The sequence below is a fragment of the Myxococcus sp. CA056 genome, assembly GCF_013336715.1.
In the GTDB taxonomy this organism is placed as follows: Bacteria; Myxococcota; Myxococcia; order Myxococcales; family Myxococcaceae; genus Myxococcus; species Myxococcus llanfairpwllgwyngyllgogerychwyrndrobwllllantysiliogogogochensis.
In genome coordinates, this window is record NZ_JABUMT010000005.1 from 472,216 (window position 1) to 529,886 (window position 57,671).

Below are 57,671 nucleotides of genomic sequence, written 5' to 3' on the forward strand. Positions count from 1 at the left end.
ATGTTCGAGGAGTACTGAGGACCGGGGATTGAGCCTCCGGCCCCATTCATCATGGCCGACTCCCACACACTTCCCGACTTCTCCCTGGTGAGGGGTGGGCCGTTCTTCGAACTGGAGCGCGGCCTGCGCATCATCAGGCCGCCGGGGTTCAACGCCGTTTGGGCCGCGGTCTCCGTCACGTTGGTGACGTGGGTGCCCCTGATGCTGCTCGCGCTGCTCCAGGGGCCGGAGAGCACCCGCCTGCTGTTCTCCGAGCTCCAGGTGCATGCGGAGCTCCTGCTGTCGCTGCCCGTCATCGTCGCGGCCGAGCCATACATCGATTGCCGCGTCTGTGTGGCGGCGCGTCAGTTCCTCCGCGCCAACCTGGTGGAGGACCGGAGCCGTGAGTCGTTCGAGGCCTGTGCCCGGAGCCTGACACGCTGGCGCGACGCTCGCAGCATCGAGCTGATGCTGCTGGGCATCGTCATCGCGCTCGCGATCGTGTCCCCGCCGGACCCGGCGCGGGAGTGGTTCTTCGTGTCGGACCCCACGCCCAGGCTTTCCCTCCCGGGAGGGTGGTACCAGTGCGTGAGCCAGCCCCTGGTGCGCTTTCTCGCGTTCCGGTGGGCGTGGCGCGCCATCGTATGGGGCGTCTTCCTCTTGAGGGTCTCACGGCTCCCGCTCCGGCTGGTTCCCACCCACCCGGACCAGTCGGGCGGGCTGGGGTTCCTCTCCATCTGCCAGGGCAGCTTCGCGCCGGTGGTCTTCGCGGTGGCGGTCCCTGTCGCGGCGTATTCGTTCCGGACGAATGCCTCGGCCATCACCCAGACTCCGCTGGAATACATCATGCCGCAGGTCCTCTACGCCGTCCTCGCGTGCATCGCAGTGTTCGCGCCCCTGGGGTTCTTCTCCTGGCAACTGGTGCACGCCAAGCGGCAGGGAGACCCGTGGTTCTCGGCGGTCGCCGCGCACCACTCGCGACGGTTCGAGGATAAGTGGTTCCGTCGGGCGCCGGACGCAGACCCTCTGGGCTCACCGGACTTCTCCTCCCTGGCGGACCTGGGCACGTCCTTCATGGTCGCCCGGAGGATGAAGCTGTTCCCGTGGGACCAGCGCTCGCTCCTCTCGGTGGCCGTGGCGGCGACGGCGCCGCTCATCATCCTGCTGATTTTCGATCGCCAGTTCCTCGCGGTGGTGCACCAGCTCCGTCAGAGCGTGAGCTGAGCGGTCGCGGGCCGGGGCAGGCGCCCGGGTGCCCGGGTGCCCTGGACTCCCTCGACGGGGCAGGGGTGGAGATACCTGTGCGGGGGCCCAGTCACGCGCCGCCCGCAGAGGAGGCGAGCATGCTCAGGTCCGTGGTCGCATTCGTGCTGGGCAACATCGTGACCCTCTTCATGTTCACCGAGGGACTGGCGCGCCGTCCCGGAGAGATTCGACACGTCCTGGAGCGCCCCGCGCTCTACGTGCGCTCCCTGCTGGTGGTGCTGCTGGTCGTGCCCCTTGTCGCCCTGGCGGTGGTGGAGGTCTTCCGACTTCCGACGGTGGTGGCCAGCGCCATCCTGTTGATGGCGGTCTGTCCAGGCGCGCCGCTGCAGGTGAATCAGGCGAAGGCCCTGGGCGCGAATCCCTCAACGTCCATCAACCTGCTGCTCCTGCTCAGCGTGTTCGCGCTCATCTCGGTGCCCGCGTGGGTCCTGGGCGTGGACCGCCTGCTCGGCGTCGAGTTCAAGGCGAACCCGGAGCTGGTGTTCCGCCTGCTGGCGGTGAAGATCCTCCCGCCGCTCGCGGTGGGCATCGCCGTGCGGTACTACGCTCCGAACGTGGCCAAGGCCCTGGCTCCGTGGTGCAGCCGGGTGTTCAGCGTGCTGTTGCTCTGCGTGGCCGTGGTCCTGCTCTTCATCGTCGGACCCCGGCTCATCCACATCGCGTGGCTCGCCATCCTCGCGCTGGTGGTGCTCGTCTCCATCTCCATCGTGCTCGGACACTGGGCCGGGGGACCCCGGCTGGAGGACCGCAAGGCGGTGGCCCTGGCCACGGCCTTCGCGCACCCGGTGCTGGCGATGACCATCATCATCCAGAGCTATCCGAACTACCGGGCCCTGGAGGTCGCGGGCGTGGTGGGGGCCTACATCGTCATCCGCCTGCTCGCGCTGACGCCCTACAAGTTCTGGGTGAAGCGACAGCGAGACACGGAGTCCTCGCGGCGCGTGCCCCCGGGCGGCGTCCCAGCCTGAAGTGTCCCTTCAGCGCTTGAGCCGCGCGGAGTCCTTGGGGTTGATGCTCACCTTCGCCCAGATGAAGCCCAGGTTGCCCCAGTCCTGGACCTCCTTGACGGTGACGTGCTGCCCGACGCCGAGGGCGCCCAGGGGCTTGCCGTACGCCGCCGGCTCTCCCGTCGCGGGCTCGTCCCTCAGGAGCGAGGGGACGGTGCTCTCCAGCGTGCTGCCCACGAACTGCTGCGGCGACAAGGACCACTCCGTCTGGGAGGGCTTGCAGTAGAAGCAGGTGCGCCACGTGTTGGATCCGGGCAGGTACTGGCCCAGGTAGACCCACGCGTCCTTGCGGCCATCCCCCAGGCTGGTGGCGAGGTCCGGTGCGCTCGCGTCGACCTGGGAGAAGACCTGCACGGCCGGGGCGTCGGGATTGTAGAGGCGAGCGGTGCCTTGTCGCTGCAGGGAGACCTGGTCCTCGACGAGCTGTCGGGTGATCTCCGCGGCGAGCTTCCTCGCGAGCGGGTCCTTCAGCTTCTCCATCAACGGATGGGCGTGGATGGCGACGGGGTCCTGGATGGCCCCGAACGCGACGGTGCGCTGCGTCTGGGCCGCGCCCCGGAGGTTCTTGATGTGGCTGGCGATGAGGTTGCTCGCGCTCTCTTCCTGCCAGAGGAACTGGCCCAGCAGGCGCCCCTTGTCCTTGGGCCCCAGGGCCCAGGCTGTCATCACCTCGTCCTGGTTCTCCTCCACGCACTCGCGCTGTGCCTTGCTCGCGTCCTCCGACAGCTGCACGTCCCCGTAGTTGTAGCGGGTCTGCATCATGGGGACCTGCTTGCTCGCGAGGAGGCGACCTATCTCCGCCTTCTGGTAGTCGGCCATGTCGCGCGCGAAGGCATGGCTGGCGCGCGAGAGGGCGGACAGTGGGGTGCCGATGGCATCCACGGAGGCCTCGCGCTCGTCCAGCGACGGCGGCTTCGCGCCCGAGTCGATCTCCACGAAGAGGACGCCGCGGTCCGTGAGCTGCGTGAAGAGCTGGTCGATGGCGGCCCGCGCGGCGGGGTTCGTCTTCCAGCGCTCCGGGTCGGTGAGCCCCCGCAGCAGCAGGACGAAGGTGTCCAGCCCGGTGTTGTCGAAGACGCCGCCGTCGATGAGCGGCTCGCGGTGCTCCTGGGCGTCAACGACCTCCGGAAGGTCGACGACGAAGGGGAAGTTCGCGGAGGCGCGGACCGCGTCGGCGAGCGCGATGTCTCCCGTCGTCGTCAACTCGCTCGTGGATCGCGCCTGGGCCTCCGGCTGGGTGCCGTCACTCACCAGCCGGCCGGGCAGGGGCGGCTTGCCCGTGACGATGCGGCCTCCGGTCCGAGCGCTGGCCGTGTTGATGAAGAGCAGGGGGACACTTCCGTCGTCGGGGAGGCTCGCGGGCCAGCCCAGGTAGTCCGACCAGAAGGACGCGAGCCCTCCGCCACGGCTCACCCCCGGCATCACCACGCCGCGCAGCAGGGGCGCGTTGAAGTCCACGAACATGTCATCCAGGGTGTCGCTGCTCAGGGGCCACAGGCGCTCCGCCTTCAGGCCACACGCCCCGTTCATCAGGTGGGAGGCGAGCTCCTCGCGAGGCGCGTGCTTGAGGGGAACGTCCGCGGGAACGGTCGCCCCCAGGGTGCCCGCGGCCAGTCGGTGGGAGAAGTGCGCGCTGGCGACGCTGCCACCGGAGACGCTGCTGATGAAGAGGACATGGTCGGCCAGGGACTGCGCGCGGCAGCGCTCCGTGGTGGCGTCGGGGGCCTTCACCTGCATCCGGCTCAGGCTCTCCAGCGTGAGCATGGCGAAGATGGCCGCTCGCGAGCCGCCTCCCGCGGCGGAGACGAAGACCACGGGGCCGTCGCACATCAAGTCGAGTCTTCGATTCGCCGTGTCGACCCACCGGGTGAAGAGGGCGTCCTCACTCATGGACTTGCCTTCGGCCAGGGGCAGGGACTGGAGGGATTCCTGCCGGTCCAGCAGCCCCACGACGACGACTCCGGAGCCCAGCAGCGCGAGGGCGAGCACGGCGCGCTGGACCACGTTCTCCACCAGGTCGAGCGCGCGCGCCGCGCACAGAATCACGAAGAGCAGATGGTAGATGGCCCAGATGGTGTAGAGCCGGAAGCTGGCCTCGGGAATCGTCGGGATGAAGAAGCCCCAGAGCAACTCCGCCAGGAAGTACGAGCCCAACGACATCACCAGTCCCCGCGTGACGACCTCCGCCAGGACGCGCAGCGAGGGCCTCCACGCGAGGAGCCTCGGGCCGAGGAGCCCGAGCAGGCCCACCGCCACCGTGAGCGCGGCCACGAGGCCCGGCCCCGAGTCACGTGCCTTCCACGGCGCCGGCAGCAGCCCCAGAAAACCCACGAGTCCCAGCGCGAGGCCCGCCACGACAAAGCCGCCGTACAGCAGGGCTCGCGGCGTCCGGCGCTCCGGGGCGGGGAACGCCAGGGGGAAGCGGGCCCACGCCACCAGCCTCCGACACAGCGCGAGCGTCGCCCGGCTGACGAGGTTCCGGTGCTCCATCCACCGGGGAAAGCCCTCGCGCGGAACGAAGACCCACATCGCGCTCAGGAAGAAGAAGGCGCCGAGCAGCACGACATACGCCCAGAACGTCACGGCCATCAGCGCGGAGCCGCCCGCCCGCAGTGACGCCATGCCCGGCAACTGGAGCACGATGTTGTGGACCTGCGGCAGGTTGGTCAGCGCGAGGCCCGCCGCCAGCAGCGCGATGACCGTCGCGAGCCGCTTCTCGAGATAGGTGACCCACGCGGGGGCGCGCGGTGCGTCTCGCGTCACGCCCGGCACCGTGAGCAGGACGTCGTTGGTTCCGGCGGCGGCACCCGAGGGCAGGGCGGCCCCGGCTCGTTGCTTCATCGCGTTTTGACTGCGCTGGCTCGGGCGTCGCTTGCTCATGGGCCCCCTCGGTGGACAGGCCGGGCCGTCCGATGAGTTCTGGCTAGTACGACCTGTCCAGAATATCACCGTTGCGTCTGGGAATGCGTCCCAGGGGGCGGCCGTGAGGAGGGCGGGCGACTACTCGCGTGACGATGAGCCGTCGTCAATCCGAGCCAGCTTCTGGCGCAGCGCTTCCAGCCGTCGCCGGTCGCCGTCTTCCTCGGCTGCGGGGATGGCCTCTTCCACCAGGGCATTCAAGCGATGGAGGCCGTCTCGCACGAGCGACCATTCGGCCTTCGCGTGGTGGGTCCGATGTGACAGGTACTCCACGACGCCGTTCAAGGTCTGCGGGTGGATGTTCTTCGCGCCGATGTGCTCCGTCACGCCGGTCCGGTCCAGCATGCGCTGGGTGGGCCCGAGTACGCGGGAGAGCATCAGCGTGATTTCGCGGTGCTCGAGTGATTCCTTCAGCGCGGCGAGCATGTCCGCGCCGGGCACGTCGAGGTCCGCGGTGACTTCCAGGTCCAGCAGCACGGCGTGAACGGGCGAGGTCGCGCTGTCCACCCGGCCGATGATGGCGTCCCGGAGGGACGTGGCGTTGGCGAAGAAGATGCCCTCGTTGGGGCGAATCATCAGCAGCCCGGGCACGGTGAGCGGGGCGGGGTCACGCCGCACGTCCGCGAAGTCCAGCGTGCCCGGCGCGCGTCCCAGCTCGCTGACGCGGGGCTGGCTGGCGCGCCAGACGAGGAGCGCCACGGAGAGGCCCACGGAGACCAGCAGGCCTGGCAGCACCTCGAGCACGAGTACGCTGAGGAGCGCGCCCGCCGCGAGGAAGAAGTCCGTGCGGCGCAGCTTGAAGAGGCGGCGCATCTCCTTGACGTCCATCATCCCCACGGTGGCCAGCACGACGATGGCGGCCAGGGTGGCCTCCGGCAGCGTGCGGAACAGCGGCGTGAAGAAGAGCGCCACCAGCGCGAGGATGGCGGCCGCGAGCAGGCTGGACATCTGCGTGCGAGCCCCCGCCGCGTCATTGGCGGCGGACTTGGACAGGCTGCATCCCACGGACAGACCGCGGAAGAGGCCGGCGCCCAGGTTCGCCGCGCCCAGGCCGATGAGCTCCTGGTTCGGGTCCACTTCATAGCGGTGCTTCGACGCGAGCACCCGGGCGGGTCCAATGGCCTCCGCGAACGCCACCAGCGCGATGCCGAACGCACCGGGCATCAGCTTCAAGAGGTCTCCCAGGCCCACGTCTGGAATGGAGGGGCCCGACAGGCCGGAGGGAATGTCGCCCACCACCTTCACGCCCCGCCCTTGAAGGCCGAGCACCCCGACGACCACGGTGCCCAGCACCAGCACGACGAGGGACGCGGGCAGGCGCGGCAGCAGCTTGCCCAGGAGGACCAACACCGCGAGGCTCGCCACGCCGACGACGAGCGTGAGCGGGTGTGTCTGGCCCAGGTGGGTCACCAGGTTCCACAGCCGCTCGAAGAAGTTGCCGCTCCCGGCTTCGAGGCCGAGCAGCTTGGGCACCTGTTTGATGGCGATGACCAGGGCGAGACCGAAGACGAAGCCGGTGAGGACCGACTCCGAGAAGAACTGCGCGATTCGCCCGAGCTTCAGCACGCCGGCGAGGATGGAGATGAGGCCCGCGAGCATGGCCAGCGCGGCGGTGAGCGCGATGAAGCGGGGCGTACCGGAAGGCGCGAGCGCGGCCACCGTGGACGCGGAGAGCACGGCGACGGTGGCGGAGATGGCGACCACGAGCTGGCGTGACGTGCCCAGCAGGGCATAGAGCACCAGGGCCACCGGGCCCGCGTAGAAGGCCGCCTGCGGTGGCACTCCCGCGAGCTCCGCGTAGGCCATGGCCTCTGGAATCTGGAGCGCGGTGATGGTCAGCGCCGCCGCGACGTCCCGCTTGAGCGAGCTCGGCCGCCACTTGGGAAGCCAGGATAGGAATGGCAGGAAGCGTGCGACGGAGTGGGCTGCGGCGCTGTGAGGATGATGGCTCTCCGGCATGCGTGGCGCTCCGGCTGTCGTGTCCCGCACACGTTGCTGAGCGTCGGGGTGTCTGACAATCGAGGCGGGGGAAATCGAAGGATTCGATGAGGTCGACAGTCCTGTCCTTCGAGGCCGGGCGAGGGGACGAGCAAGCCTCTCGATTCGGGGCGGGTGGGGCTGGACCAGTCGTCCGCAGCGGGCGCCTTGCCACCGGTCCTCTTGGACTGTTGCGTGCGAATCAGCCCCGGCCCAGGTTGCCGGACGTGAGCCAGCCGCGCGGGCGAGGGCGCTGACCTCGTCACGCCAGGAGAGGTGCCATCATGTTGGAGTCATCGACGTCGGGACTGACGCCCCAGGAGATCCAGGACCTCGCGCGCGACGCCTATGTCTTCGGCCTGCCCCTGGTGGAGCATTACCGCCTGTTCGCCCTGGGCTTCCTGCCGGACTCACCGCAGGTCCGGCCGGCCAATCGCTTCCTGCACTTCGCTCGGCTGTTCACGCCAAAGGACCGCGACGTCGTCTCCGCGAACAACGACACACTCTACTCGGAAGCGAACCTCGACCTGCGTGGCGAGCCCGTGGTGCTGGACACGCCCGAGCTGAGCGGACGCTACTTCTGCGTCCAGTTGGTCGACATCACGACGAACAATCTGCCGTACATCGGGACGCGGGCCACGGGGACGGACCCTCGGCGCTTCGTCATCGCGGGACCGGACTGGGACGGCGGGTTGCCCGACTCGCTGCGCGACGCGCTCGTCATCCGGTCCGCCTCGATGTTCGTGGCGGCGCTGCTGCGCATCGGCGTCAGTGGACCCGAGGACCTGTCCACGGCGGCCGCGCTCCAGCAGCGGTTCCGGCTGACGCCGCTCCATGAACTCACGAAGCAGGCGGCGCCGAAGCTGCCCGCCGTGGCGTGGCCTCCGTACTTCGACGACAAGGCGGACGCGTCGCTGAAGGCGTTCGAGTACGTCAACTTCATGATGCAGTGGCACCGGTTCACGGATGCGGAGCAGTCCTTGCTGGCGCGCTTCGCGCGACTCGGGGTGCGGCCCGGGGCGCGCATGAATGCACAGGCGCTCTCGCCGGCCGTGCGTGACGCGATGCTGGAGGGAGTGAAGGAGGCACGCCGCGCCATCCAGCAGCGCCCCGTGCTTCATCGCGGCTGGGAGCTGCCCGACCCGAAGGTGGGCGCGTTCGGCGACGACTACCTGCTGCGGGCGCGCGTCGCCTGGAACTACATCTACGCGAACTCGGCCGAGGAGGCCGTCTATCCCATCACCCACCTGGATGGTGAGGACCGCCTGCTGGACGGAGGCCGGAGCCGGTACGTGCTTCGCTTCACCGCGGACGCGCTGCCTCCCGCGCGGTTCTTCTGGTCGCTCACGGCGTACGACAGTGAGACTCGCATGCTGGTGGAGAATCCCATCCAGCGGTACTCGATGGGGGACAGGTCTCGTGACTTGAAGAAGTCGAGCGATGGCTCGATTTCCTTCTTCCTCCAGCACGAGGCGCCCGAGCCCCACCGCGTGGCCAACTGGCTGCCCATCCCCGATGGGCGCTTCTATGTCCTCCTGCGCATCTACGGCCCCACCGAGTCGGCGATGCGAGGTGCGTATGTCCCGCCCGCGATCGATGCGCTGAGCGACTGAGCGCGTCGCCTTCCCGGCGAGGGTTGCCAACGCACGGTCCAAAGCGGTGCGCATGCCCCGTGGGGAGGCTTCCATTGCCGGGCCGCCCACCGATGAACATCCCCTTCGGTGCCATTCCTGGCACGGGGCGGGGGCACATGCGAGCACCGAGGGCGGGTCGAGGCGGGGCGTTGGCCGTGATGCTGCTGCTGTCGGCCCCACTGCTTTCGTCCGCGGAGGAGCAGCAGCCTCCCTCGCCGCCAGGAGGAGATGCGGATCAGCAGGAGCTGGCCAAGGCGGTGCAGAACCCGGTGGCCTCGCTCATCAGCGTGCCCCTCCAGAACAACCTGGACCTGGGGGTGGACCCTGGGGACCGGGTCCGCAACACGCTCAACATCCAGCCGGTGGTGCCGTTGCCGCTGACGCACGACTTCAACGTCATCGCGCGCCTCATCGTGCCCATTCTCTATCAACCGGACCTGGCGGAGGGGAGTGGGGGGACGTTCGGTCTGGGTGACACGTCGGCCACGTTCTTCGTGGCGCCGAAGGAGCCAGGCCTCTTCATCTGGGGGATCGGCCCGGCATTCCTGCTGCCCACGGGGACGGCGGATGCGCTGGGCACGGGGAAGTGGAGTGTCGGGCCGTCCGTGGTGGCGCTGGTTCAGCCCTCTCCCTGGTCCATTGGAGTGCTGGCGAACAGCGTGTTCTCCGTGTTCGGTGACGACGAGCGGGAGACGGTCAACCAACTGCTGCTCCAGTACTTCATCAGCTACAACCTTCCGAAGGGTTGGTATGTGACGTCCGCGCCCATCCTCACTGCGAACTGGGAGGCGCCCTCGGGAGAGCAGTGGACCATTCCCTTCGGCCTGGGGGCGGGCAAGGTCTTCACCGTGGGCAAGCAGGCCCTGAATGGCTCCGTGTCGGCGTACTATAACGCCATTCGGCCCGACCTGCCGGGCGCGGCCGAGTGGCAGCTGCGCGTCCAGCTCTCGTTTCTCTTCCCGCTGAACAAGAAGCACTGACGTCAGGTGGATGCGTGCTGGCATGCTCCCGGGCGGGCGAGCCTTGACCCACATGCTCCGTCAGCCCTGGGGAAACACCTGGTTCCAGTCCGAGCGCATGCTCACCACCGTCCACCCGTCCTTCCCCGCGACATCCAGTGCCCGGTCCAGTCGCCCCGTCTTCGCCTCGCGGTCATACGCGTACTCCCGCTCCGCGTCGTCGTGGTGGAGCAGCAACCTCAGCCGAGGTCCATCACCCGAGCCCGCGTACTGCAGCATCTGGAGATCCCCGTCCGAGTTGCCGAACGCCAGCACCGGCCGCTTCCCGATGTGCAGGTGGATGTTGATGGGCTTGCCCTCGCCATCGTCGAGGCTGGTGAGGCCAGGCAGCTTCACCAGCACGGGCTGGCCGTCCCGCAGGTCGAAGTGTGTCTTCCCGCTGCTCCCAATCACATGCGACGAGGGGATGCCGTACGTCTCCTCGCTGAAAGCCCGCAGGAAGTCGATGCCTCCACCCGAGACGATGTGCAGGTCGAACCCATGCGTCCGCAGGAGCTCCAACAGCTCCAGCATCGGCTGGTAGATGCAGTGGGTGAAGGGCCGCTGGAAGCGCGGATGCTTCGCGGTCGCCAGCCACGCCTTCGCCGTCCGGGAGAACTCCCCCGTGGTCATCCCCGCATGGGTGGCCGCGACGAGCGCCGCGGCGTCATGCTCCGTGAGCTTGCGCAGCGCCTCTTCGTCCCCCTCGATGAGCGCCTGGAAGGGTTGCTGCTTGCGCCACTCCGGATGTGCGGGCACCAGCTCCCGGACCCGGTCCACGACGAAGTGGGCCTGCACGTACATGGGCTGCTCCGACCAGAGCGTGCCGTCGTTGTCGAAGACCGCGACCCGGTCCTCCGGCCGAACGAAGCTGGACGCCCCGTCCGTGGTCACCGCATCGACGAAGTCCAGCAGCGCCCTGCGCGCCGCGCCGTCATTCCAGGAGGGAAGGGGAGCGCTCATGGCTTTCTCTCAGCCCATCAGGGCGAACATGTAACAGATGAGGGTGAGCAGCAGGTTCGAGATGGCGAACGTCACCGGATAGCCGATCGCCGGGACGATGCTCTTCGACGCCTCCTGTGCGGCCCTCATGCCGGCGCTGTTGCAGCGCGCTCCGGCGATGGCGCCCATCAACACGGCGCTGTTCATCTTGAAGATGTACTGGCCCACCATCCACCCGATGATGGGAGGAACGAAGGCCGCGATGGAGCCGATGACGAGCGTGGGCACCAGCAGACCGCCCGCGATGGCGTGCGCCACGCCCGCTCCCGAGTTCAACCCCAGGATGGCGATGAAGACGTTCAGCCCGACATCCTCGAGCAGCTGACGCGCGGACTCCGGGAACGGACCGCCGAGCGCCGGGTTGTGCGTTCGCAAGATGCTCAACCCGATGCTGACGACGAGCAGCCCCACCGCGGAGCCCAGGCTGAACTGGATGCCGAACATGGGGACCGTGATGGCGCCCAGCAGCGCACCCGCGGCGAGCCCCAGGCCCAGCGTGATGATGTCCGTGGACAGGCTGGGCTTCACCGGCGGCCCCAGCACCTTGCCCAGCTCCGCCACCCGCTTGGGGCTGCCGGTGATGCGCAGCACGTCACCCTTGTTGACCGCCTGGTCCTGGCTCACCGGAAGCTGGTCACCCGCCCGGAAGAGCGCGTTGAGGTAGATGCCTTGGCCCATCCGCAGCGCCAGCTCCCCCAGCGTCTTCCCGATGACGTCCTTGTTGTGGACGATGAACTCCACCGTGTCGAACTTCACGTTCCGCAGCTTCGAGTCGTCCACCTCCGGCCCGATGCGCGGCCCGCCCGCCAGGAGCAGCGAGACGGGGCCGAGCATCGCCACCTCGTCACCGCGACTGAGCACCAGGTCCGGCGGCGGGTTGTAGACGCGCCCCTTGTGGTAGATGCGCTCGATGGCGACCCGCGGATGCGCATGGTCCAGGTCCGCCACCGTGCGCCCCTCCAGCGCCGGGTTCTCCACCCGGAAGACCCGCAGGTCCAACGGCATGTAGCCCCGGATGAACGAGTCCGCGGTGCCCGGCAGCGGCGCGGAGTCCTCGCCCGCCAGCTCCTTCTCCATCGCCTTGCCGTCCGCCACCGCGTCCTTGCCGAACATCTTCGGCATCACCGACATCAACACGGTGAAGACAACCATGCTGATGCAGTAGAGGAACGCGTAGGACGTGGTGAGGTTGCCCGGTGCCTGGCGCGCGGCTTCCCCGGACAGGGCCGCGGAGCCACTGGCCAGCGCCGCCTGCGCCGCGCCGAAACCCGGGGTGGCCGTGTTCGCACCCGAGAGGATACCCGCCAGCAACCCCGGCGCCAGGTGCGTGAAGAAGCGCGACGCATAGACGAGCGCCGACGACAGCAGCGGTACCAGCAGCGCCAGGATGATGAGGTGCTTGCCCTCCCGGTGGATACCGCCGAGGAACTGGGGCCCCACCTTCATGCCGATGGCGAAGATGAAGAGATTGAAGAACACCGTGCTGGTGAACTCCGGCAGGGTGTACTCGATGTTGTAGGCCTGGAAGGCCCAGAAGCTGACGATGAGGGCGAGCAGCAAGGTCGCGGCCGTGGAGCCCATGCCCACGCCCTTCACCTTCACCTCACCGAGCGCGTAACCCGCGGCCACGACGAGGAACAGCAGGATGAAGGGCTGACGGCGCAGGTAGTCCAGGATGGCGCCGAAGACGCCGTGGGGATGCGGCTGCATGGCAGGCGGCGGCTGTCCCTGTGCGAAGGCGATGACAGCCAGCCCGACGACGGCGGCTCCTGCGAGAATGGCGGCATGGCGCGCTTGGCTTCTCATGCGAGCGTCCCTCCAGATATCAATCCAGGGTAGTGCGTGGCCCTCCTCTCAGGAGGAGCCCCGCGGGGGGAGGCGGGCGTGGAATCGTGCGCCCGCCCCGGGAGGCCGCCGGGGACGCCGGGGCCTCCGGGGCGTCATGGCGCGGGCCTCAGAAGCGGACGCCCAGGTTGATGGGCAGGTACTGGCCGTTCGCCCGTCGCGAGCCCGTCGGCGTGTCGTACTCAGGGCCGAAGATGTAGTGGTAGCGCGCTTCCAGATAGACGCGCATCGGGCCGTAGACGCGATAGGAGACGCCCACACCGCCGTTCAACCCGAAGTCCGTCGTGCTGCGCGAGCCGATGACGGTGTCCACCGGGACGACGTCGCTGGTGCAGTAGAGCAACCACGGGTCGCAGACCGGGACGAGCGCCGCGCCCGCGAACTGGGTGAGCTCCACCTTGCGGTAGTACAGGCCCGGGCCACCGGTGATGTAGAGACCGAACCGTCCTTTCGGCGCGACGCCGATGAGCAGGTTGAGATCTCCGTACTGCATGATGTGGTCGCCGGAGAGGCTGGTGTCCGCCAGCAGGCCCTCTTTCACGTCGTAGTCGCTGTACTGGTATTCCGCGTGGAGGCTGACGCGCTCGGTGAGGTGGTAGCCCGCGCCGAGCAGGAATCCCCAGCCCTCCTTGAACCGGCTGTGGGTTTCAAAGAGTGGGAAGACGACGCCCACGCCCAGGTTGAACGTGAAGCTGCCAGCCACGGGTGGCTCCTGTTCGATGAAGTCCTCCTTGGATTCGGCCGCCTGTCTCAACGCACCTCCCAGGGCGGGCGGAGCGGTGAGCAGCGTGGTCAGCATCAGGGACATGACGAAGAACCGAGACATGAGACGTCCTCCTGACTGAGTCGGATGAAGCTGGGGACGTGGCCACGCGCGGGCCCGGAGCGCTTCGGGCTCGTCGCTCCCTCACGTGGGGCTTGTCCGTCGTCCTTCGAGCAGAAGCCCCGCCGGGCGCCTGCCCCTCCCCGGAAGCCCATGCGGACGATTCACGGGCGACGCACCGTCAGAGCGCGGGTTCCCACCGGAGCGAGACGAGACGATGAAGCTCACGGCGACAGACGGATGGCGAAGCGCGCGGCGGTTCGTTCCGGGACTGCGCTGGGTGCGGGGCTATCAGAAGTCCTGGCTGCGTCCGGACCTGCTCTCCGCGCTGACCATTGGCGCCATGCTGGTGCCACAAGGGCTGGCCTACGCGCAGATCGTCGGCGTCAGGCCTGTCGCCGGGTTGTACGCGGGCGCCATCGCCATGCTGGCCTATGCGCTGTTCGGGCCCTCCCGACACATGCTGCTCGGACCGGAGGCGGGTGCCGCCATCATCGCCGCGAGCGCGCTGGCGGGTGTCGCGGGCACGGACCCCGCCCGCTACGCCTCGCTCGCCGCGCTCCTGGCGTTGATGGTGGGCCTCATCAGCCTGGCGGCCGGGCTGTTCAAGACGGGCGCGCTCGCGGACTTCCTCTCCAAACCCATCCTCATCGGCTACACCAACGGCGCGGCGCTCATCATCATCGGCAGCCAGCTGGCGCGGATGTTCGGCCTGGAGCGCAAGGCCAACGACTTTCCGGGGCAGGTGCTGGAGGTGGGGCAGAACCTGGGAAAGACGCATCTGCCCACGCTGCTGCTCGGGCTGGGAATCATCGTCGTCCTCGTGCTCCTGCGGCGCTTCCTGCCGAAGCTGCCCGGGCCTCTTATCCTCGTGGTGCTCACCACCGTGGCCGCGGAGGTGTTCCAGCTCCATCACGGAGGGGTGAAGGTCGTCGGGCCCGTCGCCGCCGCACCGCCGTCCCTGGGCCTGCCCTCGGTGGGCTTCTCCGATGTCCGGGTCCTGCTCCCGGCCGCGCTGAGCCTCGCGCTGGTCAACTACGCCGGCTCCGTGCTCACCGGCCGCCTCTACGCGGACAAGCACCGGTACCACCTGGACGGCAACCAGGAGTTCCTCGGGCAGGCGGCCGCGAACCTGGCCAATGCCTTCACGCAGGGGTTCCCGGTGACAGGGAGCGACTCGCGCACCGCGGTCAATGACGCCATGGGCGGCAAGTCACAGCTGGTGGGGGTCGTCGCCGCCGTGCTGGTCACCGTGTTCGCGCTCTTCCTCACGCCGCTGCTCAAGAACCTCCCGCTGGTGACGCTCGGGGGCATCGTCATCGTCGCGGCGGTGTACCTGATGGATGTGGCCGCCGTCGTCGCTCTGTGGCGGGTGCGGCGCGTGGAAGCGGTGCTCGCGGTGGTGACGACGCTCGGCGTGTTGGTGCTGGGCATCCTCCAGGGCATCCTCATCGCCGTGGCGCTGGCCCTGGGCGACCTCATCCGTCGCGCGGCGCACCCGCACGACGCTGTCCTGGGCGAGCGTGAAGGCGTGCCCGGCTGGCACGACGTCAGCCGACACACGGGCACGCACACGATTCCGGGCCTCCTCGTCTATCGCTTCGACGCGCCCATGTTCTTCGCCAATGCCCGCCACCTCCGGGAGCAGCTTCGCGCGCTGGTCGCTCGGGCGAAGCCCCCCGTGAAGGAAGTCGTGTTGGACGCGAGCGCGGTGTTCGACCTGGACGTCACCGCCGCCGACGGCCTGGAGAAGCTGCGCCGCGAGTTGGAGGCCCAGGGCATCGTCCTGGTCATCGCGGATGCGAACGCGCCGCTGCGCGGGATGCTGCGTCGCACGGGGATGATGGAGCGGCTGGGCGAGGAGAACGTCTATCTCACCGTCGAGGCCGCCGTGGCCCGCTTCCAGAAACGCGGACCAGGCACGAGCCCCGAGTCCGAGCCACCTTCGCCCCCCGCCTCCCACTGACGCGCGGCTCAGCGGGGCCTTGGTTGGCTGCCCGCCAGGCGCGCGCTGAAGGGCTGCCCGCCTGGCCCGGGGCTTCTTATCTAGAAGAGGGCATGTGGACTCCTCCCTCCCATCCCGCCTTCCCCCTGCGTGAGAAGCACCCGGCGCAGCAGGGAGACGGACGCGGCGGACTGCCTCCTCGACGTGAGCAGTTGCTGCAGGCCCGCATCAAGGACCTGTCGCTGCGACTGGCGGGGACGCCGCTGGAGCGGCACATCGACCAGCTCTACGCGGAGCTGGAGTCGCGAGGCATCTCCTTCAAGCCCCAGTGCTACCTGTCCGACGAGTGGGGCTGTCCTTCCGGCGTGCCCGTCATCGGCGTGCCGTTCTACCTGGCGGACCCGGACCTGCACTCCATCGAGGCGGAGCTGGGCGGCGGCGTGGAGACGGAAGGGGAGATCCTCATGTACCTGCGCCACGAGGCCGGGCACGCCTTCAACTACGCCCACCAGCTCTACGAGACGGAGGAGTGGCGCAAGCAGTTCGGCGACTACTCGCGACCGTACCGCGACGACTACAAGGCGCGGCCCTTCTCGCGGCGCTACGTCCACCACATCGCGGGCTGGTACGCGCAGAAGCACCCGGACGAGGACTTCGCGGAGACCTTCGCGGTGTGGCTCACGCCGGACAGCGACTGGCGCAAGCGCTACCAGGGCTGGGGCGCGCTGCGAAAGCTCCAGTACGTGGAGGACACGGTGGGGCGGCTGGGCCGTACGCCACCGCGAGTCCAGTTGGCCCAGCCGGACCTGACGACGGAGGAGATGGAGGGCACGGTCCTCGACCACTATCGGCAGCGGGAGCTGGACCAGAAGGTGGACCTGGAGCTGCGCGACGCGTTCGACCAGTTCCTGGAGGATATCTTCGAGGGGCCCGGCGTGGCGCCGGTGCGCGCGGAGACGTTGGTTCGCGCCGAGCGGCAGCGGCTCTTGTCGAGCGTGAGCCACTACACGGGGGTCAGTCCCAGCGTGGTGCGGGCGCTGCTGGACCACCTGGGGGACAGGACCGCGTCGCTGGGGCTCACGCTGCACCCGGATGACAGCAGGGAGGCGGCGCTGCGCATCGCCTCGCTCGTGACGGCCCTGGCGATGAATCACCTCTACACCGACCGCTTCTTCGAGGAGTGAACATGGCCCCGGGCCCCTGGCGCATCGCGGTCCTCCACTATCAGCCGAAGGGCGAGCCGGCGGACGCTGTCATGGGGCAGGTCCGCTCGGCGCTCGAGGAGGGCGGACACGAGACCGTGGCCATTGGCGTGGACGAGAGCGTGTCCGACCTGGTCCGCATGGTGGGCCGCAGTCGCGCCGACCTGGTCTTCAACATCTGCGAGACGTTCGCCGACGACTACCGGCTGGAGGTCAACGTCGCCGCGATGTTGGAGCTGGCGCGGGTGCCCTTCACGGGCTCTGGGACGGCGGGGCTGCTGCTGGCGCAGGACAAGATCCTCACCAAGCAGCTCCTCCAGTACCACGGGGTGCTCACGCCCCGGTTCGCCACCTTCGATGGGGCGTCCCTGCAGACGAGCGGCGATTTGCGCTTCCCGGTGGTGGTGAAGCCGGCCCGCTCGGATGCGTCGCTGGGGCTGGGCGTGGAGAAGGACCTGGAGGGGCTGGCGCGGCGCGTGCGGAAGATTCGAGAAGAGTTCGGTGACGAGGCGCTCGCGGAGGAGTTCATCGAAGGGCGCGAGCTGTACGTGGGCGTGCTGGGCGACCCCTCGCGGCCGGAAGTGCTGCCGGTGGTGGAGCTGGACTTCGGCGCGAAGTGGGGCCGCAAGCGGATGAAGATCGCCAACCGCGAGGTGAAGTTCGGCCCGGAGACCGCGGGCAGCCCGAGGCTGGTGCTGCCCACGGATTTGTCGGATGAGCTGCTGGGGCGCGTCTCCCGCGCCGCCATCACCGCGTTCCGGGCGCTCAAGCTGCGCGACTACGCTCGCATCGACTTCAGGCTCTCCAGTGGGACGAAGGACCCCTATCTCCTGGAGGTGAATCCGAATCCCTACCTGGAGGCGCAGTGCGAGGTGGCGCTCGGCGCGCGGGAGCGGGGGCTGTCGTATCCCGCGCTCATCCGTCATATCGCCGACACCGCGATGCAGCGGCAGGTGTCCCCGCGCATGAAGGCCGTGCCCGTGACGGAGGCGCAGTCCGTGCCGCGGGTGTGAGGGGGGAATCTCCGGGGGCCAGAGGACGTTGAAGCCGGAGGGGCGAGGCGCTATAGACCTCGCCGTCCGTTGTTCCCAGGGAGGGGACGGCGGGCCCGGACGAGGTGCGCCGTACCCGGTCACGACAAGACGACGCTCATCTCAGGAGTCGTACGTCATGGCGTGGATCATTCTCCTCATCGCGGGGCTGCTCGAGGTGTGCTGGGCCGTGGGCCTCAAGTACACCGAGGGCTTCACCCGTCTTGTCCCCAGCGTCCTCACGGGCGTGGCCATCGTCGCCAGCATGTTCCTGCTGTCCACGGCGGCGAAGACCCTGCCCATCGGCACGGCCTACGCGGTGTGGGTGGGCATCGGAGCGCTCGGTGCGGCGGTGCTGGGCGTGGTGCTCTTCCACGAGCCCATCTCCCCGCTGCGCATCCTCTTCCTCTCCATGCTCCTGGTCGCCATCATCGGACTGAAGGCCACCAGCGGCGCGGGGCACTGAGGTCCGTGCTCACCAGACGTAGCGAAGGATGAGTTCTCCGTAGGACAAGGAGGGCTCGCCGGATTCGAGGGTGCGGCCTCTCGCACCCAGGCCCGGGTGCGGTTCGGCGTTGAAGGTCCTCACCGCGCCCAGGCCGAGTTGGAGGTTGGCTCGGCCGGAGTAGTAGATGCCCAGCGCCGCCGTGCTGTCCTTCAGGGTCCGGTCATCCTGGCCCACCCGCTCCTGGAACCCCGTGCGGAAGACGTACTCGCCCATCACCGCCAGCGGCACCGCCGTCACCGGGTAGATGTCCAGCGTCGCGGCCAGCGAGAGGGAGACGCGAAGCGCGTGGGTGTTCTGCTCGAACCGCCCTCCCGCGACACTGTCGAACGGGCGGCGCGTCTGCCACGCATACTCCGCCGCCCCGGAGGCCTGGAGCGAGAACACCCGTCCGAAAGACTGCGCCACGTAGAGGCCGCCCTTGGTGCTGGATTCCTTCCGGGGCACGAAGAGCAGCTGACCCAGGTCTCCATCGATGATGCCCCCCACCGTTACCCCGGGCGAATCCACGATGGCGCTGATGAGCGGGAGCAGGGTGATCTCCCGACCCCGGTTGTAGCCGTAGTTCGCTCGGAACGAGAGCTGCGTTCCACTCGTGTCGCTGCGCAGAATCCGCACGACGCCCCCAAGCTGTCCGACGAGGTCGACCGAGGCGCCCGAGGCCAGCAGCCCATCCGCGTTGGAGCCGGTGATGATGGTCGCCCTGCCAAAGCCCGTGAAGCCGAGCCAGTCCGTGATGCCCAGGCTCAGGTCCAGCGTCTGCTGGATACCGGTGAGCAGGACGTCCCGCGGCTCGAGTTCGTTCACCGGGACATCCGGGACGTCATAGCGCGCGAGACCTTCCCGGATGCCCACGTTGGTGGTGACGAACGCACTTCCCTGAAGCATGGGGAAGAGGAACGTGTGGTCCTTGAGCTGGCGAGAGCGCGCGCCGCATGGCTCGGTGCAGGCCTCGTCCTTCTTGGACTTTCCCAGCGCGGGACTCGCGCCGAGGCTCAACAACACTCCCAGACTCAAGATGGCGGTCTTCATCTACGGCAACGTGGGGAACACAGCCACCCAAGACCATTGCCCCGCGCGCCCGGTCTGCGTCGCGGCGAGGACAGCGAACCGACGCCTGACGGCAAGCCCGTTGGTCCACGGACATTGAAGCCAACGCTTCGTGTGCCTGTCGCTCTCCGTCCGCCAGGCGAGGGGCATCTTCCCGCCGCTATCGGGGAGGATGTGGAATGGAAGTGACTGAGACCTTGCAACGGACCGAGCCCACGCACGCCTGGCGTCCCGACCTGACGCTCGCGCACGAGCAGCTCGCTCCACGGTTGGAGGCGTTCTATCGGGATCTGCACGCGCACCCAGAGCTGTCCATGCAGGAGCAGCAGACGGCGGCGAAGGTGGCGAAGTGGCTGCGGCACAGCGGCTATGAAGTGACCGAGGAGGTGGGCCGTCACGGCGTCGTGGGCGTGCTGCGCAACGGCCCGGGGCCCACCGTGCTGCTGCGCGCGGACATGGACGCGCTGCCGGTGGAGGAGAAGACGGGCCGCCCGGATGCGAGCCGCGTGCGGGTGAAGGACTCGCACGGCGGCACGGTGCCGGTGATGCACGCGTGCGGACATGACGTCCACATCACCTGTCTGATGGGGGTGGCGGAGCTGCTCGCCCACTCACAGCATCATTGGCGCGGCACGCTGATGATGGTCGCCCAGCCCGCGGAGGAGACGCTCGAGGGCGCGCGGGCGATGCTGCGCGACGGACTCTATGAGCGCTTCGGCAAGCCCGACGTCGCGCTCGCCCAGCACGTGGGCCCGCTCCAGGTGGGAATCGTGGGGCACCATCCGGGCGCCAGCATGATGGCCTCCGCCAACGTGCGGGTGCGCATCTTCGGCAAGGGCGGCCACGGCTCACAGCCACACCTGACGGTGGACCCCGTCGTCATCGCCGCCTACCTGGTGACGAGGCTGCAGACCATCGTCTCCCGCGAGGTGGACATCACCCGCGGCGGCGCGGTGATCTCCGTGGGGAGCCTTCACGCGGGCTCCCGCTCCAACGTGATTCCGGACGAGGCGGTGCTGGAGCTGACGGTGCGCACGCCGACCGATGACCTCCAGGGGCAGTTGCTCGAGGCCATCTCCCGCATGGCGAAGGCGGAGTGCGAAGCGGGGCGCTCCCCCAAGCCGCCGGAAATCGAGGTGATGCACCACACGCGGGTGATGGTGAATGACGACTCCTACTTCACCCGGGTTCGCTCCGCGCACGCGGCCTGGTTCGGAGAGGACCGCATCATCGACACCGGCATGCAGAGTGGCAGCGAGGACTTTCCCTACTTCGACGGGCGCGTGTCCGGCGAGAGCCACGGCGCCACGGTGCCGCTCGTCTACTGGTACTTCGGGGGCACGTCCCACGAGGCGTGGAAACGGGCCGCGGGCAAGACGCTCTGGGAGAAGCTCCGGAACCTGCCGCCGAACCACTCGTCGCGCTTCGACCCCTCGGTCGACAGCCTGCGCTTCGGCTGTGAGTCCATGCTGCTGGCGGCCCTTGCCTGCCTGGATGAAGAGCCGAAGAAGGGAGCCGAGCCCCGGGGCCTGCACTGAAAATCACGGGGGCGCTGACTGATGTTTCTACAGGGACGCAAGAAGTCCTGGCGCCAACCGTCCGGTTTTCCTCAAAGGTGGGGTGGCACGCGGCCTGCTCTATGCCACCACCGCCATGAAGTCTCAGCGGAACACCCATCGACCCTACACCGTGGAAATCGCCGCGGCGGCCTGGAGCCAGGTCGCTCGGCTCTCCCAGGAACGCTACCGCGACATCCAAGCCCGGTTGGAGGGCGTGGCGGCCCTGGCGACACCCACGCCGGAGCCGGCCACATTCCAGGTGGAGGAGCTGACGGTCCACTACGTCGTGGACGCACGGCGCCGGCTGGTGACGCTGCTGGATATCACCCGCGAGCGAAGCGCCTCCGCGAAGGGCGCCTCGCGGCCTCCGACGACGCGCTCCCCGGGTTGAGGGCCTTCGCTCAGAGCGTGCCGTGCCCGGTCGGCGCGGGCGCGGACGCCTCGATGAAGCCGCGCAGCTCCCTCGCGGTGCGAGCGGCGTCTTCCTCCATGGGGACGTGCCCCAATTCCGGATAGACGATGAGCCGCGCGCCAGGAATGGCCCGGGCGAAGCGCTGGCCGTGCTCCAGCGGAATCCACGCGTCCTTCGCGCCCCAGAGGATGAGCGTGGGCATGCGCAGCTCCCCCAACTGCTTCCAGCGCGCGTCGTCTCCGCCGGCCCGCATCCGTTCGCGAGTGGCGGTCCGGTTGCCTTCTCGCAGCAGGAGCGCGTGGTACTGCTCCACCAAAGCCTCCGTCACGCGCGAGGGTTCTCCGTAGACGGCCCGCAGGTTCCGGTCGATGACCCAGCGCGGGGAGAAGAGTGACAGCGCCTCTCCCACGATGGGCGCGCGCATGAGCCGGAAGACGAGCGGCGCGGGCGTGTCGCGCGGAAAACCCGCCGCGTCCACCAGCACCAGCCGCGTCACCCGCCGCGGATGGAGCAGGGCATAGCGCCAGGAGATGGAGCCACCCATGGAGTTGCCTCCCAGGACGAACTGCTCCAACCCCAGGCGCGCGCGAAATGCCTCTACCACCTCCACCATGGCGTCCGCGGTGTATCGCCCCCGCGCGTCCGGCCCGGTGAGTCCGTGCCCTGGAAGGTCCAGGGTGATGACGCGGTAGTTTTCGGACAGCTCACGCACCCAGCCCTCCCAGGTGAAAAGAGAGGCATTGGAGCCATGGAGCAGCAGCAGCGTGGGTCCCTGGCCCTGGTCCCGGTAGTGGATGCGCAACCCATCCACCTCCACGAAGCGGGAAGGCGCTGTCGCGTAGCGCGCCTCCAGCTCCTGGGGAGAAACGTCCAGACGAAGACTGGCCGCGAGAACCCCCGCGAGGAGCACGAGCACGGTGATGAGGACCTTGCGACGAAGCTTCATGGTGCAATTTTCTCCTGGAGCGGCGAGCCGCCGCGAAAGATAGACGGCGAGTCAGGCACCGGCGAGCACGGATTGGGGTGCCGACGGACCCTTGCTTCAATGTGTGTCTTCATGAAACGGCGGGTGGGGTTGCGCCATTGCCAGTCACGCGTCCACAATGGCCGCGCCGCGTTCGCCCTGCATTCCCTCGTGCTCGGATGCGATTCACTCTCTCTCAAAAAATCATCCTCGCGCCGCTCGTCGTGGCGCTGTTCTTCGCCCTGCTTTCGGTGGGGTACACGATTCCGCGCCTTCGCGAGGCCTTCGAGGAGCAAGGCCATTCGATGAGCGCGGCGGTGCCGACGGCGCTTGCCGCGGCGATGGCGGACCTGCTGCGCAATCGCGAGCAGGGAGAGGTGCAGCCCACGCTGGACGCGGTGGCTCAGGAGGGCGCGCTGGCGTACGTGGCGCTGGTGGACGCGAAGGGCGCGCTGGTGGGCGTGTCGGGGCGCCACGCGCAGATGTTGCGCGACCACGTCTCCGAGCTGGCCGCGACGAAGGAGGGCACGCCGCTGCGAGCCGAGGACGTGGAGCTGCTGGACATGGCGGCGCCGGTGCCCGGCGGTCTGGGCACCGTGCACGTGGGCTTCAATCGCACGGAGGCCCGGGGCCACATCAACGGCATCGTGGGCAACCTGCGAATCGTGCTGCTGGCCGCGCTGGTGGTGCTGATGGGGTTGGCGTGGGTGATCAGCCGCCGCATTGTCGCGCCGCTCATCGCGCTCACCGGGGCCGTGCGGCGCATCGCCGAGCACGGCGATTTGCGAGAGCCGGTGCATGTCTCGACCCAGGACGAGGTCGGCGACCTGGCGCGCGCGGTGGGGTTGCTGGTGGGCAAGCTGAAGGACCTCTTGCATCAGCTCCACTCGTCGACGGAGCTGCTCAGCGACTCGGTGATGGGGCTGAACGAGTCCGCGACCGAGCAGAACCAGATGGTCACCCGTCAGGCCGCCGCGCTCCAGGAGACGCAGGTGACGGCGCAGGAGATCCGCCAGACGGCGTTGCTGGCCTCCAGCTCCGCGCAGTCCGTCATCGAGGTCGCCGAGCGCGCGGAGGCGCTGGGAAAGTCCGGCGAGGACGCCGTCTCCGCGAGCATCGAAGGCATGGTGGACCTGCGCTCCCAGGTGGAGCAGATCACCCTGCGCATCATGTCGCTGAGCGAGCGCACGCAGCAGATTGGCGGAATCACCGAGACGGTGAAGGACCTGGCGGACCAGTCGCACCTGCTGGCGGTGAACGCGGCCATCGAGGCGGCGCGCTCGGGCGAGCATGGCAAGGGCTTCGCGGTGGTGGCGCGGGAGATTCGCGCCCTGGCGGACCAGTCCATCCGCGCGACGAACCAGGTGCGGAAGATCCTCTCCGACATCGGCGAGGCCATCGCCGGCACGGTGCAGATCACCGCCGAGGGAACCCAGCGGATGGAGGCGGGGCTGACGCAGGCGCGCGCATCCGGAGACACGCTGCGCCAGCTCAGCACCATCGTCCAGGACAGCACCGCCGCCGCGCGGCAGATTGCGCAGACGGTGAGCCAGCAGGCCACGGGCATCGAGCAGATCTTCACCGCCGTCAACGAGCTGAACTCGCTGATGGGGGATACCGTGACGCGCATCTCCGCCACCAATGAATCCGCGGTGTCCCTGAAGCTGCTCTCCGAGCGTGTGGCCGAGGTGGTGCGGGCCTATCGCGTCTGAGCAGCGACGGGTGCGAGGCATGAGGCTCAGCCCGGGCGGTGACTCCCGGTGCTCGGCGGGGCCAGCACGCGGGATGCGCGTGTTCGAGGCAACAGCCGGGACACGAGCGCGCCCATCGACGTCACGGGGTGGGCGCCGGGCTCCGGGAGGCGCGCGGCGAGCAGGCCCGCGGCGAGCCGGGCCACCGAGGACACGACGAAGAGGACGTGCAGGTTCACCCAGGGCTTGCCGCCGAGGATGAACGTCTCGGGCAGGGCGGAGGCAATGGCGCCTCCCAGCGCGGCGGCGACGGAGTAGGCCAGTCCTCCGGCCGTGGCGAAGGCGGCGAGATAGAAGGGCCGACCCTTGCGCGGCGCGACGCTGAGCGGCAGCGCGAAGATGGCCAGGCCGTGGCCGCTCCACAGCGCGCCCGCGAGCAGCACGTCGAAGAGCAGGGGCCACAGCGTCCCCGCCGAGGGCAGCAACCACAGCGCGGGGATGACGCCGATGCCCAGCGAGCACGCCATCAGCACGGGCTGCGCGCCGACCTTGTCGATCATCTTCCCCCACAGCGGCGCGGTGAGGATGCGCACCCCCGCGACGGCCGCGGCGTGCAGCGCCATGATGACGAAGGTCATCTTGAGGTTCTGGAGGCTGTGCAGCGCGAAGAACGGCGCGGACACGCCCACCGCCGCGTTCCAGGCGACCTGGTAGGTCAGCACGCGTCGCGCCAGCGGGTCCTTCAGCGGCACCAGCGCGCCCTTGAGCTCCAGCCGGGGCGTGGTGCCCGGCGGCGCGGGGTCATGCTGGCTGGCCATGAGCAGCGTCGTCACCACGCCCATGACGCAGGCGCCGAGCGCCAGCAGGGGCAGCGCCACGCCCAGGCCCTCGCTGGGCCGCAGGCGGTCCATCAACAGGCCCGCACAGAGCGAGGCCAGGGTGCCCGCCAGGGTGGTGAGCGCCGTGCGCCGTCCGAAGAAGCGTCCCCGCACCGCGCGAGGCACCAGCTCCCCCATCCACGCCACCCACGCGTTGTTGCCCACCACGCCCAGCAGCGCGGACGCCCCGGCCACGACGAGCAGCACGTGCTGCCGCGCCGCGAGCTCCAGCTCCAGCCAGGGGAGAATCGCCAGCGGGAACATCACCAGCCGCGACAGGCACACCGCCGTCAGGGCCACGCGCCGGTGACCGAACGCGGACGTCAGCCACGCCGCCGGGAACTGCACGAACTGGGCAAGAAAGGGCAGGGCGGTCATCACGCCCACCAGCAGGGGCCCCAGCTTCAAGGCGATGGCCCACGCCGTCAGCACGGTGGCACCCGCGCACGCGGTGAAGACCTCCGTGAACATGCCCTCCACCACGGAGGCGCCCAGCGTCGCGCGCAGCCTTCGAGCGGGGGTGTGCGAGAGGCCGTCCGGACTGTCCGCCGGGGGCGCGCCCATGAGTGGCGCGGCCGACCCGGGCAGTGACGAGCCCGGCCGGAAGAGGGGAACGGCGGAGGCGAGCGAGGCGAAGCTGCTCAGGACGTAGCGACGAAAGGCAGCGGGGGGGCTCAACGCGGTCCTTGCAACGAGGGAGCGGGGGCCCTCCGTCTGTCGCACGGCTCGGCCAGGCGCCTCAATCCGACCCCGGCTCCCCCTGGGTCGCCCGCTCGGACCCCGAGCGACTTCAGCCGCCTGCCCCCTGGCCGGAGGGGACGCTGGAATCAGGTGCAGTTCAAGCGGTCTTGAACTATATGAACGTCCGAGGAGAACGGCGCACATGGAACTGGCTCGGGAGCTCACGGACTTTCTGGCGGCGGTGGAGCAGCGGCTCAACGGCATGCTGGTGGATGGCAACGCCGGTCCCGACGTGAAGGGCGACACGCTGATGGAAGCGGCCCGGCACCTGTGCGTGGGCACGGGTGGCAAGCGCGCGCGTCCCATGCTGGTGCGGCTGTTCGGCGGCGCGGTGGGTGTCGCGCCGGAGCGGCTGGTGGACGTGGCGGTCGCCGCGGAGCTCATCCATTCGGCCAGTCTGCTGCATGACGACGTGGTGGACGCGGGCATGTTCCGCCGGGGCCGCCCGACGGTGAACGCGCGCTGGGGCAACATCGTGGCGGTGATGAGCGGAGACCTCATCCTGTCCACCGGCCTGCACCACCTGGCGCAGCTCGACTCCCGGCTGACCTTGTCCGCGCTGTCGGTCGTCTCCGAGATGACCCGCGCGGCCATCGCGGAGGTGGAGGCTCGCGGCGACCTGGACCTGCCGCTCAACCGGCTGCGCTTCATCGCCGAGGGCAAGACGGGCTCGCTGTTCGGCTGGTGCGGGCACGCGGCGGCGACGCTGGCCAACCTGCCGGAGGCGGTGGACCGCTTCGACGGGTTCGGCCGTCACCTGGGCGTGGCGTTCCAGATCGCCGACGACATCCGCGACATCCTGGGCACGGACGTGGGCAAGCCGCGGTACGCGGACGTGCACTCGCGCACGCCGTCGATGCCCATCCTGCTGGCGGTGGCCAAGGACGAGAGCCTGCGTCGCAAGCTGAAGGACGCGTGGGCCTTCTCCACGATTACGCCCGACCGGACGAAGGAGATTGGCTCGGCGATCGAGGCCACCGGCGCGGTGGAGGCGTCCATGGCGCGGATGAACGTGGAGATTGAAGCGGCGCTGGACAAGCTGGGCCACTTCGCCCACGAGCCCGCGGGCGCGGAGCTGGTGGGCTGGGCGCGCAAGCTGTCGGCGGGAATCGCCGAGCAAGTCCAGGGGCGGGCCGCATGAAGGGCTACCTGTGGACGGGGGGACACGGGAGCCCGGGCAGCCCAGACGCGCCGGTCATCGAGGGCCGGCTGGCGCCGTGGGAAGCCATCGCGGTGGACGCGGTGGGCAATGTCATCGAGTTCTGGGGGTTCAAGCGCAACCAGGGCCGGGTGTGGGCGCTCTTGTATCTGCGGGGCGAGCCGCTGACGGCGGGCGAAATCGAGCGCGAGCTCGACTTGTCCAAGGGTGGCGTCTCCATGCTGCTCCGAGACTTGGAGCGCTGGGGTGTCATCCAGCGGGTGCGGCTGCCGCAGGACACCGTCTGGCGCTACGGCGCGGAGACGGACCTGGTGCGGATGGTCCGCCACGTCATCGAGGAGCGCGAGGCGGGCTTCGTGGCGCGCATCCGCGCGGACCTCTCCGAGGCACGGCGGCTGGCGGAGATGGCGGGCGAAGTTCCGAGCGAGCGGCTGGAGCGGCTGGAGAAGATGGCCACGCTGGCCGAGCACGTGGAGCGGGCGCTGAGGCTGTTCATCAAGACGTCGCGGCTGGACGTGTCCGGGGTGTTGGCGGTGTTCCGGGACGGCGCGTCGCGCCGGAACGAGCGGTAGAGGGGACACACATGGATTCGCATTACGACCAGGTGATGAAGGCTCGCGAGGGCGCGGACCCGAACGCGAAGCGGCTGTACTTCGCGTATTCGACCATCCTGGACCGGGCCGCGTTCGACGAGTGGAAGCAGCAGCACTCGTACGGGTTCTTCGAGCTGCCGGAAGGGCGGCTGGCGGAGGCGGTGGACGTGGACCTGGTCTACGACTTCCCGTCGCGCTGGTGGGGCGGCCGGGTGGCGGGGCTGGCGGATGCGACGGGAGGCCAGGTGTTCGGGCGCCTGTTCGAGATTCGCGGCCAGGACTGGCCCATCGTCCAGCACAAGGAAGGCTTCGTGACGGGCATGTGCGTCGAGCGCGCGGTGAAGGTGCTCGTGGACGGGCAGGAGGTGGAGGCCACGGCCTTCGTCACCAACCCGAGGCGTGCCGCGCAGGACGGCCCGGTGAGCCCTCGCTTCGTGGAGGCCCTGGTGCGGGGCGCGCAGGCGGCCGGGCTCCCGGCGGACTACGTGGAGCGACTGAAGCGCGGCGGGGCCTGACAGCGGCCGGACGCGAGGGGAGGCGGGGCACCGTGCCATTCCGGGCGGCGGTGCCTAGGTTCTTCCCGCGTCCATGTTCTTCTTCTTCTCGAACCGACTGGGCTGTCTGGGCAGCATCCTCGTTTCCGTGGTGCTGAGCGCGTTGCTGTATTTCCTCTTCATGCGCGCTTGAGCTCGCCAGACGCTCTCCAATCACCAGGGGCTGGTGAAGGCCAGGCGGTCACGGTTTTCCGCGCCAGAGGTCGTCCTCGTCCTCGTTCTCGAGCGGGTGGACGGTGACCATCGTTCCATCCTTGTCCGGGGTGCTCCGGGTGGCCTCGGATTCAGCCGGGGTGTGTGGCGCACGCTCGGAGAAGCTGTCGCCCTGAAGCTGTCGCTGGCGTTGCTCGCTGGTGCCGCCATATCCCTCGGCGATCTTCTTTCGGGCCATCGTGCGTTCCTCTCGCTGGGGTGTCGTCCCATACGCTGGGGGCGACCAAGCGGGTCCGCAATGCATGGCCGCGTCATGGCGCCTGCCCTGGCTCGGGTGGCCTGGAGGGGGACCGGGCGCCGGGCCTCGCCGCTCAGATCACGCTCCGATCTCAAGACCCATGCCTACATGAACACGAGGACAGTGGTTTCCAGCCCCTGGCCCCGCACGGATTGTCGAGGAATCATCAGGAGTTGAGGTGTCCTTGGCGTGAAATCGGGAGCTTGCGGGGACCTGAACATATAAGCAGTGGGTCCGAAGTTCCTCCGCAAGCCGAAGCCAGCCGATCACGTCGTGATCGGCGGCACGAAAATTCTCGTGCCTACATGCTCTGATGATCAGTGGTTTTCGCCCCACTGCTCAGGCCTTTCACGCCCAAGCGAGGGCTCGGTCGAATGGCCGTGCCTACATGCCTGGATGTTCAGGGATTTCCCAGGGCCGCCACGCTCGACGCCATGAAACAAAAAGTCAATCACAGACATGTTGCGCGTGTCTGCGATTGACTTGTTTGCAGTCGAGTGTCTGTCTTTATCCCGGCGTGAACCACAAGACAGACAGCGGCGGGAGGGTGAGCAACGCGGAAGCCGGCTGTCCATCCCAGCCCGTGGCCTCCGTGTGGAGCTGCCCCATGTTGCCCGTGTTGGAGCCGCCGTACTCGCCCGCGTCGGAGTTGAGCACCTCGACGTAGTTGGCCTGGAGAGGGAAGCCGACGCGGTATTTCTCGCGCACGGTGGGGGACAGGTTGGCCACGCACACCACATGACGGCCGGGCTGTCGCGAGCGGCGGACGAAGGCCAGCACGTTCGACGACGCGGAGTCCGGCTGGAGCCACTGGAAGCCCACCGGCTCGCTGTCCGCGTCGTACAGCGCCGGCAGCTCCTTGTAGATGCGGTTCAGCCTCGCGACGAGGCGCTGGATGCCCTGGTGCCCCGGGTCCTGCGTCAGGTGCCAGTCCAGGCTCTTGTCGTGGTTCCACTCGGCCGGCTGGCCGAACTCGCCGCCCATGAAGAGCAGCTTCTTGCCCGGGTGCGCCCACATCCACGCGAACAACGAGCGCAGGTTGGCGCGCTTCTGCCACGGGTCTCCCGGCATGCGCCCGTACAGGCTGCCCTTGCCGTGCACCACCTCGTCATGGCTCAGCGGCAACATGAAGTGCTCGCTGAAGGCGTACAGCAGGCCGAACGTCAGCTGGTTGTGGTGGTACTGCCGGTAGATGGGGTCCTTGGAGAAGTACGACAGCGTGTCGTGCATCCACCCCATGTTCCACTTGAAGTGGAAGCCCAGCCCGCCCTCGCTGACAGGGGAGGAGACCTTGGGCCACGCGGTGGACTCCTCGGCGATGACCACGACGCCCGGGTGCTTGCGGCGCACGGTGTCGTTGAGCTCGCGCAGGAACTGGATGGCCTCTTCGTTCTCGCGGCCGCCCCAGCGGTTGGGGATCCACTCGCCCTGCTTGCGGCTGTAGTCGAGGTAGAGCATCGAGGCCACCGCGTCCACGCGCAGACCATCGATGTGGTACTCCTCAATCCAGAACAGCGCGTTGGCGATGAGGAAGTTGCGGACCTCGTTGCGGCCGAAGTTGAAGACCAGCGTGCCCCAGTCCGGCTGCGCGCCCTTGCGCGGATCCGCGTGCTCGTACAGCGCCGTGCCGTCGAACTCGCCCAACGCGTGCGCGTCCCGGGGGAAGTGGCCGGGCACCCAGTCGACGATGACGCCGATGCCCTCCTGGTGCAGGTGGTCCACCATGAAGCGGAAGTCGTCGGGGTGGCCGAAGCGCGCGGTGGGCGCGTAGTAGCCACTGACCTGGTAGCCCCATGAGCCACCGTAGGGATGCTCCGACACGGGCAGCAGCTCCACGTGCGTGAAGCCCATGTGCTTGACGTACTCGGCCAGCGCGGGCGCCAGCTCCCGGTACGTCATGGGGCGGTCCCCGTCCTCCACCACCCGGCGCCAGCTGCCCAGGTGGACCTCGTAGACGCTCCACGGCTGGTGCGCGACGTCGGACTTCTGGGTGCGCGACTCCAACCACGCGCCATCTCCCCACCCGTACCGTCCCAGGTCATGCACCACGGACGCGGTGGCTGGAGGCACCTCGGCGCGGAAGGCGAACGGGTCCGACTTCAGCACGCGCGGCCCACCCTGGCCGGGACGAATCTCGAACTTGTAGCGCGCGCCTTCTCCGACCTCCGGAACGAACAGCTCCCAGATGCCCGACGCACCCATGCGCCGCATCGAGTGCAGCCGTCCATCCCAGCTGTTGAAGTCACCGACGACGGAGACGCCCGCCGCCGTGGGCGCCCACACCGCGAAGGACACGCCGCGCGTGCCGTTGTGGTGGATGAGGTGCGCGCCCATGCGCTCCCAGAGCCGCTCGTGGCGCCCCTCACCGGCGTAGTACAGGTCCATCTCCCCCAGCGTGGGAAGGAAGCTGTACGAGTCCCGCAGGGTGAAGACGCGCTTGCCGGGGTACTCCACCTCCAGCAGATAGCCGAAGGTCTTGTCGCGTCCGTTGACGCGGGCCTCGAAGACGCCGTCCTGACGGTGCGTCATCGGGACACGGCCTCCGAACTCCGGGAGGACGTGGATGGCCACGGCGTCCGGGCGGAAGGCGCGAATCACCACGCCGTCGCCGTCCGGGTGGATGCCCAGCACGGAGTGGGGCTCCGGGTGCCGCAGCTCCACCACGCGCCGAAGCTCCGCGTCGACCTGTGCCTTGTCCGCCGGCTTCCTCACTGGGCCTCCTCCATCCTCAAGAGGGCCTCGACGGGGATGCGCACCCAGTCAGGCCGGTTCTGCATCTCATACCTCACTTCGTACAGGAGCTTCTCCAGCTCGAACGCACGCAACATCGTCTCGAATGCCGCCGTGTCCGTGGGCAGGAAGGTCGCTCCCTGGGTCGCCTTGCGATAACCCTCCAGGAACGCCTCCCGGCTGGGGCCCACGCGTCCTCGCGGCGCGCCTCCCTCCAGCGCCACCGTGGCCTCCGCGTAGTCGAACGAGCGGAGCATCCCCGCCACGTCCCTCAGCGGACTGTACTTCTCGCGCCGCGACGTGAAGCTGCGCGCCGGCTCCCCCTCGAAGTCGAAGATGAGCCACTGCTCGTTGGCCCGCAGCACCTGACCCAGGTGCAAATCCCCGTGGATTCGAATCTTCTGTCCGGAGGGCGCCACGTGGGCCAGCCGCCTCGCGTACTCGATGAGGCCCTCGCGGCGCCCCTCCAGGTCCGGGTGCAGCCGGCCCGCCTCGGCCAGCGTCACGCCCAGCTCTCCGACGATGGACGCGCTCCAGCGCTGCAGGTCCTCCTGGAGCAACGGCTCCGGAGCGAAGGCCGCGTCGTCCATGGGCGCCGAGCCGAAGGCCTGGTGCAGGTCTCCCAGCCGCCCGCCCAGCTCCTCCATCTCGCTGAGAAAGCGCTCGCCCAGGGGTCGCTCCTGGCGCAGCCGGTCCAACGTGTACTTCCACCCATCCACCGCGTCGGGGACGAAGCGATGTGCCAGCGCGAGCGTGGCGCTGGCGGCGCCCTCCAATCGCAGCGCCCCCAGCAGCGCGGGCGTGGCCCGGAACGTCGTCCGCGTGGCGAGGAAGCGCCCGACCTCGTGCTCCGGGTTCACCCCCGCCTCCAGCTTGCGGATGACCTTCACGATGACCTTCTCGCCCAGCACGATGGAGGTGTTGCTCTGCTCCACCATCAGCCGGCGCACCGAGAGCGGGGAGGGGAGGCCCAGCAGGCCCTCCGGCCCTCCAATCCATTCCCCCACCACGCGGCCCGACGCGGAGGGGAGCTGGGCGCCGTCGCGGATGAGGTCGAACAGGGCGCGCAGACAGCCATCATCCTCCAGCGCGTCCTTGACGCCCTCCGCCGAGGGCTTCACCGGCAGGAGGTAGCGCTCGGGTTGGCCCAGCTCGTAGACGACCTCCACCACGGCGAGCGACAGACTGCACGGCGTGGCGTCCAGGTTCGCGTGGTCCACCACGCTGACCTGCTTGATGGGCCAGGCCTTACCGGCGAACCAACGCTGGCTCTTGAGGTACTCCGGCAGCTTCGTCAGGTCCAAGGTCGTCATGCGCGGCTTCCTCCTCCCGGCAGCGGCTGGTCCAGCCGAAACCACAAGAACATGTAGGGGCCCATCGACAGCTGGTAGGGCAGGTCGCTGATCCGCGGGAAGGGCGTTTCGCCAATCATCTCCACGGGCACCTTGCCTTCCCAGTCACGCAGGTCCATCACGGCGGGCTGCGCGAAGCGCGACAGGTTGCACACCACCAGCACCGTCTGGCCTTCCCACTCCCGCACGAAGGCCATCACCTTGCGGTTCTCCATGGGCAAAAAGCGCAGCGTCCCCAGGGAGAACACGGGGTAGCGTTGGCGGATGCGAATCATCCGCTTCACCCAGTGCAGGAGGCTGGACTTCACCCGCTCCTGCGCCTCCACGTTGATGGACTGGTAGCCATAGACGGGGTCCGCGATGACGGGCGCATACAGGCGCGCGTAGTCCGCCCGGCTGAAGCCCGCGTTGCGGTCTCCCGTCCACTGCATGGGCGTGCGCACGCCGTTGCGGTCGCCCAGGTAGATGTTGTCCCCCATGCCAATCTCGTCGCCGTAGTAGAGGACCGGCGTGCCGGGCAGGGTGAACAGCAGGCTGTGCATCAGCTCGATGCGCCGGCGCCCGTTGTCCATCAGCGGCGCGAGCCTGCGGCGGATGCCCAGGTTGATGCGCATCCGAGGGTCCGTGGCGTACTCCCGGTACATGTAGTCCCGGTCCTCGTCCGTCACCATCTCCAGCGTCAGCTCGTCGTGGTTGCGCAGGAAGAGGGCCCACTGACACGACTCCGGGATGTCCGGCGTCTGCTGCATGATTTCGACGATGGGCGTGCGGTCCTCGCGGCGGATGGCCATGAACAGGCGCGGCATCACCGGGAAGTGGAAGCCCATGTTGAACTCGTCGCCGTCGCCGAAATAGACGCGCACGTCGGCAGGCCACTGGTTGGCCTCCGCGAGCAGCATCTTCCCGGGGTACTCGGCGTCGATGGTCTTCCGCAGGCGCTTGAGGAAGGCGTGCGTCTCCGGAAGGTTCTCGCAGTTGGTGCCCTCGCGCTCGAACAGGTAGGGCACCGCGTCGCAGCGGAAGCCGTCCACGCCCATGTTGAGCCAGAAGCGCATCGCGTCCAGCATCGCTTCCTGCACCTGAGGATTGTCGTAGTTCAGGTCCGGCTGGTGGCTGAAGAAGCGGTGCCAGAAGTACTGCTTGGCCACCGGATCCCACGTCCAGTTGGAGCGCTCGGTGTCCGTGAAGATGATGCGTGCGCCCTTGTACTTCTCGTCCGTGTCGCTCCAGACGTACCAGTCGCGCTTGGGGCTCTTCGGGTCGCTGCGCGCCTCCTGGAACCAGGGGTGCTGGTCGCTGGTGTGGTTGACCACCAGCTCGGTGATGATGCGGATGCCGCGCTTGTGCGCCTCCTCCACCATCCGCTGGAAGTCGGCGAGCGTGCCGTAGTCCGGGTGGACGCCGTAGTAGTCCGCGATGTCGTAGCCGTCATCGCGCAGCGGAGAAGGGTAGTGGGGGAGGATCCACAGGCAGTCGATGCCCAGGTCCTGGAGGTACGGGAGCTTCTCGATGAGGCCCGGGATGTCGCCATGCCCGTCGCCGTTGGAGTCGTGGAATGCTCGGAGGTGCAGCTCGTAGATGAGGGCCTTCTTGTACCAGAGGGGATCCAGGTCCATACGCCTCTCGGGTTGTCACTCGTAGTAGTCGAACGCGTGCTCGGTACGGCGGAAGCGGTAGACGGCCCAGACGGCCGCGGGCTGTTCGGGCGTCAGGCGCACCTGCACGTCCGAGCCTTGCCACAGGGAGCGCTGATCCGTCATCAGCTCGTGCACCTGATAGGTCTCGTCCGCGTTCGCGCCAAGCCATTCCAGCGGAAGTCGCAACAGCGCCTCCTGCGGCGCGTACGGATCCAGACTCACCGCGACCAGCACGGTGCTGGTGCCGTCCGGGGTGCGCTTTCCGTAGAAGAGGACCCGCTCGTTGTCGGACTCGAAGAAGCGCAGCGTGTCGTAGGTGTGCAGCGCTGGCTGCGTCAGGCGCGCGTTGTTGAGCCGCGCAATCCAGTCCCGGATGTTGCCCGGCCGGTCCGCGTCCCACGCGACGAGCTGGTACTTCTCCGAGTCCAGGTACTCCTCCTTGCCAGGCAGCGGGCGGCCCTCGCACAGCTCGAAGCCGCAATACATCCCGTAGACCGAGGAGAGCGTCGCGGCAAGCGCCGCGCGCAGCCGGAACGCGCCGGGCCCCGCGTTCTGCAACAGCTCCGGCAAGATGTCCGGCGTGTTGGGCCAGAGGTTGCCGCGGAAGTAGTCGGACACGGGCGGCTGGGTGATTTCCTCCAGATACTCCTGGAGCTCGCCCTTGAAGTTGCGCCACGTGAAGTACGTGTACGACTGGGTGAAGCCCACCTTCGCCAGGGCCTTCATCACCTTGGGCCGGGTGAAGGCCTCGGAGAGGAAGAGCACATCGGGGTGGCGCTCCTGCACGCGGCGGATGAGCCACTCCCAGAACTGGATGGGCTTGGTGTGCGGATTGTCCACGCGGAAGGTCCGCACGCCCTGCTGCACCCAGTGCAGTACGACGGACTCCAGCTCCGTCCACAGCGACTCGCGCGCGGGGCCCATCCAGTCGAAATTGACGATGTCCTCGTAGCGCTTGGGCGGGTTCTCCGCCGTCTTGATGGTGCCGTCCGGACGGCGCTGGAACCACTCCGGATGCTCCTTCACATAAGGGTGGTCCGGAGAGCACTGGTACGCGAGGTCCAACGCCACCTCGATGCCGTACGACTGCGCGGCCTGCACGAAGTGACGGAAGTCCGCCAGCGTGCCCAGGCTCGGATGCACCGCCTTGTGGCCCCCCTCCGCCGCGCCGATGGCCCACGGACTGCCCACGTCCTCCGGACCCGCCTTGAGGCTGTTGTTCTTCCCCTTGCGCGCGGTGCGACCAATGGGGTGGATGGGCGGCAGGTAGATGACGTCGAAGCCCAGGCCCTGGATGTACGGCAGCCAGGCCTCCGAATCCTGGAACGTCCCATGCGTGCGCCCATCGCGCTTCGCCGAGCGCGGGAAGAACTCGTACCAGGCCCCGAAGCGCGCCTTGAGCCGGTCCGCGAACACCTCCAGCTCCGGCTCGTGCCGCCGCGCCAGCGCGCGGTCGGGATACGTGGACGCCACCGTGGCCAGCTCCGGCGCCAGCGCCACGGCCACCAGGTCCGGTGTCGGGGGCTGACGCATCCGCACCGCGGCCTCGGTGAGCACCCGCGCGTCGGCCGCGTCCATCGGGCGCGCTCGGGCCGCCGCGCCTTCCAGCAGGGCCGCGCCCTCCAACAGCTCGCTGCGCACGTCCCGGCCCGCGTCGACCTTGCGCTTCAGCTCCGACGTCCAGGTCCGGAAGAGATCCGGCCAGGCTTCAATCGTGTACTGGTAGCGGCCATTGCGAGCCAGGGGGAACTCCGCCTCCCAGGCGTCGTTGCCGAGCGGGCGCATGGGCACTTCGCGCCAGTCGGTCTGCTGTTCCTGGGGAGCGGCCTGTCTCCAGCGGACGACGGCGACGAGGACGTCATGGCCCTCCTTGAAGATGTCGGCGCGGACGGTGAGGCTCTCCCCGGCGACACGCTTGACGGCGTGGCGGCCGCCGTCGAGCTGGGGTTTGACTCCCTCGATGAACACGCTCCCGATTCGATCTTTCATATCGGCTCGCGGCCCTTATAGGTCTGAGGTGGGGTGAAGCTGGGCGGCGTGTCGCGGGGTGCGTTGATGAAGGACGACTGGCGCGTCGGCCGCGTTGGCTCGTGAACGTTAGGGACGGGGTCTGGGGACGCCCACCCGTTGGCTTCAAAGGGGCTGACTGCCCGGCTGCCCATACTTGAAGCTGGGATCCGCACCTCGGGTTGCGGTATCCGGGAAATACATGGCGCTTCCTCCACCCTCCGCTCAGCGGGCGAGCGACCCCGCCGCCGACAGGGCCCTGCTCCAGCAGGTCGCCCTGGGCAGCGGCGTGGCCATGCGGGAGGTCTACGCGCGCTGCGGAGCCCGGGCCTTCGCGGTGATGCTGCGGCTGTTGCCTTCCCGAGCGGACGCGGAGGAGGTGCTCCAGGAGGCCTTCCTCGAGGTCTGGCGGCGCGCCCGAGACTTCGACCCGGACCGCGGCGGGCTGGAGACCTGGGTGGCGACCATCGCTCGCACGCGCGCCATCGACCGGCTGCGCTCCATGGGCACCGCCGCCCGAGTCGCCGAGGGCTCCGCCCATGAGCCGCCTCCGATGAGCGCGACGCCTCCCGCTCCGGACGACGCGACGTCACAGGGCCAGGACCGCGTGCGGGTGCGCAGGGCGATGATGACGCTGCCACCCGAGCAGCGCGAAGTGGTGGAGTTGGCCTACTTCGAGGGCCTGTCTCAGCGGGAGATCTCCGAGCGCACCGGAGACCCCCTGGGCACGGTGAAGACCCGGGCGCGGCTGGCGCTGGAGAAGCTCGCGGACCTGCTCCGGGACGAGCGCGGCCCGGCGGACTGAGGAGCGGCCGGCTCCCGTTAAGGGAGTCTTAAGGTCCTCGCTATACCGTGGGCATTCATTCATCCATTCATGACGGCACCGTGGTGACCGGGTGGGAGGAGGCGAGCGGGACATGGGGGAGCGAATCCTGCTGGTGGAGGACGACGCTCGGCTCGGCGCGCAGATTGTCGAGCAGCTGAGGGGCGCGGGCTTCGAGCCGCTGTGGTGGACGGAAGGCCGCGCGCTGCTGCCCGGGGAGCTTCCCGACGTGGGCCTGGTGGTGCTGGACCTGATGCTGCCGGGGACGTACGGCCTGGACATGCTCAAGGCGCTCCGGAGCTTCTCGGAGGTGCCGGTGCTCATCCTGAGCGCGCGCAACGACACACTGGACAAGGTGCGTGCGCTGAAGCTCGGCGCGGATGACTACCTGACGAAGCCCTTCTGGCCGGAGGAGCTCATCGAGCGGGTGCGCGCGCGGCTGCGCCGGCCGGTGCTCCAGAAGGCGGACGCGGTGCTGGAGTTGGGGCTGTTGCGCGTCGACTTCCAGGCGCGGGAGGTCCGCGTGGAGGGGCGGGTGGTGGAGCTGACGCGCGTGGAGTTCGAGGTGCTCGCGGCGTTGGCCCGCAGGCCTCGCGAGGCGGTGACGCGGCAGTGGCTGGTCGAGCACGTGTTGGATCCGGAGCGCGAGGGGACGGAGCGGACGCTGGACGTGCACGTCTCGCGGCTGCGGCGAAAGCTGGCGCCGGCGCAGTGTGTGGAGACGGTGTGGGGCGTGGGTTATCGACTGGTCGCGGGAGACGGTTCGTGAAGCTCCGCTTGCGCCTGGCGCTCACGGCGATGGCGGCGGTGCTGCCTGTCGTGGTGGCGATGGCGTACTTCCAGCAATCGCTCCGGGAACGCTCGCAGGAGGAAGTGCTCGAAGCCTCCACGCTGGCGCAGATGCAGGTGGAACGCACGCGCTGCGAGGCCTCGCCCGAGACGTGGCGACCTCGCCCGTTCGAGCGACCCGCGCCGCCCGGGCGTCCTCCGCCGGATGGTCTGGGGTCTCGAGGTGGAGCTGACAACGGACGACCACCACCGCCTCCGAGGAGGGCTGGGGACGATGATGCGCTGCCACCGCGCGGGGAACCGCCGGGTGCATCAGGGAGGGATGATGCACTCCCGTCTCGTGGGGAGCCGGTGCCGAGAACCACGGGGCTCGACGAGGCACGTCCACTCGACGAGGAGCCTCCCCCGACAAGGCCCCCAGGCCGACCGCCGCGTCCAAGCGGCAGCGACGCCTTCGATGGACCGCCGCCTCGTCCAGGAGGCAGCGACGCCTTCGAGGGATCACCGCCTCGTCTGGGAGGAAGCGAAGCCTTCGATGGGCCACCACCGCCTGGAAGGGAAGGGCGGGCCCCTCCTCGGGTGCTCTATTTTCCCTATGACGCTCAGCTCACTTCCCGGAACCCTCGGGCGCCCGCGCTGAGAGCGGAGGTTCGTGAGGACGCGCTCGAAGGGGCGACGGTCGCCTGGCGCTCGGAGTTGGATGGGCGGCGGGTCCTCGACCTGCTGGTTCGCATGTCCTGGGACGAAGGTCCGTGCGCCTTCGTCCTCGCCCGTCGTGTGGAGCCTCCGGGGCCTTCGCCGTTCTTCCTCCCACCGCTCAAGGACTGGAGCCTGCTTGTGTCCATTGTCGTCGCGGCGGTGGTGCTGGCCCTGGGCCCGGTGGTGCGCCGCATCCGCATGCTCACCGAGGACGTGCGTGCGTCCGCGCGCAGCGGCTACGAGCAGCCCGTGTCCGTGCGCGGCCATGATGAGATCGCCGATCTCGCCCGGGCCTTCCAGGAGGCTCGCGCGGAAATCCAGGCGCGGATGGCGCAACAGGAAGCACGCGAGCAAGGCCTGCGGGACTTCCTCGCCAACACGACCCACGACGTGATGACGCCGCTCACCGTTCTCCAGGGCAACCTGTCCACGATGCAGCAGCGCCTGTCGCGAGGCGAGCCCGTGAACGCAGCCGAGGTGTCCTCCGCCATGAGCGAGGCGCACTACATGGCCTCGCTGGTCCACAACCTCACCGCGGCGACGCGATTGGAGGCTGGCGCGCCGCACGTCCAGCGCGCGCCCGTGGACCTCAACGACGTGATTGCTCGAGTCCTCGGTCGCCATCAGCCCATCGCCCGGCAACAGCGCATCTCCCTGGAGAGCGGTGTCCCCGCGACGCCCGTTCGAGTGCTCGGCGACGTGACGCTCATCGAGCAGGCCATCAGCAACGTCGTGGGCAACGGCGTGCGCTACGGCCGCGAGGAGGGGCACGTGGCCGTCGTGCTGGAGAGCACCCGTGAGGGACGCTTCGTGCTCCGCGTCATCGACGACGGGCCCGGCATCTCCGAAGAGGAGCGAGCGCGAATCCTCGAGCGAGGCGTCCGAGGAAACGTCGCGCGCACCCGGGCCCCGGAAGGACAGGGGCTGGGCCTGCACATCGCCCACCACGTCGCGCAGGTCCACGGCTGGGCCCTGACGTTGAACCCGTCCGAGTATGGCGGGCTCGAGGTGTGCTTCTCGGGGGAGATGCTGGCTCCTGACAAGGACTCGGCGCCGCGCGCTCCGCACGCCTGAGGGGACGCGGCGTCAGGAGCTGAGCAGGTCGTCACTGTCGCTGCGGACGTACCAGCGCTTGTCGCGAAGCCGCTTCAGGTAGTCGGCGAGGTAATCCTCCAGCGAGGGTGCCTTCGCCTCATCGAGGGGCCCCGCGTATTCGGACCAGCGCAGCACCTGTCCGCGCCGACCGGCCGGGCCCGGGGTGAGGTCCACGCAGAGCGCCTCGCCGTGGTCGTTCTTCGCGAACGGAATCCAACCCGCGCTCCACCACGTCCGGGTGAGCTCCTTCTGGCCCTTGGTGAGATCCAAGGGCTTGGACTTCGCGAACGCTCCGCTCTCACGTTGGGTCTCCAGCTGTGTCCAAAGGTCGGTGCTCTCCTTCACGCCCAGCACCTGATACGTGAAGAAGGACAGGCCCTGCTTCTTGTCCGGTGCGCCCCCGCCGAAGCGGAGCAGGAACGCCTGGAGGCCCGCGGGCAGCTCCGCCCCCACGCTCTTCTCCAGCGCGTCCACCTGCTGCTGGGACGCGGATTTCGTGCGGGCGAAGCGCTGTGCATAGGGCGCGTGGTGCTCCTCGTACCAGGCTCCCAGTTGGTTCGAGAGCGCCTCCACGCGCTCGGCGGCGGTGCCCTCCCTTGGCGGCTCGGGAGCCGTCACGGGAGCAGCAGAGGTCGCGCTGGCCTCGGGCTCGTCCGGCTCCTCGTCGCCGTACAGTTCGATGCGTCCGGTCTCGAGTCCCTCCAGGTAGTGCTCGAAGAATGCGTCCATGGACGGGGCATAGGGGCTCAGGGGGCCGCCGCGAATCTCCCAGCCGATGACCTGTCCACGCTTTCCTTCCGGGCCGGGGTCCAGGTCCACGCACTTGAGGTTGCCCCCACCGTCCTGCGCGAAAGGCACCCAGCCGGGGTGCCACCAGGTCCACTTCACGTCCTTCTGGGACTTGGACAGTTCATGGGGCTCGGCCTTCTTGAAGGTGCCTTTCTCCACCAGCTTCCGAAGCCCCTTCCAGGTGCTCAGAATCTGGTCGACGGGAAGCACTTCGTACTCGGAGACGGACAGGCCGGGCGATCCCGCCGGTGCACCGCCTCCGAAGCGGAGGAGGAACGCGCGGAAGTCCAGGGGCAGCGGGGTCCCAAGCACCTTCTCCAGGGCCGCGACGCGTGCCTCGGTCGAGGGGCGCGTACTCGCGAGTTGCTCCGCGTAGGTCGGGTTGCGTCTGGCGGCCCACGCGCCAATGCGCTTCCAGACGCTCTCCGCGCGAAGCGAAGCCGCCTGCTCCAGCGTGGGGCTTCCCGCGGCGAGCAGGCGCTTCTCCACCCGCGTGTTCCCCCGGCCGTTCGCGGTATCGATGGGGTAGTAGCCCCCTGTGTTCGCGGCCTTCGGGTCCGCCCCCGCTTCGAGCAACAGCGTGGTGAACTTCACGTCCTCGAGGCTGGCCGCATAATGGAGGGCGTACCAGCCGCGCGCGTTGGGCTGGTTCGGCTTCGCTCCCGCGCGGAGCAGCGCGCCCAGCACCACCAGGGATGGATCTCCGAAGATCTCATCCAGATCGAGCGCCATCGTCAGCGCCGTGTTGCCATCGCTATCCGTCGTCCTGACGTTGACGTCGACGCCCTTGGAGATGAGCCGCTCGGCCACCGGGACGTTCCCGTAGCGGACGGCCTGCATCAGCACCGACCTGCCGTTGGAGTCGACCGCGTTCACCTGGGCGCCGTGCTCCAGCAGCAGCTCGAACAGCTCGGGTTGTTCCTTGTAGTCGACGGACAACATCAGCGGCGTCTCGCCACGACCGTTGGTAATATTCGGGTTCGCGCCCGCGCGCAGCAGCGTCTTCAGGACCTCCGCGGAGGGCTCCTCGTTGGTCTCCTGGTTGAGCAGGTCGGTGAGCACCGTGGAGCGGGCCTCGTCCTTCCACTGGTGGTTGACGTCGGAGCCCCTGGCGATCAGCAGCTTCACCAGCTCCACGGCGTCGTCACCTGTTTGAGCGGTGGCGAAGCCGAGGGGCGTGGCGGAGTCCGAATCCAGCCCCTTCACATCCGCGCCCGCGTCCAGCAGGAGTCGGGCGACGTCGAGGTTTCCCTCTGCGCACGCCGTATGGAGCACGGGATAACCCTCGTCGTCGCTCACGTTGGGGTCGGCCCCATCCGCCAGGTGCCTGGCCACCGCCTTGGCGTTCGACTTCTTGACGGCGGAGAGCAGCGCGGCGTCTGGCTTCGACAGCTTCTTCTTGGGTGACATGGGGGGCGCTCCAGGGCAGTCGTCCTTCTCAACGCTTCCCCGTCGGAAATGTCGCGGTGGAAACGGCCTCAGGCGAAGCGCGCGAGGAACGCCGCGAGCACGGGCCCTCCACGTCGAGCCTCCTCGGGTGAGCCCGGCCCTCCTTCCCGGAGCTGGGCGCGAAGGTCTTCCATCGCGGGCTTCATGGCCTCGAAGGCCTCCATGGCCTGCTCGGCGTTGTCGAAGAACCGGTGGTGGAGGAGCCACCCCGTGACAGAGCAGGTGATGGCGTGGAAGGAGCGGGAGTCGTCCACTTCGTACGTGAGGCGCAGCTGGCCCTCCTGGTCCTCATCCCGAGCGATGGTGCCGCCCTGGGTGCCCATCCAGCCCAGGGACGTGCCGCCGTCATAGGAGGTCCAGGGGGCGCTCGGTTGTGGTGACATCGCTTCTCCTCGGGAGCCTGGGTGGGCACTCCAAGCGAACAGTGTTTCACGAAGGCGCGAGCCGGGGCACATCACCCGAGTGGCCGAGGTGGCGCTTCGCGGGTGCATCGGTGCCCGGTCGGAAGTCCCATCGCTGGCCATCGCAACCCATCCGCGGGTTGCGCGTCCCCCCGCGCCGGCCCACGTTTTCCATAGGTTCCCCTGGCTGACGCAGTGCCGCCGGAGGGGGCGGGTCTCGCGTTCAGTCCGTCACGAGCGTGAGGCCCCTGGTCGAGTCGAGACGAGGGGGCCCGCGTCATGCCAGTCGAACCGTCCAATCCATCGCGCTCGCCATCGCCCATCCGGTCGCCCGAAAAGCGAGACCGTCAGTGGCGCATGCAGGGGCCGGCATGGCGCCGAGCACTCGCCATCCTCTCCGCCATCCTCATCGCGGTGGCCGCGGAGCTGTACCTGAGCGTGCTGGTGGGAAGGCGGCTGTCGATGCTGCTCGTCCTCGCGCTCGTGTGTCTGGTCGGTGGCGTGCTCGTGTTCGGCTACCTCCTCCTCACGGAGCGCGGCGCCTGGGAGATGTCGACCCGGAAGGCGCCCTGGAGGTGGCGGCGCGAGGACGGAATGCGGCCCGAGGAACGCGCTCTCGAATCGTCGTCACCCGACGGCGTGGCCGAGGCACGGGCGGAGCAGGTCGCTTCCTCCTCGGAGGAGGACCCACGCTTCTCCACCCAGGACAGGGGCGAGACGTCCTCGACGGCCACTGGCGCGGGCTTCGTGGACACGCCAGGTCCCCGGAAGCGCGCGCTCATCCTGATTGGCGGGGGACTGCGCGCGGCATGGCAGGCGGGGGCGATTCGAGCGCTGGAGGACGCGGACCTGGGTTTTCATTTCGCGGATGCGACGTCGGCGGGGTCCCTCAATCTGGCGATGCTGTTGTCCGGAGCGTCGCCCGGGGAGGCGTGCGCGCGGTGGAGGACGCTGTCCGTGGAGGACTTCCTCGCCCATGCGGTGCCAAGGAAGACGCTGGACGTGCTTCATGTCGAGCCGATGGGAGACCCGGAGAAGGTGCTCCGTCGAGTCTTCCCCCATCTGGGAATCGACCTTGGAGCCATCCGCGCCAGCTCCCTCGTGGAAGGCACCTTCCATGTCTGCGACTTCGAGAGGAAGACGGACGTGGCCATTCCCCATCGGGACCTGGACCGGGAGCTGCTGCTGGCGGCCATCTCTCCCCCCATCCTCATGCCACCGGTGGAGCGGGACGGCACGCTCTACACGGATGCCTTGTGGACTCAGGACACCCACCTGCTCGACGCCATCCGCCGGGGCGCGAACGAACTCTGGGTGCTGTGGTGCCTGGGCAACACGCCCGTCTACGACGATGGCCTCTACGAGCAATACGCCTACCTGGTGGAGATGAGCGCCAACGGCGCGCTGTTCGCGCAGCTTCGCGTCATCCAGGAACTCAACGAGCGCATCGACGCAGGGGAGGTCGTGCCAGGCCACCAGCGTCCCATCGCGGTCCACCTCATCAAGCCCGAGCGTCCGCTCGCGCTCGACCCGGACCTCTACGCGGGGCGCGCCACGGCGGCGGCCCTCATCGACATGGGCTACTCGGACACGTGGCGCTACCTCGACGTATGCGGTGAGCAGGGGCTGCCGCTCACGGCGGAGATGACCCGGACCACGGAGCCCTCACCCGACCTCACCTTCGTGGAGTCCCTCACCGGCCTTTTCACGATGGGCGTCACCGACCCCACGCAAGCGGCCCTGCATCCGGACGCCCGGCCGATGACCATCCACTGCACCATCAGCGTCGGTGACCTGGATGCCTTCGTCAGTGACGTGAAGTGCTCGGCACGACTGGTGGCGCGGTTGAGCTTCGCGCCGTTCGGCGAGGACCTGCCGGTGCGACGAGGAAGCTTCAACATCTTCCGGCCCCAGGACGCTCCCAGTTCGAGGGTGATGACGTATGGGCTGCGCTTCCCCCATCAAGGGCGCGACTACTTCCTGGAGGGGACGAAGGTCGTCGATGATCGACGGGGCGGGGACGCGTGGAAGGGCTCGACGCGGCTGCACTGCCAGCTCCACGCGGGGATGAATGCCCAGGGGCCCGTGGTGGGGGCCGGCGTCCTGACGCTCGGGGTGGGGCAGCTCCTGTCGCTCATTTCCAGCATGCAGCCCGCTCGGCGCGAGGGCGCGGGGACCACGGCCATGGATCGCTTCGGCCGGTTCTTCCTGGGGCCGCTGTGGGAACGGTACGCACCGCGGGCCCAGTGGGGCAGCACCCGCGAGGTCGTGCTGGAGGCGCACGGGCCAGAGGAGCCACGGGCCCAGGCGTGAGTCAGAGGACATCTTCGACCCAGGTGGGGAAGGGTGCCCGGGAGAAGACACCCGATGGCGGCTTGCGCCATCCGAGGAACAGTGCGGAGCGGCGCGGTTTGTGTGGCGACCGCCAACGGCCTAACCTGCCATGTCCATGAAGGCGATCCTCGTCTCCCTCTTCCTGTTGGGCTCCACTCCCGAAGCCTCCACGCCGGCGCTCCCGCCGGAAGCGCTCGCGGCGCCGCCCATCTCCGACGACTCTCCGACGGCCTGGGCCTGCACCGTCGACACGCTTCGCGAGGGCAAGGAGTGCGTCTTCGAATCGGACGCCGCCGCCAGCGCGTCCGGTGCCGAACAGGCCACCGCGAACCGCAAGCTGCTCAAGGACATCTCCCGCGCCTTGTGCACGGAGGCGGTGGGCAATGCCCGCGAGGGTCGCACCGACGCGACGCTCATCGCGCTCTGTGAGCGCCGCTATGTCGCCGCCGCGGACCAGTGCGGGCTCGCGGGAGGCACGCCCATCGTGGACGCCAAGGGCCGCTTCGCTCCGGGTGCCCGGACCTGCTACCGCGGACTCTCCAGCGTCCTGCAGGAAGTCCAGCTCATGGCCACGGTGGCCGCGCCGTGCTGCGAGTGCGCCGCGCGTCGAGGGTGCCCCGGCACGGGAGACCGGTGCTACGCGGACGTGTCCCAGCAGCAGACCTCGCCCGCGACGCTCGCGTGCCTGAGTGAGCGCTGCGAGGACGTGTGCTCCGTCGTGCTGCCCGCGCCGACCGGCGCTTCTTCCGCCTCGCCCACCGCCCGTGAGCAGCAGCGCTCCTCGCGCTCGGGCTCCGCCTCGCTCTAGGAGTCAGCTCCATGCGCCACCATCCCTGGACTCTTCCGACCTGGGCCCTGTTGGGCTCGCTCGCCGCCGGTTGCGGGGCATCCCACTCCCACGTCACGTGGGCGGACTCCCAGCCTCGCGAGGACGCCCCGCTCACCCCGAAGGCCGCGGAGGCGCCGCCGCCCAGCGCGTCCGCCGACCCCAAGGCCTTCGCCGCGCGCTACCCGAATCCGGCGCTGTGTGAAGCCGCCGCGCGCAGGCTCCAGGCGGAGTCGCGGGACGAAGGCTGGGCGGGTCTCAAGGCCTGCATCGAGCTGACGCCCTTCACCCAGATTCGCGCGCTGCTGAGCGGCGCCTGGTCGGAGGACCTGCGCGTGCGTCCCGAGGCCGCCTCGCTCATCGCCCGGGTCGTGGCCCAGCGCGGAGGCAGCGTGTCCGGCGAGCTCCAGTACCTCCAGGAGCGGAAGATCCCCATCTTCTCGCTCGCGTCCGCGGTCGAGCGCCCCGACACGTACAAGGGTCGCTACGTGTTGCTGCGCGCCCGCGTGGCGGACCAGCGCTCCGAAGGGGAGAAGCCCACCGTGTGGCTCGTGGAGCACACGCTGGCCTCGGTGGAGACGAATGCGCCGGTGGGTTATGGCGAGAGCTACGACACCACCACCACGACGTCGGGAGACCTGGGCGGGCAGACGCAGCTCACCGGGCCGGGCCGGCTGGGCGGCAGCGTGAGCACGCGGGAGCGCGGCAACAGCTCCACGACGCGCAAGCACTACGACAACATCTCCGACGAGACGGGCCAGGAGGCCCTGGGGCGGCTGCAGGGCGCGGATCCATTCCTGGAGGCCCGCCGCGACTACGTGTTCCTGGCGCGGTTCGACGGCGTGCGGCTCACGTCGGGAGGCACCGATGACGATGCCGAGGCGCCCCGCATCCCGGTGCTGACCATCGTCAGCTACCACTCGCCCCAGCCGCTCGTCGTCTACTGAGCCGCTGTCGCTTCGAGCGCGGATAAAAAACGAGGCGCCGGGAACATGTCCCGACGCCTCGCCTGGGGAGCTGGCCCCGCGCCAACCCCACCTGATTCGAAAACCCTCGGAGAAAATCTGGGCCTTCAGGCGGGAGACCTCCGCCCCCGGAGATCGGCCACGCTGCACGTGGATTTTTCCTTCCCACGTGAGGGCCGTGCCCGGAGTCCCTGTGGGCAGGGGTAGGCGCGGGAGTGTTACTGGGGCTGGGCGCCACTCACGACGAAGGCCTGGGTGCTGTCGCGGCCGGAGGCGAGCTGCACCGTCACCGGGTCACCGGGCGTGGTGGAGATGCTCACGCTCGCCGGGGACTCCACGTCCACCTGGAACGTGCCCGGGATGAGGAATTTGAAGGTGGCCTCGAAGGTGCCGTCCGCGTTTTCATCGGTCAGCGGAAGCGTCTCGCGGCTGCCCGCGTCGTTGATGAGCACCACGTGGAAGTCCGCGAGCGTCACCGCAGTTCCTTCCACCGTGGGGAGCACCACGCCGGCGCCGAGCTTCACCTCGACGGTGATGCTCGCGGACGCCGTCACCTCGGCCGCCTTGATGACGGGGCTCATCACCCAGCGGCCGGAGTTGCCCGCCTCCTTGCCAAAGCTCTGCGCCACGTCGAAGTCGACCAGGAGGATCTTCTGCTCGCCCTCGATGGTCAGCTTCTCGTCGAACTTCACCTTCAGCCCCGACGAGCCGTAGCTCGGCATGTGGAGCTGGCCGGCGACGACGGCGCCCTCGGGAAGTCCCGCGTAGTTGTTGGAGGTGGCGAAGATGGACGTGGAGCCATCCGCGTTCTTCGTCTCCAGGTAGCCGCCGGTGATGACGAAGCGGAGCTGGGAGTAGTCCCCGTCGGGAACGACGGCTTCGGAGACGAGCTCGGAGGTCGAGTTGGCCAGGTCCAACAGGCTGACGGTGACGGGCTCGTCGCGCAGGACGACGCGGCCGCCTTCCTCGTCGCCACCCTGGAGATAGATCTGCGAGATGGTGACCACCGCGGTCTCCACGCCGTCGCCGGGGGCATCGGTCAGCAGGATGGAGACTTTTCCGTCTCCGCTACCACAGCCCATCAGTGGCAACAGCAATGCGATGGCGAACCCCGCGATGAGGTTCGCACGGCGAGCATGAGTCAACATGGGGGGCTTGCTCCGGCAGGGGGCCGTGAAGACAACGGGCCGTTTCGACCGAAAATGACTCACGCCGGCGCCCATCGGCCACACGCGGAATTTCAGCCTTGGCTGCCCGCAGGGGCTGTAGGTGGAGAATTCCGGGATGTCCTGGGCAGGCGAGTCCTCAGGCTCACCCACCGTGGAGCCAGGGCTCACGGTGGGCGAGAGTCGCCCGTCGACTCAGGGGCCGCCCGATTCGAGCCCGTGCTTGCGGAGCAGCTTGCGCAGATAGACGCGATCAATCCCCGCCTCGCGTGCGGCGCGCGACACGTTGCCCTCGCAGCGCTCGACGAGGTTGCGCAGGTAGTCGCGCTCGAAGCCCTCGATGAGCCGCTCCTTGGCTTCCTTGAACGGCAGGTCGAGCGCCAACGACTGGGTCGACTCGGAGTCGTCCTCCGGAGGTGGCACGGGCGCGGGCACGTCCGGAATGTCCGGCAGGGCCTCTTCACCCAGGCTCACCACGCGGTCCACCACGTTGCGCAGCTCGCGCACGTTGCCGGGCCACGGGTACTGCGTCAGCAGCGCGCGGGTGACGTCCGACAGCGCGCTGGGAGGCTTGCCCAGTCGCGCCAGCACGGTGTCGATGAGGAGCGGGATGTCGTCGGGCCGCTCGCGCAGGGGCGGCAGGACGACGCGCAGCACCGCGAGCCGGTGGAACAAGTCGCCGCGAAAGCGGCCCTGCTTCACCGCGCCCTCCAGGTCCTGATGCGTGGCGGCCACGACGCGCACGTGGAAGGTGCGGTAGTCATTGGCGCCCACGCGCTTCACCTGTCGGCGCTCCAGCACGCGCAGGAGGCGAGGCTGGACTTCCAGCGGAAGCTCTCCGACTTCGTCCAGGAAGAGGGTGCCGCCGTGGGCCCGCTCGAAGGCGCCGGCGCGATCACCGTGCGCCCCCGTGAAGGCTCCCTTCACATGGCCAAACAGTTCGCTTTCGAGCAGCTGCGGTGGAATCCCCGCCAGGTCGGCGATGACGAAGGGGCCCTTGCTGCGCATGCCATGTGTGTGGATGGCCTCCGCGCACAGCTCCTTGCCAGTGCCCGTTTCGCCCTGGATGAGCACGTCCGACTCGCCCTGGGCCAGCCGCTCCAGCAGCGTGAAGACCTCCCGCATGCGTCGGCTGTTGCCCACCAGCCCCCCGAAGCTGCTGCGGGAGGAGAGGGGGAGGGCTCTCGTCTTCTCTCCCTCCGGAACCAGCTTCAGCTCGGTGGTACCCAGGGTCAGAGTTGCCCCTGGACGAACCTCCAACTCGGAGAAGCGCATGCCCTCGCAGAAGGAGCCGTTGCGTGATCCAGGGTCCACCGCGCGCACGCCATCCTCGCGGACCTCCAGGACGAGGTGCTGCCTGGACACGGAGCGATCCGGCAGGACGATGTCCGACGTCGCTTCGGAGCCCACGCGATAGCGCCCGGGCGCCAGCGGGTACGTCTTTCCTGCGTCCGGCCCCGACAGCACCGCCAGTTTCACCCTGAAGCGGGGGCTCCTGAGTGCCGGTAGGGCATCGGTTCGAACCAGCGCGTCATCCCCGTCCTCGTCTCCCAGACTTGCCACGGTGCACAACATAGCACGGGGAGACCCAGGAAGTTCGGGCTCCCAGGATTCTGCGGTAGGTTCCGGATTGATATGGCCTTGCAGCCCGGCGACAGGTTCGGCCGATACGAGCTGGTGTCATGGCTTGGTCGGGGGGGAATGGCGGAGACGTGGCGGGCCCGGTGGATGGGCGACGCTGGCGTCACCAAGTCCGTCCTCATCAAGAAAGTGCTTCCGGAGTTCGTGGCGGACGACGCCTTCGTGTCGATGTTCATCAACGAGGCGCGCATCTCCGCCACGCTGTCCCATGGCTGCATTGCCCAGGTCTTCGACTTTGGTCGGGTGGAAGGCCAGTACTACCTGGCCATGGAGTTGGTGGATGGGCAGCCGCTCCACCACGTCCTGAAGCGCGCGCTGAAGACGGGCCTGTCGCGGATGCCCATTCCCCTGGCGACGTACATCACGTTGGAGATGTGCCGGGGGTTGCACTACGCGCACACGCGCACGGATGACAAGGGCAAGCCCCTGGGCATCGTCCATCGCGACATCTCTCCGGACAATGTCCTCATCAGCTACGAGGGTCAGGTCAAGATCGTCGACTTCGGCATCGCCAAGGCGCAGCTGGCGCGCAACTTCATGACGGAGCCCGGGGTGGTGAAGGGCAAGTACCTGTACTTCTCTCCCGAGCAGGCGAGGGGATACGAGGTGGACGCCCGCTCCGATGTCTGGTCGACGGGCCTGGTGCTGTACGAGATGTTGTGCGGGCAGCCCCCCGTCAGCGGCACACCGGCGGCGGTGATGATGCGCATGGCGCATGGGGAGTTTCCCTCGCCACGGGAGGTGCGCGAGGACCTGCCTGTCGAACTGGATGAGCTTGTCATGAGGGCGCTGTCGGTGGACCTGTCGGCCCGGTATGAGTCCGCGAATGCGTTCGCGGATGCGCTGGCGGCGTTCCTCTATTCCCACGCCCCGCGGTTCTCGACGATGAATCTGGCGTACCTGGTCCGGGTGCTGTTCCGGGGAGACATGGCGGTGGAGGGGAGGGAGCTGTCCGTTCCGGCCTCGTTCATCGATGAGCTGACCTTGTGGCGGGCGAGTGGGGCGCCGCCGGAGGTGCCGCCGAAGAAGGAGCGAGGGAAGAAGACCGCGTCGCGGGCCGAGACGGAGATGGACCTGGACCTGCGGTCCAATCAGCAACGGACGACGCGAAGGTTGTTGCCCGCCATGGGAGTGGGCTCCACCCATGCCACGGAGGAGACTCCGGAGACCCATGTGCCGGAGGTGCCCGCCCCGTCCAGCGGAGGCCTTTGGGGTTGGGGGCTGATGCTGGGAATCGCAGCGGTGCTGGTGGTCGGGACCGTGGCGTTTCCCGAGTACTACATCGCGGCCCGGTCGACGGTGATGCCGAATTCGAACCCAATGTCTGACCCCGGAACAGTGGCTCCGTACCGCCCCCTTGAGGTGTATCCCCCGGGCGCGACGAAGGCTGACGTGCTCCACGCAGGAGTCCTGCTCGACAGGGGGGATTTTCCGAAGGCGTCCTCCCTGGCGGAGAAGTGCCTGGAGGTCGCGCCGAATCATCCAGACTGTCTGTGGATCGCGGGGGCCAGCATGGCCCGCCTCAAGCAATTGCCCGAGGCCGAGGTGTACTTCAAACGCCTTCTCACGGAGCACCGCGACCACTCTCGAGCCGAGACGGCACGCGCGCTGATGTCGGAGATGAAGTCCGAGCGGAAAGACGAAGCTCCGTCTGCCCCGACACCCGGTCCGTCCTCCGAGAGCACCCGAGTGACTTCAGTGAGTGCCATGCGCGCCGAGGAGTGGGCCAAGAAGTCGGCGGCGCTCATCAAGCAACAGAGGTTCCGAGAGGCGCTGGCGGCGGCCCAGCGCTGTATCGCCATCGCGCCCGAGGATCCCGACTGCCATCTGATGATGGGCATCACCCTGGCTCGCTTGGATGAGTTTGACACCGGGGCCGCGCACTATCGACGTTTTCTCAAGCTGGCACCTTCGGATCATCCGTACCGGAGAGGTGTCGAGTCCCAACTCCAGGACTACGACAGCCGATCCGGTTCCCGATGACCTGATTCCCACCGTCTGCCGTCAGGACATCCGGCGACTCCAGTCATGGCCCAGGACCGCAACGCACGCTTCGGTCGGTACGAACTCCTGGCCCTGCTGGGGCGTGGAGGCATGGCCGAGACGTGGCGCGCGAGGCTCGTTGGCGCGGCGGGCGTCACCAAGCCCGTCCTCATCAAGAAGGTCCTCCTCGAGCACGTGAACAACGAGGACTTCATCTCGATGTTCGTCCGCGAGGCCCGCATCTCCTCCACGCTGTCCCACGGCAACATCGCCCAGGTCTTCGAGTTCGGCCGGGTGGACGGCCAGTACTTCCTCGCCATGGAACTGGTGGATGGCCAGCCCCTCCACCGCGTCCAGAAGCGCGCGGCGAAGCTGGGCCTGTCCCAGTTGCCGGTGCCCCTGGCCACGTACATCGCCCTGGAGATGTGCCGGGGGCTGCACTACGCGCACACGCGCACGGACGACAAGGGCGCGCCGCTGAACATCGTCCACCGGGACATCTCCCCCGACAACGTCCTCATCAGCTACGAGGGCCAGGTCAAGATCGTCGACTTCGGCATCGCCAAGGCGCGCATGGCGCGCAGCTTCAAGACCGAGCCCGGCATCGTGAGAGGGAAGTACCTGTACTTCTCCCCGGAGCAGGCGAAGGGGCGCGAGGTGGACGCCCGCTCCGATGTCTGGTCCACCGGCCTCGTGCTGTACGAGATGCTCTGTGGACAGCCGCCCATCACCGGCACGCAGGCCTCGGTGATGCTGCGCATGGCCTATGGCGAGTTCCCCTCCCCACGGCAGGTGCGCGGAGATCTTCCCGTCGCGCTGGATGAGCTGATCATGAAGGCGCTGTCGGTGGAGCTGTCGACCCGCTACGAGTCCGCGAATGCCTTCGCCGACGCGCTGGCTGGCTTCCTGTATTCGGTCTCTCCACCGTTCTCGACCATGGACCTGGCGCAGTTGGTCCGGGTGCTGTTCCAGGAAGACCTCGCCGAAGAGGGCCGCGCGCTGTCCGTGACAAGCGCCTTCCACGAGGAACTCGAGGTCTGGCGCTCCCACGCCGCCAGGGTCCGCCCACCCCCGAAGCCGCCCCCCGTTCAAACCGAGGAGCTTCCTTCGGCCCGAGACGCCGCGCCTCAGGATCCGGCTCGCAAGCGGAGGCGCTCCGAGGTCGTGATTCCCCTGTCGGAGCGGCCCACCCAACTGCTCGACAGCGCCACGGAGCTCTTCCTCCCCAGCATCCCCCAGCAGCGAAACTGGAAGCGGCTCGCGGGCATCGCCTGCGGCGTCGTGGTCGTCGCGGCCTGCGTGGGGCTCGCCCTTTCCACGCGGCGCCCGGCCACGTCCGGTGCCATGCCCGCGCCCGAAGCCCGACCCCGGCTGGACTCCGGCACCCTGCGTCCGCCCACCTTCGTCCAGTACCCCGTGACGGAGTTCCTGCTCGAGGCAGACCGCGACGTCATCATCGTCCCCCGGACCTTCAAGGCGTTTGGACCGCTCGCCCCGGAGCGCTCCTTCGTGCTCGTCGACACGACCTCGCCCGGCCGGGGTGCGCCCTTCATCCTCAGTCCGTCCCAGGGCCTTCCTCCAACGGTCTTCTTCCTGCTGTCCGGCGACGCCTCGCTCCTCCCCGAGGCGGCCCGCCTGGGGGAACTCGCGGGCGAGCCCCAAGCCATCGAGAAGGCCCGCGAGATCTCGCTCTTCCGTCTCGGACCTGGCAGCAAGGAGTCGATCCCCGAGCGGCTCATCCAACTGTCCGGCGCGAGCGTCGCGGCATCGAAGTCCTTCGTCTTCCGCCCTGACGCGGAGGGGCTGCTGCTGAAGCGCGGACTCGTCCTCAAGGGGCTCGATCCGATGACGACCTACGCGCTGAACCTGGAGGCGACGCCCCAGGGCGCATTCCTTCACGGTCGCGGCGCGGGCCCCGCCACCGCGGTCATCTGTGCCCAATGGGTGCCACCGCCCGAAGAGAACCCCTCGCCGCGCGGAGTCTCCCGGGACAAGGAGGCCTTGCCCCTCCAGTTCCTGCTCAGACAAGGCGAGGAGCGCCGCGTGCGAGGCGTCCTCGGACTGGTGTGTGGCTTCGTCGACGACGGCGCCGACGGCAACGAGGGGGCGCTCCGGATGCGCATCGACGCGGAGGCCGCCGTCAAGCGTCCGCCCGCCAGGAAGCCTCGCACCCCGGACGTCACGCAGCTGCTCAAGGACCTGAAGCAACACCTTCGCGAGAAGAAGTACGAGGAGGCCGTGGCCGTGGGGGAGAAATGCCTGGCCTTGATTCCCAGCCACCCCGAATGCCTGCTCCTGTCAGGCACGGCGCTGGGCTACGCGGGCCGGACGGAAGAGGGCGCGCGACGGTACCAACGCTTTCACCAGCTCTATCCGGAACACACACAAGCGAACATCGTGGAGGGGCTCCTGATGGAAATCGAGGGCGCCTCGGCCCCGAAATGACGGCGCCACCGCGACATGATTTGCGCGCCCGCCACGGGTTACCCCCATGACCCACGATCCGCATGAGCACCTTGGACGCTATGAACTCCTCACCCAGTTGGGTCGAGGAGGCATGGCGGAGACGTGGCGCGCGCGGTTGGTCGGCGCCGCGGGCGTCACCAAGCCGGTCCTCATCAAGAAGGTGTTGCCGGAGTTCGCCAACGACGAGGCGTTCGTCTCCATGTTCATCAGCGAGGCGCGCATCTCCGCCACGCTGTCGCACGGGAACATCGCCCAGGTCTTCGACTTTGGACGGATGGATGGACAGTACTTCCTGGCCATGGAGCTGGTGGACGGCCAGCCGCTCCACCGACTCCTGAGGCGCGCGGCGAAGACGGGCCTGCAGCAGATGCCCATTCCCCTGGCGACGTACATCGCCTTGGAGATGTGCCGGGGGCTTCACTATGCCCACACGCGCACGGACGAGAAGGGCGCGCCCCTGCACATCGTCCACCGGGACATCTCTCCGGACAATGTCCTCATCAGCTACGAGGGTCAGGTCAAGATCGTCGACTTCGGCATCGCCAAGGCGCGCATGCTGCGCAACTTCAACACCGAACCCGGCGTCGTGAGAGGGAAGTACCTGTACTTTTCTCCCGAGCAGGCGCGAGGCCGCGAGGTGGATGCCCGCACGGATGTCTGGGCAACGGGCCTGGTGCTCTACGAGATGCTGTGTGGACAGCTCCCCGTCACCGGCACGCAGGCGGCGGTGATGTCTCGGATGGTGCATGGGGAGTTCTCCTCGCCCCGGGAGGTGCGCAAGGAGCTGCCGTCCGCGCTGAATGAGATTGTGATGCGAGCGCTGTCCGTGGATGCCTCGATTCGCTACGAGTCGGCGAATGCGTTTGGCGACGCGCTGGCCTCGTTCCTCTATCCGTTCGCGCCTCGGTTCTCGACCATGAACCTGGCGTATCTCGTCCGGGAGCTGTTCAAGCCGGACCTGCTCCAGGAGGGCCGCGAGCTGACCGTGCCGCCCTCGTTCCTCGAGGAGCTGGCCGCCTGGCGTGGAACGGACGCACCTCCGCCCCGTCCCCAAGCACGGCCACCGACGCCAGGGCCCGCGCCCGTGTCCAAGGTGTCTTCCCCGAGGCGCGGCGCACACAATGCCCCCACCGTGCGCACGCCTTCGGTCGCGGGTCCCTCGAAGGTCCCCAAGTGGGGTCGACTGGGGCTGGTCGCGGGCACAGGACTCCTCGCGCTCTGGGGGACCCTTCACTGGCTGCGGCCGGCGAGGGAACTCGAGCTACCGGATTCTCCTTCCCATCCCTCGCGGCTCGCGCACTACCCGGAGCCCGGCGACGCGGGGGGCGCGGTGTCGCGCTCCGCTCCAGATGCCTCGACTCCGCGGGCCGCCCAGCAGGTGGCGCTGGATGCGTCCAGTCCGGAGACAGACTCCGAGGACTCCAACGAGTCAGAGCCCGTCCCGGAGTATCCCGCCGCGACGGCCTTCCGTCTGGACTCCCGACGACATGTCCTGCGCGTACCGCTGGACCTGGTTGCCTTCCCGCGTCTGGATTCGACCGTCACCTACCGCCTCTGGGGCTCGAGCCCGTCGGATGGGTTTGCCCACCCGGCCGTCCTGGAACCCGCGCCGCGCCGGGAGCCCCCGGTCTTCTTCCTGCTCTCGGGCGAGGCGGTCAGACCGGAGGTGCGCGAGGGCGTCGTCGGTCGCCGTCCCATCTCGATAGAGGGCGTCCGGGCCGTCGCGCTGTTCACCCTGGGAGAGCCGACCCAGGATGACCTCGCCTACCAGTCGGTGTACCTCAAGCAAGAGGATGCGGCCGTCGAGCAGCGCTTCACCTTCCACCCCGAGCCCATGCGCGTCTCCGCCAGCAAGGGGCTTCTGATTCGAGGCCTGGATGCCCGGCAGACCTATACCCTGTCGCTGAATCCGGTCGGGGAGGGTGTCTTCCTGAGAGGAAGGGCCTACGCGCCGATGAGCCAGGTGGCCTGCATCGAGTGGTCCGAACTCCCCTCCGCCCTCGAGCCCGTCCGGAAGGTCGACGGGTATGCCGAGCAGCCGCTGCAGTTCCTCCTGCCGGAGTGGCGCGAGGTGAGGGTCCGCGGCATCCAGGGCCTGCGCTGTGGATTCATCGACGATGCCGTCTTCGACAACGAAGGCGAGGCCGAGGTGCGCATCGCGCCGTGGGACCCCAAGCGCCCCAAGGCTCCCCCGGTGGAGGATGCCCGCGTGGGGGAGGCCACGAGGTTGGCCACACAAGGGCAGCGGCTGGCGCGTGCCGGACAGTTCTACGATGCCTTCCTGCTGGCCGAGGATTGCCTCTCCACCGTCCCGGAACAGCCGGACTGCCTGGTCCTCTCGGGGGTCATGCAGGCGCGGCTCGGCCGGATGGACGGCGCCCTCGAGCGCTATCGGACCTTCCTCCGGCGCTACCCGAGCCACCCCAAGGCCGCCACCGTGAAGGAACTCCTCTCGGGCCATGGGCAGACCCGACCCGCGTCCACCCCCTAGCGGCGGGAATCCTGACATTGAGACCCGCATTCACTGACGACCCTTTTTGATCGGAATCCCTCGCGATACCCTACGGCCCAATGGCGAATGAGCAGCACGAACAGTTTGGCCGGTACGAGCTCCAATCCCGAATTGGCCGGGGAGGGATGGCGGAGACGTGGCGGGCGCAGCTTCTGGGGGCCGCGGGCGTCACCAAGCCAGTCCTCATCAAGAAGGTGTTGCCAGAGTTCGCCAACGACGAGGCGTTCGTCTCCATGTTCATCAGCGAGGCGCGCATCTCCGCCACGCTGTCGCATGGGGCCATCGCGCAGGTCTTCGACTTCGGGCAGGTGGATGGCGAGTACTTCCTGGCCATGGAGTACGTGGACGGGCAGCCGCTCAACCGCATCATGAAGCGGGCGCTGCGCTCCAACTTCGCCAGCCTTCCGGTGCCCATCGCCACGTACATCGCCCTGGAGATGTGCCGGGGGCTGCACTACGCGCACACGCGCGCGGACGACAAGGGCGAGCCGCTGAACATCGTCCACCGGGACATCTCCCCCGACAACGTCCTCATCAGCTACGAGGGCCAGGTCAAGATCGTCGACTTCGGCATCGCCAAGGCGCGCTCGCTGCGCAGCTTCGACACCGCGCCGGGCGTCGTGAAGGGCAAGTACCTCTTCTTCTCCCCGGAGCAGGCGCGGGGCGAGGACGTGGATGCGCGCACGGACGTCTGGGCCACGGCCGTGGTTCTCTTCGAGATGGTGTGTGGCCGGCTCCCGTTGGAGGGGCCGGAGTACGTGGTGATGCACAAGCTGCACACGCGTCAGCCGTTGCCGCGTCCGCGCGACATCAAGCCGGACCTGCCGGTGCGACTGGAGGCCATCCTCCAGAAGGCGCTCGCGGTGAAGAAGGAGGACCGCTTCGAGTCCGCGCATGCCTTCGGGGATGCGCTGGCGGGGTTTCTCTTCAAGGCCGCGCCGCGCTTCTCCGCGATGTCGGCGGCCTATCTCCTGCGGGAGTTGTTCCGCCCCGACCTGACGGAGATGGGCAAGGACACCAAGGTTCCGCCCTCGTTCGTGGAGGAGCTGTCCGTCTGGCGTGCCACCAACAGCCTCCTGCCCAAGCCGACGGAGATCTCCGCGCCGGAGCTGCGCACGGAGCCGCAGACCATCGAGAGCCATCCAGGAGAGCTGCCGGATGGAGGGGAGGGGCTGGACGGCGAAGACGAGGATGAGGACGGCAACTCTCCGGACCGGGGAGGCTTCTTCGAGAACGGCTTCCGCATCTCCACGCACCACGTCGTGGTGGCCGCGGGCCTGCTGGTGCTCGCGGGGTTCATGTGGTCGGCGTTCGACAAGCTCAAGTCGGACTGGGTCCCGCCGAAGCCCTCGTCGAGCGGGCCGGCCCGGCCGCCGCTGCCCACGCCTCCGCTCAAGGACGCGGATGCCCGCAGGCCAACGGATGCACCTCCGCGGCAGCAGCCCGCTCAGGTGGCCGCGGGCAAGCCGCCCGAGGCGATGGACACAGTGCACATGCCCATGGAGTCCTTCCGGCTGGATGCACGGCGGCACCTGTTCGGCGTCTCGTCCGGGCGTGCGGCGCTGGGGACGCTGAACCCGGAGGTGACCTATCGCATCTCCGAGTCGGGGGTCTTGTCCCCGGCGGATCGCGGCAAGCCCATGCCGAGCATCTTCTTCCTGCTGTCGGGGAAGAACGTCGCGGCGGACGCGGCGGTGGGCCTCGTGACGCGCAAGCCGGAGCCGTTCCGGGGCGCATCGGCGGTGATGATCTTCACGGTGGGCGCGCCCACGCCCCAGGATGACCTGCCCGAGCGCATCGTCACGGTGACGAACACGCGGAC

General features: G+C 68.6%; 42 protein-coding genes and 1 riboswitch (2 of these 43 only partly in view). Of the genes, 25 read left to right on the plus strand and 17 right to left on the minus strand.

Annotated features, from left to right (window positions below; genetic code table 11):
- The 3 genes from HUA76_RS24060 to HUA76_RS24070 form a co-directional block, all read left to right on the plus strand.
- Positions 1 to 18: the 3' portion of a type II asparaginase gene (locus tag HUA76_RS24060; protein ID WP_174462181.1), read on the plus strand. It extends 1,140 nt beyond the left edge of the window; only the last 18 of its 1,158 coding nucleotides appear in the window; its start codon lies off the left edge, out of view; the stop codon is at positions 16 to 18.
- A 33-nt stretch (positions 19 to 51) separates the two neighbouring features.
- Positions 52 to 1,203 carry a hypothetical protein gene (locus tag HUA76_RS24065; protein WP_174462182.1) on the plus strand — a complete coding sequence of 384 codons (1,152 nt, stop codon included), beginning with the start codon at positions 52 to 54 and terminating at the stop codon, positions 1,201 to 1,203.
- A gap of 119 nt (positions 1,204 to 1,322) precedes the next feature.
- Positions 1,323 to 2,213, plus strand: a complete 891-nt coding sequence (locus tag HUA76_RS24070; protein WP_174455435.1) for a bile acid:sodium symporter — start codon at positions 1,323 to 1,325, stop codon at positions 2,211 to 2,213.
- A 9-nt stretch (positions 2,214 to 2,222) separates the two neighbouring features.
- Here HUA76_RS24070 and HUA76_RS24075 read toward each other — a convergent pair whose 3' ends face one another.
- Together HUA76_RS24075 and HUA76_RS24080 are read right to left on the minus strand one after the other, a co-directional pair.
- The gene (locus HUA76_RS24075; protein WP_174462183.1) at positions 2,223 to 5,132 is read right to left on the minus strand and encodes a patatin-like phospholipase family protein; all 2,910 of its coding nucleotides are present in this window, start codon (positions 5,130 to 5,132) and stop codon (positions 2,223 to 2,225) included.
- Positions 5,133 to 5,252: 120 nt separating this feature from the next.
- Entirely contained in the window at positions 5,253 to 7,130 is a 1,878-nt protein-coding gene (locus tag HUA76_RS24080; RefSeq protein WP_174462184.1) for a SulP family inorganic anion transporter, read from the minus strand.
- 302 nt (positions 7,131 to 7,432) lie between these two features.
- Between HUA76_RS24080 and HUA76_RS24085 the strand changes: the two genes are divergently transcribed.
- Positions 7,433 to 8,761 (plus strand): DUF1254 domain-containing protein, encoded by a 1,329-nt coding sequence (locus HUA76_RS24085; protein WP_174462185.1) that lies wholly within the window; start codon positions 7,433 to 7,435, stop codon positions 8,759 to 8,761.
- A 179-nt stretch (positions 8,762 to 8,940) separates the two neighbouring features.
- Positions 8,941 to 9,762, plus strand: a complete 822-nt coding sequence (locus tag HUA76_RS24090) for a neuromedin U (RefSeq protein ID WP_254614456.1) — start codon at positions 8,941 to 8,943, stop codon at positions 9,760 to 9,762.
- A gap of 60 nt (positions 9,763 to 9,822) precedes the next feature.
- On the opposite strand, the gene HUA76_RS24095 is transcribed toward HUA76_RS24090, so the two are convergent.
- The 3 genes from HUA76_RS24095 to HUA76_RS24105 all read right to left on the minus strand — a co-directional run bounded on the left by HUA76_RS24095 (position 9,823) and on the right by HUA76_RS24105 (position 13,453).
- Entirely contained in the window at positions 9,823 to 10,743 is a 921-nt protein-coding gene (locus HUA76_RS24095) for an HAD family phosphatase (protein WP_174455440.1), read from the minus strand.
- A gap of 9 nt (positions 10,744 to 10,752) precedes the next feature.
- Positions 10,753 to 12,588, minus strand: a complete 1,836-nt coding sequence (locus HUA76_RS24100) for an aspartate:alanine exchanger family transporter (protein WP_174455441.1) — start codon at positions 12,586 to 12,588, stop codon at positions 10,753 to 10,755.
- Positions 12,589 to 12,736: 148 nt separating this feature from the next.
- Entirely contained in the window at positions 12,737 to 13,453 is a 717-nt protein-coding gene (locus HUA76_RS24105; protein WP_174455442.1) for an outer membrane beta-barrel protein, read from the minus strand.
- Between the two features lie 214 nt (positions 13,454 to 13,667).
- Between HUA76_RS24105 and HUA76_RS24110 the strand changes: the two genes are divergently transcribed.
- The 4 genes from HUA76_RS24110 (at position 13,668) to sugE (ending at position 18,094) form a co-directional block, all read left to right on the plus strand.
- Entirely contained in the window at positions 13,668 to 15,416 is a 1,749-nt protein-coding gene (locus tag HUA76_RS24110; protein WP_174462187.1) for a SulP family inorganic anion transporter, read from the plus strand.
- A 92-nt stretch (positions 15,417 to 15,508) separates the two neighbouring features.
- Positions 15,509 to 16,579 (plus strand): putative zinc-binding metallopeptidase, encoded by a 1,071-nt coding sequence (locus HUA76_RS24115; protein ID WP_141642315.1) that lies wholly within the window; start codon positions 15,509 to 15,511, stop codon positions 16,577 to 16,579.
- A 2-nt stretch (positions 16,580 to 16,581) separates the two neighbouring features.
- The gene (locus HUA76_RS24120) at positions 16,582 to 17,610 is read left to right on the plus strand and encodes an ATP-grasp domain-containing protein (RefSeq protein WP_174455444.1); all 1,029 of its coding nucleotides are present in this window, start codon (positions 16,582 to 16,584) and stop codon (positions 17,608 to 17,610) included.
- Between the two features lie 69 nt (positions 17,611 to 17,679).
- Positions 17,680 to 17,749, plus strand: a riboswitch (guanidine-III (ykkC-III) riboswitch).
- Positions 17,750 to 17,767: 18 nt separating this feature from the next.
- A complete protein-coding gene (sugE, locus tag HUA76_RS24125; RefSeq protein ID WP_141642317.1) occupies positions 17,768 to 18,094 on the plus strand; it encodes a quaternary ammonium compound efflux SMR transporter SugE in 327 nt (108 codons plus the stop codon).
- A gap of 9 nt (positions 18,095 to 18,103) precedes the next feature.
- On the opposite strand, the gene HUA76_RS24130 is transcribed toward sugE, so the two are convergent.
- A complete protein-coding gene (locus HUA76_RS24130; RefSeq protein ID WP_174455446.1) occupies positions 18,104 to 19,165 on the minus strand; it encodes a hypothetical protein in 1,062 nt (353 codons plus the stop codon).
- 197 nt (positions 19,166 to 19,362) lie between these two features.
- Here HUA76_RS24130 and HUA76_RS24135 point away from each other — a divergent pair, with 197 nt between their 5' ends.
- Both HUA76_RS24135 and HUA76_RS24140 read left to right on the plus strand, forming a co-directional pair.
- Positions 19,363 to 20,721 carry an amidohydrolase gene (locus tag HUA76_RS24135; RefSeq protein ID WP_174462188.1) on the plus strand — a complete coding sequence of 453 codons (1,359 nt, stop codon included), beginning with the start codon at positions 19,363 to 19,365 and terminating at the stop codon, positions 20,719 to 20,721.
- A 115-nt stretch (positions 20,722 to 20,836) separates the two neighbouring features.
- Positions 20,837 to 21,133, plus strand: coding sequence for a hypothetical protein (locus tag HUA76_RS24140; protein WP_141642322.1), 297 nt, complete (start codon positions 20,837 to 20,839; stop codon positions 21,131 to 21,133).
- Between the two features lie 10 nt (positions 21,134 to 21,143).
- On the opposite strand, the gene HUA76_RS24145 is transcribed toward HUA76_RS24140, so the two are convergent.
- The gene (locus tag HUA76_RS24145) at positions 21,144 to 22,100 is read right to left on the minus strand and encodes an alpha/beta fold hydrolase (RefSeq protein ID WP_174462189.1); all 957 of its coding nucleotides are present in this window, start codon (positions 22,098 to 22,100) and stop codon (positions 21,144 to 21,146) included.
- Positions 22,101 to 22,297: 197 nt separating this feature from the next.
- Between HUA76_RS24145 and HUA76_RS24150 the strand changes: the two genes are divergently transcribed.
- The gene (locus tag HUA76_RS24150) at positions 22,298 to 23,830 is read left to right on the plus strand and encodes a methyl-accepting chemotaxis protein (RefSeq protein ID WP_174455449.1); all 1,533 of its coding nucleotides are present in this window, start codon (positions 22,298 to 22,300) and stop codon (positions 23,828 to 23,830) included.
- 26 nt (positions 23,831 to 23,856) lie between these two features.
- Here the strand turns inward: HUA76_RS24150 and HUA76_RS24155 are convergent, their stop codons facing one another.
- On the minus strand, positions 23,857 to 25,251 hold the full coding sequence (locus HUA76_RS24155) for an MFS transporter (RefSeq protein ID WP_371745619.1): 1,395 nt from the start codon (positions 25,249 to 25,251) through the stop codon (positions 23,857 to 23,859).
- A 319-nt stretch (positions 25,252 to 25,570) separates the two neighbouring features.
- Here HUA76_RS24155 and HUA76_RS24160 point away from each other — a divergent pair, with 319 nt between their 5' ends.
- From HUA76_RS24160 to HUA76_RS24170, 3 genes are read left to right on the plus strand one after another with little or no spacing between them, the layout of a single operon-like run.
- Positions 25,571 to 26,569: a polyprenyl synthetase family protein gene (locus tag HUA76_RS24160; protein ID WP_141642326.1), complete on the plus strand. Its 999-nt coding sequence runs from the start codon at positions 25,571 to 25,573 to the stop codon at positions 26,567 to 26,569.
- A complete protein-coding gene (locus HUA76_RS24165; protein WP_141642327.1) occupies positions 26,566 to 27,159 on the plus strand; it encodes a GbsR/MarR family transcriptional regulator in 594 nt (197 codons plus the stop codon). Before HUA76_RS24160 ends, HUA76_RS24165 begins: the two co-directional genes overlap by 4 nt.
- Before the next feature lie 11 nt (positions 27,160 to 27,170).
- Positions 27,171 to 27,695, plus strand: coding sequence for a gamma-glutamylcyclotransferase (locus HUA76_RS24170; RefSeq protein ID WP_141642328.1), 525 nt, complete (start codon positions 27,171 to 27,173; stop codon positions 27,693 to 27,695).
- A 220-nt stretch (positions 27,696 to 27,915) separates the two neighbouring features.
- On the opposite strand, the gene HUA76_RS24175 is transcribed toward HUA76_RS24170, so the two are convergent.
- The 5 genes from HUA76_RS24175 to HUA76_RS24195 form a co-directional block, all read right to left on the minus strand.
- Positions 27,916 to 28,125, minus strand: coding sequence for a hypothetical protein (locus tag HUA76_RS24175; protein ID WP_141642329.1), 210 nt, complete (start codon positions 28,123 to 28,125; stop codon positions 27,916 to 27,918).
- Between the two features lie 567 nt (positions 28,126 to 28,692).
- Positions 28,693 to 30,897 (minus strand): 1,4-alpha-glucan branching protein GlgB, encoded by a 2,205-nt coding sequence (gene glgB, locus HUA76_RS24180; RefSeq protein ID WP_174462190.1) that lies wholly within the window; start codon positions 30,895 to 30,897, stop codon positions 28,693 to 28,695.
- The gene (locus HUA76_RS24185; protein ID WP_141642331.1) at positions 30,894 to 32,228 is read right to left on the minus strand and encodes a phosphotransferase; all 1,335 of its coding nucleotides are present in this window, start codon (positions 32,226 to 32,228) and stop codon (positions 30,894 to 30,896) included. Before HUA76_RS24185 ends, glgB begins: the two co-directional genes overlap by 4 nt.
- Positions 32,225 to 33,883 carry a maltose alpha-D-glucosyltransferase gene (gene treS, locus HUA76_RS24190; protein WP_174455453.1) on the minus strand — a complete coding sequence of 553 codons (1,659 nt, stop codon included), beginning with the start codon at positions 33,881 to 33,883 and terminating at the stop codon, positions 32,225 to 32,227. The genes HUA76_RS24185 and treS overlap by 4 nt, the downstream gene beginning before the upstream one ends.
- A gap of 15 nt (positions 33,884 to 33,898) precedes the next feature.
- Positions 33,899 to 35,893 (minus strand): alpha-1,4-glucan--maltose-1-phosphate maltosyltransferase, encoded by a 1,995-nt coding sequence (locus HUA76_RS24195; RefSeq protein WP_174462191.1) that lies wholly within the window; start codon positions 35,891 to 35,893, stop codon positions 33,899 to 33,901.
- Positions 35,894 to 36,113: 220 nt separating this feature from the next.
- On the opposite strand from HUA76_RS24195, the gene HUA76_RS24200 reads away from it, so the two are divergent.
- From HUA76_RS24200 to HUA76_RS24210, 3 genes are all read left to right on the plus strand, one after another.
- On the plus strand, positions 36,114 to 36,716 hold the full coding sequence (locus tag HUA76_RS24200; RefSeq protein WP_174455455.1) for a sigma-70 family RNA polymerase sigma factor: 603 nt from the start codon (positions 36,114 to 36,116) through the stop codon (positions 36,714 to 36,716).
- 112 nt (positions 36,717 to 36,828) lie between these two features.
- A complete protein-coding gene (locus HUA76_RS24205) occupies positions 36,829 to 37,503 on the plus strand; it encodes a response regulator transcription factor (RefSeq protein ID WP_141642335.1) in 675 nt (224 codons plus the stop codon).
- A gap of 599 nt (positions 37,504 to 38,102) precedes the next feature.
- Positions 38,103 to 39,296 carry a sensor histidine kinase gene (locus tag HUA76_RS24210; protein WP_371823513.1) on the plus strand — a complete coding sequence of 398 codons (1,194 nt, stop codon included), beginning with the start codon at positions 38,103 to 38,105 and terminating at the stop codon, positions 39,294 to 39,296.
- Positions 39,297 to 39,308: 12 nt separating this feature from the next.
- On the opposite strand, the gene HUA76_RS24215 is transcribed toward HUA76_RS24210, so the two are convergent.
- Positions 39,309 to 41,516, minus strand: coding sequence for an ankyrin repeat domain-containing protein (locus tag HUA76_RS24215; RefSeq protein WP_174462192.1), 2,208 nt, complete (start codon positions 41,514 to 41,516; stop codon positions 39,309 to 39,311).
- A 68-nt stretch (positions 41,517 to 41,584) separates the two neighbouring features.
- Positions 41,585 to 41,938, minus strand: coding sequence for a hypothetical protein (locus HUA76_RS24220; protein WP_174455458.1), 354 nt, complete (start codon positions 41,936 to 41,938; stop codon positions 41,585 to 41,587).
- A 375-nt stretch (positions 41,939 to 42,313) separates the two neighbouring features.
- On the opposite strand from HUA76_RS24220, the gene HUA76_RS24225 reads away from it, so the two are divergent.
- From HUA76_RS24225 to HUA76_RS24235, 3 genes are all read left to right on the plus strand, one after another.
- The gene (locus tag HUA76_RS24225; RefSeq protein WP_217440078.1) at positions 42,314 to 44,269 is read left to right on the plus strand and encodes a patatin-like phospholipase family protein; all 1,956 of its coding nucleotides are present in this window, start codon (positions 42,314 to 42,316) and stop codon (positions 44,267 to 44,269) included.
- 136 nt (positions 44,270 to 44,405) lie between these two features.
- Positions 44,406 to 45,098, plus strand: a complete 693-nt coding sequence (locus HUA76_RS24230; protein ID WP_254614429.1) for a hypothetical protein — start codon at positions 44,406 to 44,408, stop codon at positions 45,096 to 45,098.
- 11 nt (positions 45,099 to 45,109) lie between these two features.
- Positions 45,110 to 46,063 carry a hypothetical protein gene (locus HUA76_RS24235; RefSeq protein ID WP_141642340.1) on the plus strand — a complete coding sequence of 318 codons (954 nt, stop codon included), beginning with the start codon at positions 45,110 to 45,112 and terminating at the stop codon, positions 46,061 to 46,063.
- Positions 46,064 to 46,299: 236 nt separating this feature from the next.
- Here HUA76_RS24235 and HUA76_RS24240 read toward each other — a convergent pair whose 3' ends face one another.
- On the minus strand, positions 46,300 to 47,229 hold the full coding sequence (locus HUA76_RS24240) for a DUF4382 domain-containing protein (protein WP_174462194.1): 930 nt from the start codon (positions 47,227 to 47,229) through the stop codon (positions 46,300 to 46,302).
- A gap of 213 nt (positions 47,230 to 47,442) precedes the next feature.
- On the minus strand, positions 47,443 to 48,822 hold the full coding sequence (locus tag HUA76_RS24245; protein WP_141642342.1) for a sigma 54-interacting transcriptional regulator: 1,380 nt from the start codon (positions 48,820 to 48,822) through the stop codon (positions 47,443 to 47,445).
- A gap of 60 nt (positions 48,823 to 48,882) precedes the next feature.
- Between HUA76_RS24245 and HUA76_RS24250 the strand changes: the two genes are divergently transcribed.
- From HUA76_RS24250 to HUA76_RS46500, 4 genes are all read left to right on the plus strand, one after another.
- The gene (locus tag HUA76_RS24250; RefSeq protein ID WP_174462195.1) at positions 48,883 to 50,871 is read left to right on the plus strand and encodes a protein kinase; all 1,989 of its coding nucleotides are present in this window, start codon (positions 48,883 to 48,885) and stop codon (positions 50,869 to 50,871) included.
- A 45-nt stretch (positions 50,872 to 50,916) separates the two neighbouring features.
- A complete protein-coding gene (locus HUA76_RS46495; protein WP_174462196.1) occupies positions 50,917 to 53,316 on the plus strand; it encodes a serine/threonine-protein kinase in 2,400 nt (799 codons plus the stop codon).
- A gap of 112 nt (positions 53,317 to 53,428) precedes the next feature.
- Positions 53,429 to 55,828, plus strand: a complete 2,400-nt coding sequence (locus HUA76_RS44915; RefSeq protein WP_254614430.1) for a serine/threonine-protein kinase — start codon at positions 53,429 to 53,431, stop codon at positions 55,826 to 55,828.
- An 80-nt stretch (positions 55,829 to 55,908) separates the two neighbouring features.
- Positions 55,909 to 57,671, plus strand: partial view of a protein kinase gene (locus HUA76_RS46500; protein WP_174462197.1) — the 5' portion only. The gene runs 853 nt beyond the window's last position; only the first 1,763 of its 2,616 coding nucleotides appear in the window; the start codon lies at positions 55,909 to 55,911; the stop codon falls past the right edge of the window.

Coding starts and splice junctions, on each gene's coding strand:
- HUA76_RS24145 (WP_174462189.1), bottom strand. CDS start 22,100: ATGAAGCTTCGTCGCAAGGTCCTCATCACCGTGCTCGTGCTCCTCGCG.
- HUA76_RS44915 (WP_254614430.1), top strand. CDS start 53,429: ATGGCGGAGACGTGGCGCGCGCGGTTGGTCGGCGCCGCGGGCGTCACC.
- HUA76_RS24075 (WP_174462183.1), bottom strand. CDS start 5,132: ATGAGCAAGCGACGCCCGAGCCAGCGCAGTCAAAACGCGATGAAGCAA.
- HUA76_RS24175 (WP_141642329.1), bottom strand. CDS start 28,125: ATGGCCCGAAAGAAGATCGCCGAGGGATATGGCGGCACCAGCGAGCAA.
- HUA76_RS46495 (WP_174462196.1), top strand. CDS start 50,917: ATGGCCCAGGACCGCAACGCACGCTTCGGTCGGTACGAACTCCTGGCC.
- HUA76_RS24200 (WP_174455455.1), top strand. CDS start 36,114: ATGGCGCTTCCTCCACCCTCCGCTCAGCGGGCGAGCGACCCCGCCGCC.
- HUA76_RS24065 (WP_174462182.1), top strand. CDS start 52: ATGGCCGACTCCCACACACTTCCCGACTTCTCCCTGGTGAGGGGTGGG.
- HUA76_RS24140 (WP_141642322.1), top strand. CDS start 20,837: ATGAAGTCTCAGCGGAACACCCATCGACCCTACACCGTGGAAATCGCC.
- HUA76_RS24235 (WP_141642340.1), top strand. CDS start 45,110: ATGCGCCACCATCCCTGGACTCTTCCGACCTGGGCCCTGTTGGGCTCG.
- HUA76_RS24165 (WP_141642327.1), top strand. CDS start 26,566: ATGAAGGGCTACCTGTGGACGGGGGGACACGGGAGCCCGGGCAGCCCA.
- HUA76_RS24105 (WP_174455442.1), bottom strand. CDS start 13,453: ATGTCTCGGTTCTTCGTCATGTCCCTGATGCTGACCACGCTGCTCACC.
- HUA76_RS24150 (WP_174455449.1), top strand. CDS start 22,298: ATGCGATTCACTCTCTCTCAAAAAATCATCCTCGCGCCGCTCGTCGTG.
- HUA76_RS24115 (WP_141642315.1), top strand. CDS start 15,509: ATGTGGACTCCTCCCTCCCATCCCGCCTTCCCCCTGCGTGAGAAGCAC.
- HUA76_RS24185 (WP_141642331.1), bottom strand. CDS start 32,228: ATGACGACCTTGGACCTGACGAAGCTGCCGGAGTACCTCAAGAGCCAG.
- HUA76_RS24225 (WP_217440078.1), top strand. CDS start 42,314: ATGCAGGGGCCGGCATGGCGCCGAGCACTCGCCATCCTCTCCGCCATC.
- HUA76_RS24100 (WP_174455441.1), bottom strand. CDS start 12,588: ATGAGAAGCCAAGCGCGCCATGCCGCCATTCTCGCAGGAGCCGCCGTC.
- HUA76_RS24130 (WP_174455446.1), bottom strand. CDS start 19,165: ATGAAGACCGCCATCTTGAGTCTGGGAGTGTTGTTGAGCCTCGGCGCG.
- HUA76_RS24240 (WP_174462194.1), bottom strand. CDS start 47,229: ATGTTGACTCATGCTCGCCGTGCGAACCTCATCGCGGGGTTCGCCATC.
- HUA76_RS24070 (WP_174455435.1), top strand. CDS start 1,323: ATGCTCAGGTCCGTGGTCGCATTCGTGCTGGGCAACATCGTGACCCTC.
- sugE (WP_141642317.1), top strand. CDS start 17,768: ATGGCGTGGATCATTCTCCTCATCGCGGGGCTGCTCGAGGTGTGCTGG.
- HUA76_RS24155 (WP_371745619.1), bottom strand. CDS start 25,251: ATGGGCGCGCCCCCGGCGGACAGTCCGGACGGCCTCTCGCACACCCCC.
- HUA76_RS24160 (WP_141642326.1), top strand. CDS start 25,571: ATGGAACTGGCTCGGGAGCTCACGGACTTTCTGGCGGCGGTGGAGCAG.
- HUA76_RS24095 (WP_174455440.1), bottom strand. CDS start 10,743: ATGAGCGCTCCCCTTCCCTCCTGGAATGACGGCGCGGCGCGCAGGGCG.
- HUA76_RS24195 (WP_174462191.1), bottom strand. CDS start 35,893: ATGAAAGATCGAATCGGGAGCGTGTTCATCGAGGGAGTCAAACCCCAG.
- HUA76_RS24135 (WP_174462188.1), top strand. CDS start 19,363: ATGGAAGTGACTGAGACCTTGCAACGGACCGAGCCCACGCACGCCTGG.
- HUA76_RS24080 (WP_174462184.1), bottom strand. CDS start 7,130: ATGCCGGAGAGCCATCATCCTCACAGCGCCGCAGCCCACTCCGTCGCA.
- treS (WP_174455453.1), bottom strand. CDS start 33,883: ATGGACCTGGATCCCCTCTGGTACAAGAAGGCCCTCATCTACGAGCTG.
- HUA76_RS24250 (WP_174462195.1), top strand. CDS start 48,883: ATGGCCTTGCAGCCCGGCGACAGGTTCGGCCGATACGAGCTGGTGTCA.
- HUA76_RS24215 (WP_174462192.1), bottom strand. CDS start 41,516: ATGTCACCCAAGAAGAAGCTGTCGAAGCCAGACGCCGCGCTGCTCTCC.
- HUA76_RS24170 (WP_141642328.1), top strand. CDS start 27,171: ATGGATTCGCATTACGACCAGGTGATGAAGGCTCGCGAGGGCGCGGAC.
- HUA76_RS24220 (WP_174455458.1), bottom strand. CDS start 41,938: ATGTCACCACAACCGAGCGCCCCCTGGACCTCCTATGACGGCGGCACG.
- HUA76_RS24245 (WP_141642342.1), bottom strand. CDS start 48,822: ATGTTGTGCACCGTGGCAAGTCTGGGAGACGAGGACGGGGATGACGCG.
- HUA76_RS24205 (WP_141642335.1), top strand. CDS start 36,829: ATGGGGGAGCGAATCCTGCTGGTGGAGGACGACGCTCGGCTCGGCGCG.
- HUA76_RS24085 (WP_174462185.1), top strand. CDS start 7,433: ATGTTGGAGTCATCGACGTCGGGACTGACGCCCCAGGAGATCCAGGAC.
- HUA76_RS24120 (WP_174455444.1), top strand. CDS start 16,582: ATGGCCCCGGGCCCCTGGCGCATCGCGGTCCTCCACTATCAGCCGAAG.
- HUA76_RS24110 (WP_174462187.1), top strand. CDS start 13,668: ATGAAGCTCACGGCGACAGACGGATGGCGAAGCGCGCGGCGGTTCGTT.
- HUA76_RS24230 (WP_254614429.1), top strand. CDS start 44,406: ATGAAGGCGATCCTCGTCTCCCTCTTCCTGTTGGGCTCCACTCCCGAA.
- HUA76_RS24090 (WP_254614456.1), top strand. CDS start 8,941: ATGCTGCTGCTGTCGGCCCCACTGCTTTCGTCCGCGGAGGAGCAGCAG.